Genomic DNA, 57671 nt, shown 5'->3' on the forward strand with positions numbered 1-57671 from the left:
AGGCTGATTTTCAGGGTGTATATACCGCCATGCCGACCGTTGGGAGTACGGGCAACGTTTCTGTTGATCCAAAATTTGTCGCGCATGCATCCGATACATCCGAAGAGAACGATTATCACCTGCAGGCAAGTTCACCTTTAATCAACGCGGGTGATCCGAGCATGACAGAAGCTGATAATTCAACGATCAACATGGGGAGATATGGTGGGACTACGGAATATACGTCTGTGTCCAGTGGTGGTGAGAGTAGCACAAAACCCACTGTCTTGAAAACAGAAGATACGCCTCTGGTATTTTCGTTATCTCAGAATGCGCCAAATCCCTTCAATCCAGAAACCATTATCTCCTATGCTCTACCCCAAAGTGAACAGGTCAAACTTGTGATCTACAATGTGTTGGGTCAGGAGATTCGCACGCTGGTCAATGCGTTCCAACCCGCAGGCCGCTATCGCGTGGTGTGGAACAGTAAGGACGACTTCGGGCGTTCGGTGTCCAGCGGGGTCTATTTTTACCAGATCACCGCAGGTAAATTTACGAACACGCGCAAGATGTTGATCTTGAAGTAAATCTGCCGCGTTTGAGTCGTCCTTATAAGGACATCTCACGCTATGAATGTTGTGGATAGAAGACCTGAGGAGCGTATTTAGCGGCTTGGTCAATGGATTGAAAACCGATGTGACAAGCCGCTAAATAGCGGAGGTTGCCATGAGGTGCTTTTGGTATATTCTGCTTGCGTTTTGCATCCTGAGTTGTGGGAATAAAAGTACTGGTCCAGAAATAGAACCAGAGCCAGAACCCATCTCCAAACCGAGGACAAGTGACCTGATCATTGACCTGCCGGGTGGGGTAAGAATGGCTTTTATATGGGTTGAACCAGGCACACTTGGCGAAGGCTATTACCTTGGGAAATATGAACTCACGCAGCAACAGTGGGAGCAAGTGATGCACACCTCACATTGGCCCCAAAGAGAGGGCACTGGCTTCACGGAACCGGTTTATCCTGCCTACAATATTTCCTGGGTTGATGCACGAGATTTCGCGAACAAGCTGACAGCCCTTCAAAATGACGGCATATACCGGTTACCAACCTCAATGGAATGGGAATATGCCAGTCGAGCAGGCACAGCAACCACCTGGTTCTTTGGCAGTAGCTCTGATTCTCTGAGTTACTACGCCTGGTGGGGCAAGAACGTGGATAGCGCGCAAATCGTGGGTACTAAATTGCCCAATCCCTGGGGATTTTATGATATATATGGCAATGTGTGGGAGTGGACACAGAGTGGACGAGGGTCTCGAATAAATCCAATACGTTATATAAAAGGCGGCAGTTATGATACGTCAGCGGGGGACGCAAGCTCTATAGGGTTTGTCCCTGCCGCTACTGCCTCGCGCAGTCCACAACTGGGCGTGCGAATATTGCGAGAAGGGCCAAAAGTCTCGCAGCCTTGAAAAAGGTATTGATTGAACAATCATTAAAACTTAAGCCGACGCGAAAGGTATTAATAATTGTTGAAAGTGTAACAAAGTATGTTACATTTCTATAAATGATCATAAGCTTTAAGCATAAAGGTCTTGTCGAGCTTTTTGAACACGGTCACAATGGCAAGATGGTGATGCACTCAGGGTCAATCTTGAGCAATATCATTGAGGTGACAATGGCTGAATATTCTGTCAAACGTCCGTTGAAGCGCGCCCCTGTTCATCCGGGTGAGATTCTGCGCGAAGATGTATTGCCATTGCTTGCGTTATCGGTTAGCGAAGCTGCTCGACGACTTGGTGTTTCGCGTCAACAATTGCATCGCGTTCTGGCCTGTACGCATCCAATTACAACAGAAATGGCACTTAGAATAGGAAAACTCGTCGGCAACGGTCCTGGACTCTGGTTGCGCCTGCAACAAGCTTGTGATTTGTGGCGTGTAGAGCAATCTTTGAAAGACGAACTTGCAGAAATAAGCCCTGTGAATTTGACACACTCCCAGGGCTAAAGCAATTACTACGTGGTTTGGTCAATTCAAACTAAAAAGGATAAAAAATCATGTCTTATGAGATGCCGCCGGATGAACTCGCCGCGATTGTTGACGCGCCTTTGACACCTTCGTTTAGTATTGATCCGACGAGGACAGTGCTGCTGTTGATGCACCGTCCGGGCGCACCGTCTATTGAAGAGGTGTCTCAGTCCGAGTTGCGGCTGGCGGGTTTGCGCCTGGATCCGGATGTCAATGGGCAAAGTCGCGTGGGGTTTTACAATGGGCTGACGCTCAAGTGGGTTGCCGATGGTCGCGAGATGCCTGTGACTGGGTTGCCGAAGGAGGCGAGAATTGGGCGGGCGTATTGGGCGCCGGATGGGCAGTATTTTGCTTTTTCGGTGACGGGGAATAATGGGATTGATCTATGGGTCGGGAATGCGGAGACGGGCAGGGCGCATCCGGTTGGCGATGTGAAATTGAATCAGGTGTTTGGCGGGGCTATGGTCTGGTTGCCGGATAGTTCGGGGCTGTTGGTGCGCGCGGTGTGTAATGGTCGGGGTGAGCCCCCCGAGGTGCCCCGCGTGCCCAAAGGTCCGGTGATTCAGGAAAATGTGGAGGAACGGGCAGCACCATCGCGCACGTATCAAGATTTGTTGAAGAATGCACACGATGAGTTGCTATTTGAATATTATGCTACTTCGCAGGTTGCACTTGTGCGCCTGAATGGCGATGTGAGACCCCTGGGGTCGCCCGGGCTGATCTGTCGCGCAGATCCGTCGCCAGATGGTCGCTATGTGATGGTGTTGACTTATCACCGACCGTTTTCGTATCTGGTGCCTTCGTATCGTTTTCCGACAAAGGTGGCGATTTGGGATATGGACGGGCGCGAGGTGCGCGAACTGGTGGATTTGCCATTGGCCGAGTCTGTTCCGATTGCTTATGATGCCGTGATCGAAGGTGCGCGTTCGTTTGGCTGGCGCGCAGACGCGCCTGCGACTGTGACGTGGGTTGTGGCACAGGATGGCGGCGATCCCGAGGTGGATGTGGCGGTGCGCGATGTTGTCTATGCGCTCGACGCGCCTTATGAGGGTGATGGGCGCGCGCTTATGTCGCTGGCGATGCGCTATGGTGGGTGTTCGTGGGGGACGGGTGATCTCGCGTTGGTTTCAGAGCGCTGGTGGAAGACGCGGCGCGTGCGTACGTGGCGCATTCGTCCGGATGATTCGGATTTTGAACCGCAGGTGTTGTTTGATCGGTCGTGGGAAGATCGCTATGGCGCGCCGGGCGTGCCCATGTTTACGCGGTTGCCCAATGGTCGGTCTGTGTTGATGACGGATGCGTCGCAACGCCATCTGTTTTTTGCAGGTGATGGGGCGTCGCCCAAAGGCGATCGCCCGTTTTTGGATCGCTATGATCTGGAGACGGGTCAGGCGGAACGCCTCATGCATTCTCAGGCGCCGTTTTACGAGCGGCCAACGACGATGGTAGATGCCAATACGGTGTTGATGAGCCGGGAGAGTGTCGATGAGCCGACCAATTATTATGTGCGAGATTTGCAGCGCAATGATATGCGGCAGCTCACGCATTTTGTTCATCCGATGCCGCAGTTGAAGGCGGTGGAGAAGTCGTTGATTCAGTACCAGCGCAAAGATGGGGTGCAGTTGAATGGGACGTTGTATTTGCCGCCTGGATATAAAAGAGGCGATGGTCCGTTGCCTGTGCTGATGTGGGCTTATCCCCGCGAATTTAAGAGTGCAGATGCCGCGGGTCAGGTGAAGGATTCTCCTTTTCGTTTTGTGCGTATCAGTTCACACGGGGCATTGCCTTTTTTGGCGCGTGGTTATGCTGTGCTGGACGGTCCGGCGATGCCGATTGTGGGGGAGGGAGATCGCGAGGCGAATGATACGTATGTCGAGCAGCTTGCCGATAGTGCAAGGGCTGCGGTTGATGAGCTGGTGCGTCTTGGCGTGGCGGATCCCAAAAAAGTGGCGGTGGGGGGGCATTCTTACGGTGGGTTTATGACGGCGAATTTGCTGGCGCATACCGATTTGTTTTGCTGTGGTATTGCGCGCAGTGGCGCGTATAATCGCACGTTGACGCCTTTTGGTTTTCAGGCAGAAGAGCGCACGTTCTGGCAGGCAGCAGATGTTTATGGGGCGATGTCTCCTTTTTATCATGTTCCCAAAATTAGTGCGCCTTTGCTGCTTGTTCACGGTGAGGTAGATAATAATTCGGGTACGTTTCCCATGCAGAGCGAGCGATTTTACAATGCGCTCAAGGGGCACGGCGCTGTTTGTCGATTGGTGATGTTGCCGCATGAGAGCCACGGCTATCGGGCGCGAGAGTCGGTTATGCACGTTTTGTGGGAGATGTCAGAGTGGTTGGATAAGTACGCGAAAAGGGAATAAAAATTCATTTTTTTGAATTTTTATTCTTGACTTGGACGAGTTTTCACGTATTTTTATAGTCCTATGAGCGCGAAACAAGAACGCCAGCAAAAAATTTTAGAGCTGATTGCACATCAGCCTATTGCTCGGCAAGAGGAACTCAGCACCGCGTTGATGGATGTTGGGATTTCGACTACGCAATCGACGTTGTCCAAAGATATTAAGGAGTTGGGCGTGGTTAAAGTGCCCGATGGCGAAGGGGGGTTTCGCTATCAGGTTCCCGGTGCGTTTATCGGGACAGATCGGCTGGTTTTACAGGGCGAAAATTTGCTTCGGCGCGAATTGCAGGATTTTGTCGTGGGTGTGGATGGTGTTGATCATACGCTGGTTGTCAAGACGATAACGGGGCACGCGCAGGGGGTTTGTGAGTCCATTGATCAGATGTCGTGGCCCGAGGTTGTGGGTACTCTTGCTGGTGAGAATACGATTTTTATTTTGTGTCGGTCTCCCGAAGCGCGGATGAATCTCGAGCGCGATATTCAGGGGCAGATAGGGAATACAGGAAGGACCTGACGGTGATCAAAATAGGCATTTACGGCGATACGGGGATGGTAGGACAGGAGATCCAAAAGGTGTTGAAACACCACGATCGGGCAGATATCGCGTTTCGACAAAATTCGAGGCGTCGGGAAGGCAATTTGACCGATTGCGATGTGGTATTTTTGGCGACGAAGGATCCCGAGTCGATGAAGTTTGCACCCGAGGCACTGGCCGCAGGTGTGAAGGTGATCGATATGAGCGGTGCTTTTCGGTTGCCGAGAGAGGCGTTTGAAAGGGGTTATGGTCTGGTGCATACGGCGCCGGAGTTGCTCAAAGAGGCGGTTTACGGCATGCCGGCTTTGTTTGCCAAAGAGATTGCTGTGGCGCGTCTGGTGGGCAATCCGGGGTGTTATCCCACGAGTGTTATTTTGTCTTTGTATCCTCTCAAATCTCTCGTGCAGGGGGAAGCGACGATTGTGGCGACTTCGGGTAATTCGGGTGCGCGAGCTGAGGTGGAGGATGTGTCAAATGAGATTGCGTATAGCTATGGCAAGCGACACAAACACGTGCCCGAAATGGTTTTGTATTCGGGTTTTGAAGTGAATTTTACGCCTGTTGTGCTGCGGTCGGTCTTTGCGGGTATTAATGCAAATATTCGAGTTGAATTGGCTGATGAGTTGAAGACGCTGGCGAATGAAGATGCCGCTGCGCAGTTGCGCGAGGCGATTTCAGGTGCTTATGGCGCTGACGATCTGGTGCAGGTGGTTGAAGATTCCGACGCGCATTGGTGGGGTACGCGCGATGTGGTGGATACGCATAAACTGATTATCAAGTTGGGCGTTGATGACGGTTTTGCTTATATCAATGCTCTGGAAGACAATTTGCAAAAAGGCGCAGCGACCCAGGCTGTGGAAAATATGAATTTGATGCAGGCTCTGCCGCGTCTTTATGGGATTGAGACGGGGTGAGCCCGCATGATCGATGTGATCCGAGATATAGAAGAAAGATGCTTAAACGCTTGCCCGCCAATGCAGCAAGTGCTCTGCGATGGGTGGGTAATTCGATTGGCTAATGGATATACGCGCCGGGCAAATTCGGTCAGTCCAATTTACCCGGGTCACGCCGATTCCGAAACAAAAATCGCGGTGTGCGAGGGTCTATATCGCGCGCGTGGTTTGCGTCCTGTGTTTAAGATGACGCCATTAAATCAGCCGCCTCAACTCGATGCAATGCTTGCTGCGCGGGGTTATGCGTTTGAAGCGATGACAGTTGTAGCATCCCTGGATCTTTATCAAGTCGTGATTCCCGAGACTGGATCGGTCAAAGTGTGGGCGCGACCAGAAAAGGCGTGGTTTGATATTTATGCACAATTGAAAGATCTGTCGGATTATGAGATTGGTGCTTTTAAGAATATTCTCGACAATCTGGCTGTGCCCGCGCGGTTTGTTTTGTTGATGGACGGCAATGCGCCAGTTGCAGGTGGATTCGCCATTCACGAGGGTAAAATGGCGGGTTTGTTTGGTCTGGTGACTGATGTAGAGAAACGCAATCGCGGATTCGGTCGTTTGTTGACCTGGACGCTTTTGGAACGCGTTCGCAAGGCGGGCGCAAATATGGCTTATTTGCAAGTTGAGGAAGATAACTCACCCGCGCGTCATATATATGAATCTATGGGATTTTGCGAGGTTTATCGCTACTGGTATCGCACGTTGGAGAGTTAAATGGATTACAAGATTATTGAAAAGGCTGCGATTTTAATTGAGGCATTTCCGTATATTCGCGAGTTTCGCGACAAAATTATTGTGGTGAAATACGGCGGTAGCACACAGCCCGAAGAGGGCGGTTCCCCCACGATCATGGCCGATCTGGTGTTTATGGAGACTGTGGGTATGCGTCCCGTGGTTGTTCACGGAGGGGGGAAGGATATTAGCAGGCGTCTGGAGGAGTCGGGTATTGAATCGGAATGGGTCAATGGCTTGCGGGTGACCGATAAGGCGTCGATGCAGGTGGTGGAAGATACGTTGTTTGGCGAGGTGAACCGGCGCATTGTCGATGGTTTGGAGATACTCGATGGACGGGCGCGCAGTATGTCGGCAAAAGACGCTGGCGTGATGTATGTGACAAAGCATTTTGCGACGGTAGAGGAGGAAGATGGGGAGACCAAGAGGGTCGATATCGGCTATGTTGGCGATGTCGCCCGAATTGATCCCGAACCCGTCCGTCTGGCCTGTGAAGAAGGCATGATTCCCGTTATTTCGCCTGTTGGATTGGGACCAGAGGGCGAGAGTTATAATGTGAATGCCGATACGGCAGCTGGCGAGATTGCGCGAGCACTGCAGGCGGAGAAGCTGGTGTTTTTGACGGATGTGAATGGTATCCGACGGTTTCCAGATGATCCGGATTCCCAGATTTCAACATTGCATGTCAATGATGTGGAGATGCTGATTGAGAGAGGTATTGCCAGCGGGGGGATGATTCCCAAGTTGCGCGCGTGTGAACGTTCTGTGAAGGGCGGTGTTCACAAGACGCATATTATTGATGGCAGTGTTCCGCACGCGCTTTTGCTGGAGATTTTTACCCGCGAGGGTATTGGAACGCAAATTGTGCAGTAAATTTTTAACCATAAGGATTTAGCATGACGACTCGAGAAGTTATTGACTTAGAACAGAAGTACATCTTGCAGACCTATGGACGGCCCGAGTTTGTGCTGGAAAAGGGCGATGGGGTCCATATTGTGGATACGGACGGCAAGCACTATCTCGATTTTGTAAGTGGCCTGTCTGTCAATGCTCTGGGATATAATAATTCGACGATTCAAGAGGCTGCCAACGCGCAGTTGGGCAAGTTGATCCATGTTTCAAATTTGTATCACACGATTCCGGCGCCTCAGTTGGCGCAGTTGCTGTGCGAGCATTCGTTTGCCGATCGCGTGTTTTTCTGCAATAGCGGAACGGAGTCCATCGAGGCTGCGCTGAAGTTTGCGCGCAAGTGGGGGTATAAGAATTTCGAAGATGCGCCGAAGAATAAAATTATTGCGATGAATAATTCTTTTCACGGACGAACCTATGGGGGGATTTCTGCCACGGGTCAGCCCAAATATCACCAGGGTTTTGGACCGATGCTGCCGGGTATTGAATTTGCCGATTTGAACGATCTGGAGTCGGTAGAAAAGCTGGCAGATGGTCAGACAGTGGCTGTGCTGTTGGAGCCGCTACAGGCAGAAGGGGGTATTCATTCGGCAGATCCGGGTTTTTTGGAGGGTGTGCGCGCCCTGTGCGATGAGATGAAGATGTTGTTGATTTTCGATGAGATTCAGTGCGGTTTGGGGCGGGCTGGTTCGCTGTTTTGCTATGAGCAGTACGGCGTGGCGCCAGATATTATGACGCTTGCGAAACCCTTGGCTGGTGGTTTGCCGATTGGGGCGACGCTTGTGACGCAGGATGTGGCCGATGCCGTGGAGCCGGGGGATCACGCCGCGACTTTTGGGGCGCATCCCGTGTCGTGTGCGGTGGCGATTGAGGTGTTTAGAACGCTGTCGGATCCCGCATTTATTGCGGGTATAGAAGAGAAGAGTGCGTATCTGTTTGGGAAGCTGAATGCACTGAAAGACAAACACGCGGATAAGGTGACGGAGATTCGCGGTAGCGGGTTGATCGCGGGCGCCGTGCTGAAAGAGATACCAGCGGCAGATGCGATGAATGCGATTCGGGAAAATAACGATATTTTAGTATGTGTCGCAGGGCCAGATGTGGTGCGCTTTTTGCCGCCGCTGGTGATTGAGAAAGAACATATTGACGAGGCGGTGAATGCGCTGGATGAGTTTTTGAGCGATTAACATTGAACCGTTTTTTCGATTACCTGACCGTCACCGCAGTGGATAACGGCTTTCCATTCCCGGTCATCTTCTCGTACGTCTATGCCACCTTGCCGCCAGTTGGTCTGAAAGTGCAGGGAAAAGGGTTCGTCATACGCGGTGTCGTAGTATTTGCCATTCCGATAAAAATCGACATAGCTGATTGTTTCGGGGTATAAGCTGGCCAGTCGAAGCCAGCGCTGGCCCTGATATTCCCAATTGGATTCCAGACCCTGGAGGTAGTACGGGTCGTCAATCGGGTCTGTGGCGATTCCTATGCCTTCTGCCATCCGGTGTGCAAAAAAGGTGTCTTCTCCAGTGGTGATTTCCCAGTCGGCGGGCGGTTCCTGTTTGGTCATGTTGTTGTAATATCCCCACGAGGTTTGCGTTTTATAGGCGACCTGGAGTTGTCCTATGGCCTGGGAATCTTCGTTGCACACGATGGGGCGGTCCAGGTTCCAGTTTTGCACTTCTCGTATCATGTTGTGATATCGCTGCCGCGTGCAGCCGTTTCCGTGTATGAGTATGACGTCGCTGGCTTCGGCGACTTCCCGGTTGCGATATCCACCCCCGCCACTGCACCCACAGGGCAAGCCGCCCGATTCTTTTTGCGCGAGATTCAATAGTGTTACCATTCCTTCGGGTTCTTGTATGATGGGATGGTTTGCAAAAGATCCAATATTCATCTCGTTTGCGACTTCGATGATGACGTTGGGATATTCTTTTACAAAACGCGAGGCGGTTGTTACGGCGTTGCGGATGGCTTTTTCATCTTTTAACCAGCGGGTTTGCGAGCCGTAAAAGAAGCTGACGATGACGATCATTCCAATTGCATCTGCGCCTCGGATCAGTTTGTCCATTCGTTCGGCGTAGTCGGCGTCGAGGTTCAGGCCGTCTTCGCCAAAGGGGTTGTTCTGGATGGTGTGATTTTGCACTGTGAAACACGGACCTCCGCCCTGGAATCCGGTTGTGAATGCGCGCAGTCCATAGCGGTACCATTCGGGTAGTGCGGCGATGAGACGTTCGGTGTTGACCATGGGATCCCATTCGCTGTGGCCCCACCGCGCAAAGCGGTCGGGTTCCATCGCGTCGTCAAAAATGCCCTGGATAAATCGGGCATTCATGAGCAGGCCCTGGACGCTGGGTCTCGTTCCATCGATTTCTGAATACGTCACCTTCTCGTTTATTAGAAATTTTTCGCCTTCAATGGTCAGGTGTGTTTTTGCCATGTTTTCTCCTTAACATTCATAGAGGTATTCGGTGTAATCCCACTCGTAATCCCGAGAACTTCCCCATACGCTTTCCGCGTAGTACCTTTCCTGAATTTCGTCGTGTTTTTGAGTGAGGCGATGCAGGTTTTCAGGATGTCTCAGGGCGTCATTGGTTTCTTTTTGCCAGGTCTCAAGGCGATTTTTTAATGCCTGCAATATGTCGCGGTATGCCGGATTATCGGATAGGTTTTCAAATTCCCATGGGTCGTTTTGCAGATCGTAGAGTTCGTATTTGGGCGGTTGTTCATAGACTTCATAAGCTGCCCGAATGCGCTTATCTGCGCTGGCAATTTCCTCTTGTGTTGCGCCGGATGTCCATTTTTGATTTCTGTCCGAATATCCCTGTGCGCTCGGGCTTGGGCGGTCCTGGAGGAGATTGGCGATGAGTTTGTATCGGCTGTCTCGCACGCAGCGCTGTGGGAAATACGTGACGACGCCACCGCTTCCCCACTCGGCGTATAGATGGGTGCGCCATTCAGTTTTTTGTCCTTTTAATAGGGGGGCAAAGGATGCGCCTGCCACAGCGGGGGATGCTATTCCCAAAATGTCTGTTATAGTTGGCAAGATGTCGATTTGTGATACCAATTCGTCGCGTGTGTGACCTTTAAGGCCGATGCCGGGGTATCGCACGATTAGCGGTATGCGCAATCCGCCTTCGTAGATCGATGTCTTTCCCCGTGAAAACTGGGCGCCGTGATCGGTGGTAAAGATCACGAGTGTGTTTTCGGCTTTTCCCTGGGCGTTCAGTTGTTCTAAGACCAGTCCTATGCCGGTGTCCAATCTGGACATGCAGTTGTAATAGTCTGCGGTTTCCTCCCTGAGACGGGGAGTGTCAATGCCGACAAATGGGAGCGTTTCGACGTCTTTGCCCTCCTGTGGTTGTTCTGGTACCCCAAATTGTTGGCGGTGGAATGGCAGGTGTGCGTCGGGAAAACTGATTTGTAGAAAGAACGGCTCGTCCGATGGTTTCATAAATTCACCTGCTACTTCGGCCATTTTGCGTACGTCGCGGTTGGCAAAGCTGATAAATTCTTTCGGGTTCCACCGCAGGTCGTAGGGAAAGGCGTCTTCGGGATTGATGTGCAATTTGCCGATTAGCCCGGTTCTGTAGCCTTCGTTTTTTAACAGGCGGGGCATGTTGGGAAATTCATCGTACAATGCATACTTATGAGTAGCCAATCCGAACTGACCATTCTGGTGTGGATATAATCCGGTCAGGATACTCGCCCGGCCAGGGCTGCACACGGCCTGTGTCGCATACATGTTTTCAAATCGCACGCCTTCAGAGGCGAGTTTGTCTATGTGGGGCGTTTGTGCATAAGGGTCGCCATAACAGCCGATATGTTGCCCATTGTCTTCTGAGATTATGAGCAGGATGTTGTATCTGGATGACATTTCGGGTTCCTTTCTTTTTTGAGAACCAAATTGACACAACTGTTGCGATAGCCTATCTTTGAAAAACAATTAGTTAGTGGTTAGTGGTTGGTGTGGATGTAGGGGCGAGGCATGCCTCGCCCAGCGGTCAGTCCCCAGCCCCTTTTTTTGGAATAACCGATATGATCAAAGGTCTTGCCCCACAATTCGCCTTTTTATTGGGAAAGCGCACAACTCGGCGAAATCTCGGTGTGCTGTTCAAATTGCTGCTGGCCGTTTCTGTGATTGTTACAATTTTTAGCGTTCTTTTTTATTTCATCATGCTTAGAGAGGGCCAGGAGTTTAGCTGGTTTACAGGTTTTTATTGGACGCTTACGGTTATGTCAACATTGGGTTTTGGAGATATTACCTTCCAGGGAGATTTGGGGCGTTTATTCTCTATGATTGTTTTGCTGACTGGTATGGTTTTTTTGCTTATTGTTCTGCCGTTTACTTTTATTCAGTTTTTTTACGCGCCGTGGATTCAAGCCCAATCCGAAGCCCGCGCGCCGCGTCAGTTGCCCCGCAGTACGCGAGACCATATTTTGTTGACCAACTATGACCCCATTGCACAAGCGCTTATCAACAAGCTGGATCGCTACCAATATTCCTACTATCTCATTACGCCAGATTTAGCGCATGCACAGCAACTTTACGATCAGGGTGTCAATGTTGTGGTTGGGGATCTGGACAATCCTGAAACGTACAAAAAAATGCAGATTGAACAAGCGGCTCTTGTTGCGACAACAGATACCGACCCGATTAATACCCATATAGCATTTACTGTGCGCGATCTCAATCCCACGGTGCCGATTATCGCCAAGGTGGATGACCCCGATTCCGTGGATATTCTCGAATTAGCGGGATGCGACCATGTGCTTCAACTCGAAAAAATGCTCGGTGCATCTCTTGCTCGGCGCACCCAGAGCGGGGAGACCGCAGCGCATGTGATTGGTCAGTACGACGATTTGTTTATTGCCGAGACCACGGCTGCCCATACACCCCTTGTGGGCCAAACTCTTGAGGAGATTGGTCTGCGTAGGGAACTGGGTCTGACGGCGGTCGGCGTTTGGGAACGCGGTATTTTTCAACCGGCATTGCCCGATACCCGTATTGGTCCCCACACTGTGCTGGTGATGACGGGGACGCAGAGTCAATTGGATAGATTTAACGAGTTGTTCTGTATTTACAAAGTTTCAAATGCTCCCGTTGTCATCATTGGGGGCGGCGGTGTTGGCATGGAGGCTGCGCGCACGCTTGCGGAACAGGGTATCGATTATCGGATTGTGGAGAAAGATGCTAATCAGGCTCAGAGGCTCGACAATTGTATTGTGGGAAATGCCGCGGATTTTGAAGTTTTGAAAAGAGCCGAGATTCTGGATGCGTTGACGGTTATTATTACGACGCACGACGATGATATCAATGTTTATCTCACGGTTTATTGCCGGCGATTAAATCCGGAAATTCAGATTATCAGCCGCGTTACGCAGGAGAGAAATATTGCGACTCTGCACCGCGCGGGCGCGGATTTTGTCATGTCTTATGCTTCGATGGGTGCGGACGCGATTTTCAATTTCTTAAAACGCAGTGATACCCTGATGGTGGCAGAGAGCCTGAGCGTGTTTAGTGAGGATATCAGTGTGTTTAGAATGAAAATGCCCTCTTCTCTTGTTGGAAAGACAATTGCAAATTCAGCTATTCGCAGGAATACGGGATGTACGGTTATCGCCCTTAATGATAACCACGAAATGCAGCTCAATCCCGATCCCAATGAACCGCTACCAGGAGCAGCGGAGATTCTCCTTATTGGCAGTTCAGTAGGGGAAAAGCAGTTTTTGGATATGTATGTTCATACCTGAGCTTATTCTTCTGCCAGACTTCGATACTTCCCTCCATAATAGAGCAACGGGTTCCCCTCTCCCAGTTCTCCCGCCAGTATTTCTCCTACAAACATGTCGTGATCGCCTGCCGGCAAGATGTTCACTATCTTGCAGTCGAGATATCCCAGTGTCCCTTCCAGAATCGGCGCCCCTGTTTTGCTTTCGCGCAATGTCAGGTCGGAAAAGTCCTTTGGTCCCGGCATGGCAAAGCGATTGGATAGATGTTCCTGTTCTCGGGTGAGGATGTTGATTGCATAACCCTGTCCGTCCGATAAGGCGCTGTGCATGGTCGCCGATTTATCGACTGATACCACAACGAGCGGTGGGTCTAGCGACAATGACATGACGGCATTGGCTGTCATGCCGGTTATGTCGCCGTTTTTGTATCGCGTGGTAACGACGGTGACTCCTGTTGCAAACCTCCCCATTATATCTCGTTGCAGCCGTGAATCAAATGCCATAGGTCCTCCTTTTACCAATCGCCGATGCTGCCGTCGGGATAAAATACCCGCTGTAATATTTCCTGTTCAAATGGATGCTTTGCGACTTCGGATTCGTCAATTTCTATTCCGAGTCCGGGGGTGTGCCACGGTTTCACTGTGCGACCGTTTTTTTCGATTGTATAACTTTCGGAGACGACATCATAACGCCAGGGGACATCGGCGTGTACTGCCTCACAGATGATGTAGGATGGCGTGGCAAAACCAAAGGCGAGGGAAGCCGCTGTGCTTACCGGTCCCTGGGGGTTGTGCGGTGCGATTGCAATGCGATAGTTTTCAGCCATTGCGGCTATGCGCCGGGCTTCGCTGAATCCGCCGCAGTGGGTTATATCGGGCTGGATTACGCTGCATGCGCGCAGTTCAAACACTTCTCGAAAGTGATGTTGAGAGACGAGGCGTTCGCCGGTTGCGATGGGTGTGCTGACGGCGTTTTGGACCGCCGCGATATCCGCCATGGTTTCCGGCCAGCAGGGTTCTTCAAAGAAGTAGAGACCATAGGGTTCAAGCGCGCGGGCAAATCGAATGCCCATGCGCGGCGACGGGCGTGCGTGGCAGTCAACCATGATGTCTATTTCGGGTCCTGCGGATTCGCGCATCGCGCTTACACAGGCTTCGGCATAATGGATGGGCGTTAGTCCTTCGATGGACATGGTGGGCGGTACGGCCATGGATTTGAATGCTGTAAATCCGTCTTCTACTGCTTGCAGAGCCAGTTCGCCAAATCGCTTTGCATCTTTTGGGTGGGTTTCGTAGAACACTTCCATTTTTCCCCCGCCCAGATGGCAATAGGTGCGGATGTAATCGCGCACGGGTCCTCCCCAGAGTTCAAAGCACGGGACGCCGTGTATTTTGCCCAGAATATCCCACAGCGCGATGTCTATGCCGCTGATTGCCGTGGCGCGCACAATGCCATTGCCGTGCCAGAAGTGCTGGCGATACATCATTTGCCACAGGTGTTCAATGCGCCGGGGATCTTCGCCGATCAATAGGGTTGACAGGTCTTCTATTGCGCCGATGACGGATCGCGTGTGCCACTCCAATGTGGCTTCGCCCCAACCCCACAGGCCGTCTTGATCGGTGAGGATTTTTACAAAGATCCAATTTCGCATGCGTGCATGACATACCAGGGTTTCTATGCCTGTGATTTTCATTTGTGTTCCCTACAGCGATTGCAACCATTCTGCTGATGGCGAGTTGATCGATGCGTGATGTGCGGCGAGGTCGGCGGTCATGGTTGCGATCATTTCCCGATGCTCGGGGGCGTTAAACAGGTTGTTCACCTGGTCGGAATCGTTTTGGCGATCAAAGAGGATGGCGTCGTGGTCTTTCACATAGGCGAGTTCGTAATTGGGGGTGAATACGCCAGCCCTGTTGGCGTCGTGGTGGATATAACAGATGTCGTCCCATTCGGTTTCTTCGCCGCGCAAGAGTGCGGATGCATCCCGTCCTTGTTCGCGACCGCAGGGTTCATATCCCATGAGGGTCAGGATGGTGGGCATAAAATCGACGGAGCCGACCAGATGATCTATTCGCGTGCCAGCCGGGATCTTCTCGGGCCAGCGGATTAACATGGGTACGCGATAAGCCGTTTCGTAGAGTTGATTTTTGCCCATTAATCCGTGTTCGCCGAGGTATTCGCCGTGGTCAGAGGTGAAGACTATAATTGTGTTGTCTAAGATCCCTTTTTCGCTTAGCGCATCGAGCATTCTGCCCACGCAGTCGTCGATGACTTTGACCATGCCGCAGTATTGGGCCATGTGTTTGCGCAGGATTTCGTCTTTTGGAGCCTGTCTGTTGGGTACCCAACTGGGCTGGTTTTCTTCATTGCGCGTGTCGGGCAATGGCATTTCTGCGGGATCGTACATGGTGTCGTACGGTGGGCGGACGGTGAATGGGGGATGGGGATCGGGTATGCTGAGCATGAAACAAAATGGGTTTTCTCGATCTCGCGTCATAAATTCGTTGGTTTTTTCGGTTAGCCAGTCCGTTGGATAGGTTTTTTCGTCGCCCATGGTTTTGTAGTTAAACACTGTGGGCTGCACATCGCCCATGTCGGTATCTTCGATTTTTTTCCAGTGTCCGCGATTGAACATGTATTCGGCGTCGTCAAAGCCCATTGTGCGTTCGGGGTGTACCCAGCCGGGACGCGGGGGTCCGTCCAGGTGCCATTTGCCCGCGTAGCCAGTGTCGTATCCACGATCTTTTAGTGCTTGTGCAAATGTGATTTCATCGCGGTTGAGGGGGATGTTGTTGCGATATGCGCCGTGTACATGTTCGTAGCGCCCGGTGAGGAATACGCCTCGCGATGGGGTGCATACAGCGACGTTGACCATGAAGTTGGTCAAGATCGCGCCTTCTTTTGCGAGGGAATCGATGTGGGGTGTTTCGACGAGTGTTCCGCCATACGCGCTCAATGTCCAGCAGCTTTGTTCGTCGGTGTGGATGACGAGGAGATTGGGGGTGTTTGCCATTTATTGCTCCTTTCAGCGAATCAACGAATCAACGAATCAACGACGTAGTTTGTAGCAACTTTGGGTGGTAGGGCGGGGTTCGTCTATTCGTCTATTCGCGTAACCATGGGTCGCCGGTTTTTTCCAACCAGTTGTTCATTTCTTCCCCAAGCTCTGATACAAGGCCGGGATGTTCTTTGGCGATGTTTTGGAGTTGATAGGGGTCTGCTACGTTGTCGTGGAGGATTATTTCTTCGCCTTCGGACATTCGCGTGACGACATAGGTGTGTCGGTGTGTGCGCACGCCGCGCGATCCGCCAGCGGGGTCGCCGGGCATTACGTTGAGGTAGAGTGCAGAGGTCGGGCGTGTGCTTTCTTCTCTGCCGAGCAGGATGTCGGAGTAATCCGTTCCCTGGACGCTGTCGGGGACCTGTCCCACGCCCATGAGGTTGAGCAGTGTGGGCATCAAGTCGGGTGTGCCGATTAACAAATTATCTGTGCCGGGTGTGATTTTTTCTGGCCAGCGGATGATAAATGGCACGGTGAAGGATTCTTCGTAGTGTACGGTTTTGCCTATGCGGCCGTGGCTGCCCATCATTTCACCGTGGTCAGAGGTGAAGACTACGATGGTGTTTTTCTCCAGGCCCTCTGTTTTCAAACAGTCCAGGATGCGTCCAAAGTTTTCATCGACGCCGGTTACCATGGCGAAGTAGTGTTTCGCGTTTTCGCGGGCGCTGTCGCCGCGTTCATCTGTGGGGACGTTGGGGCGCGTTAAGAGGTCTTCATGGGTGGCATCGCCGTATTGGGCGACGTATTTTTCCGGTACTTGTTTGAATGGCATGTGTGGTGGGTTGTGGGATATGACGAGTGAGAATGGTTTTTTGGGATCTCGATATTTGCCACCTTCGTTGCGGATGTAGTTTATTGCGATGTCGGTTTCGTGTTTGGGAGACCATTCTTTCGGGTCGATGCGTTTGTCAATGGGGTCATTGCCGGTCCAATAGTGGGGGTTGAAGTGCCAGTCGCAACAGCCGTAGGAATACCAGAAGTCATAGCCGTGTCTGCGCGGTCCCGGCGGGGTGTATGAGTCCCAGATGACGCCATTTCCTCTTGGCCCTTCGGTGTATTGATACTGCTCATTGGGCGGATCGAGGTGTAGTTTGCCCAGGTAAGCCTGATTGTAGCCAGCGTCGTGTAATACGTCTGAGAAGCACCGTGCGTTTTCTGGGAGGTAGTTTTCGTATTGTACTGTGGTGGAGTTGACGTTGCTGAGTACGCCATTGGCGTGGGGATATTGTCCGGTGAATAGCATTGCCCGATATGGACTGCATACGGGTCTGGTGCTTACGGCGTCGGTTAATACCAGGCTTTCAGACGCAAATCTGTCGATGTTGGGGGTTATTACGGGGTCTTCGTTCATGAATCCCATGGCCTGTTTGCGATATTCATCGGGGAATACAAATACGAGGTTGGGGTGTTTAGCCATCTTTGTCTCCATTTTAAATGCGCGGGAACACACTGCCATAAATTGTGTCAATAGTCACGGATGTCAAGGATTATACTTTGGGGGTTGGGGCGCGTGTGTCGTTCTACCACCCGTCATCGCGGCGTGATGTTGAGCCGCGATCCAGAAGGTGTTGTTGTAGGGGACGGCCCCCGTGCCGTCCCGCTCTTTATGTTTTTTTTAGGACCCGATCATAAATCACCTCTAATTTTTCGGCTTGTCTTTCCAGGTTGTGCTGTTTTTCGACGTGGGCACGGCCAGCGCGGCCAAATTGCTCGGGGGAACCGAGGAGGGTGTCCAATCCTTCAGCGAGGCCCGCTACGTCTCGTTCGGGATATAATAGGCCGCAGGTTTTGTCGATTACGACTTCGGGGATGTCGGCGTGTTGGGACGATACGATGGGGATGCCCATTGCCATTGCTTCGATTAGCGCGACAGGGGCACCGCCTTCGGTGTCGCCATCTGATGCTGTGACGCTGGGATATAAAAGGGTTGTTGCGCGTTTGAGTTCTTCCAGTGCGAGAAGATGGGGAAGCAGGCCGAGCATTTTGACGCGGTTTTCAAGGTGTAGATTTCGTATTTCAGCTTGTAGTTGCAGGCGCAAAGGTCCGTCGCCGATCATCCGCAGTTGGGCATCTGGATATTTTTTTGCTATTTTCGCAAATGCTTGGATTGCGTATTTCAATCCCTTTTTTTCTCGAAATACAGCATAGGTCAATACGATGGGGTGTTCGGGTGTGTGGTCTGTTCTGAAGGGTATTTTGTCGAGATCTACGCCCAGGTGCTGTACGATTATCCGGTTGGCCGGGCATCCCAGTGCGATGAGTTGTTCGCCCATGAAGGGTCCTTCGACGAGGAAGAGGTCGCCTTTGGCAAAGAGTCGTTTGTACCGTTTTTGCCATTTTTTTTGCCGGGACAGTGCCGATACGTCCAGGCCGTAAAAGGTGGTTATGAGGGGGATGCCCGCTCGTTGTTTTGCAGAGAGACATCGGTATCCTTCTTGTCCAAAATGCGCGTGGATGAGGGCGGCGTTGTGTTTGCAAAGCCAGTTTTCATAGCCAGCGTACGTGCCGCGCATTTTGCGAATGAGGCGCAGAACTGTTCTGCGAATGGGCGAGATATCTTCGGCTGATAAGACGGGGTCTATGGGGAATTGATCCAGATTCTGGCGCGTTTGTGTGAGGACGATGGGGCGATACCGCTTCAGTGCGCGAATCTGGTCGTATATCCAGGTGGCTGTGGCTGGTAAGAAGGGGTTGGCACTGTGCGCGACGACAGGTTTCATGTATTTCCTCACTTGGACCTTACTTGATAAAGAGATAGAACACGTTGGTCATCATACGCTGCACGCGCGAGTCAGGGCCTTATCGATGGGATCCTTCTCCTGAGGATGATACGATCAACGACCCTTCGGCGCCGGAAACATCTCATAGACTTGTTGTATAAGCCTATCTTTCAGGTCCTGGACCTGAACCCCATTCTGATAAACAAGAAATGCGCACACCAACCCCCGCCTCCGATCAATTCGAAAATGCGCCCCCCACGCGCCGCCGTGAAAAACGAGATCGGCCAGGCCGGACTCTGAAACGTCGTCCCGGAACCATCCCAATCCGTAGGTCCTCCGAGGTCTGTCAGGTGACTGTAGTCGCCGCATCTCGCTTATGGATGCCCTGGAAAGGATTCGCTTTCCGTCAAACACGCCGTCGTTCAGGTGCATCTGACCAAACACCGCCAGATCGTCCAACGTGGTAAACAGCGATCCTCCCGACAGGATGAAGCGGAAATCCTCGATCTCCGCCATGGAACGTTGTCTCTGTAGTTTTCCTTTTTGTCTCAGATACCCCGTGGGCACCGTCTTTCGCGCTTCGATAGAGGGCAAAAAGGTCGTGTTATTCAGACCCAGGGGGCGAAACAAAGCATCCTGCGCAATCTCCTCGAGCGACTGATCAAGAGCGACTTCCGCGACACGACCCAACACGCAATATCCAGTGCCGGAATAGATCCATTTCGTTCCCGGCTCATAGACGAGATCGTACTCTGCAATGCCATTGACCGCTTCGGCCAGCGGGCGTTCGAAATTGCGGATGAGATCCATCTTTTCGGAAGTGATTCCCTGGTTCCCCCAAAAGCCTGCGGTGTGCGATAGCAGGTGGCGAATCGTCATCGGCCGCGCAGGCGACTGGTTGCCTTCAACCTTTACCCCTTTGAACTCTGGCAGGTATTTCTCCACCGGATCGTCCAGGTTCACCTTCCCCTGTTCAACCAGGGCCATTACCACGCTTGCCATAAAGGGCTTGGAGATAGATGCGATCGGAAGCAATTCGTCCGTAGTGAATGGTCGCTTCGATTCGATATCGGCATATCCAAACGCCTCTCGAAAGACGATTTCTCCTTTGTGGGCGACAAGAAAGGATCCCCCCGCAATCTGGCCCTGCTGCACAGCCTGACGCATAATTCCGGCCAGCGATTCGATCTGATTTTGCGTCACGCCATGCGACTGTAGATCCGTTGCGGCAGACATGGCGCTGCGCGAGGCTTCCGAGCGTCGTTGTTCTTGAGCGTCGACCGCGTTCTGTATCAGCAAAACGGCAGCGATTATTGCTAGTAAAATTTCCATTTCTATAGTTCCCTCACCATTTTTTGGATACTTTTAAAGCGTCTGCTGCAAAGCTCAGTCTGACTTCTTGGACACTTTCTTACTGAATAAACCGATCGAATAGATTCGCTGTCATACGCTGCACGCCCAAGCTGCCAGTGTGACATTGACAAACGCATCTGGGTCGCCACCACTGGGTTGCATATCGTTATCCTCTTGAGGCCTCGCGTTGACTTTTGTAGTATAACACAGTAATTTTGAAATATCAATCTATGACTGTCTGAAATACGTACCATTGGAGAGAACAACAGAAATCCGCTCGGCACGAAGTTACCATGTCTGGAAATTTACTCCGTTGATAGATGAGGCACAAAATCCATGAATGCAATATATAGAGACACAATCGCCCATCTAATCGAGATGTCGCCCTTCGAGATTGAGCCCGATGTACAAATAACCAGTCGCCCGCCTACTATGGCGAGTTCTATGTTTCTTACGAACAAGGAACAGGGCGACTGGGCAGAAGAGATTGTCTTCAATGCAATCAACGAAAACTCTCAGGAATATTGTGCAATAAAGTACGGTCGTGCGGAGTCTTTGGCAGCCGGTGACCCCGGGTTTGCCGACTTTTATGCTTCTTATATCGATGAGTTGAACACGATTGGTAAGAAACCCGATCTTCTCGTCTATAAGCGGGAGGACGTTCCAGAGCATTACAACCTGGATGATGATGCGTTCATTCGGAACGCCGTAGCGGCTATTGAGGTTCGTTCGAGTAGTTTTCTTGCAAATAGATATTCGTCATTCATGGATAATAGAACACGCGATGCGGAATCTGCCATTCTACAAATTCAACGGGAGATTCTCTCAGAACCCTACGCGAGCCTGCTTGCAGAAAAGAGTCCTGCACTTCATGAAATGATAGAAAACGCAACCATCAATACGTTTCGAGAATTGAATTTCAGGCGAAGGGGCTGGTATTCGACGGAGCCTTTGCGAAAGCTGAGTGAGCTTTTGAAATCTCTAAAAGAGCAGATGCAAATCCTTCAAAAACGGGACTATCTCAGCATCACACCGAAGCTCGAAGATCTGGCACTTGTCAACCGTTGGATTCAGCGTTTCGGGGTGAGGCACTGCTATTTGCAGGTGTTTTTTGACAAGGCATACGTTATTCCGTTTCAGGATATTCTGGAAATAACCTCTGATCCGAAAAATGAAGGTGTGGTGTTCTCCATAGAGCGGGATGTCAAAAATCAAGGCAAGACAACTATCAAGATCAATGTTCATGTTGGAAAAGAAATTTTGGGCAGGATTGATATGCCGCAACACCGCTCTGCTCTGAAAGAGTTAGAGCGCGGGCGTCTTCTGTTTTATGTCACCTTCCACGGCGGGCGTGGCTACCTCGATCCGGCTGTTTTCTCTCAGGAGATATTAGATGCAGGTTAATCAAGCCGAATACCTGCGGAGCGTTGGCGAGAAGCATCGCAAGAGATATGGGCAGTTCTTCACTCGTCCTGAAGTGGCCGAGTTTATGGTGCAGTGGGTTCTGGAATCAGAGCAGAGGGTGCTCTTTGACCCCAGCTTTGGTCTGGGTGCTTTTTTCGATCCCGTTGCCGACGATCCGAGCATCGTGTTTGCCGGAAGTGAGAAAGATTCCAAAATCCTCGATTTCTGGACAGGCGAGTCAGGGGGACGGAAATTAGATATTGAGCATGAAGACTATCTGCTCTCATGGGGGAAAACGCACGCCAATATTGTCTGCAATCCGCCTTACATGCGCTTCCAGAAGTTTATTGGCAGGGATTCTGTGTTCAAGGCGTTTGTCGATAATCTGGGCTTGAGATTGTCGGGATATACGAATACGGCATCCGCATTCCTGCTGAAGTCGCTGTCCGAACTGAATGGGTCGGGTCGGCTTGCGTATATTATGCCTCTTGAGTTTCTCAATACTGGATACGGGACCATTGTTAAGAAACGTCTTATCGAGAGCGGTCATCTTGTCTCTATTATCAATCTTAAATGCGAGAAGGACATCTTTCCCGATGCAATAACCTCAGTGGGAATAATTCTGTATGATGCCTGTCGGCAATATTCTCACGTTGATTTCCATATCGCTGATTCCATTTCTTCATTGGAAAACATCCTTGAGAACCAGCCAATTACCAGGGTCGCATTGGAGCGACTCAATCCCGAGTTGAAGTGGTTGTCATACTTCCAGACAAATACATTTGACATCAATCATCAAATAGCCGTACCGCTAAAATATTATGGTCATTTCAGCAGAGGTATTGCCACCGGAGCCAACGAATTTTTTGTTTTGAAACCGTCTCGCGCCAAAACACTGGGAATCAATGGCCCGGAGGTTGTTCCCTGCATTACGAAAAGCTCTCAAATTCGGCAATCCGTATTTGGTCGTGCAGACTACGATGATTTAGTTAGAAACGACGCGCCTGTTCTGCTATTCAGTGTCAGTAAGACACACTCGAAACGCGCGGCAGATTATATTCGAAGTGGGGAGGAGAGGGGTTATAACACGCGGTTTTTAACAAAAAATCGAAATCCCTGGTACAAGACGGAAAGGAGAGCACCCGCCCCCCTTTTGCTTGGCGTGTTTTCACGTGGCGGCTACAAGATTATTCGCAACAGAAGTGAGGTGTTGAACTTGACGTGTTTTCACGGCTTTCAGCCCAATATTATTGGTATGGCATATCTCGACCGCCTGTTTCTCTATTTGGCCTCTGCGCCGGGGCGCGATGTCGTTTCATTATGTGTTCGAAGATACGGTGACGCGCTGGATAAGTTCGAGCCTAATGATCTGAATCAGGCGCTTGTACCAGGCCAGCAGGTGCTTGATGAACTTTCGAATGGGGAGGTCGCGAAAGCCGTTCGCTGTGCAGAAAGAACCGGAAAAACGCCCGGCTGGATAGACACTTTCTTTGAGCAATTGATGATACCCACCGACCATTAGCACCCTCTGTCCTATTCCCATTGTAGGACCTTACTTTACAAACTGATTAAACACATTCTCCATCATGCGCTGCACGCGCGGGTCCGGGCCTTTCGGTTTGGCATGCCTGTGTGCGGGCAATACGTGGCCGGGAGGCGACGACAAGCCTTGCGCCCACCAGATCGTCCCGGCGTTGAATACGACATTATTCTTTGGTCCATCGTAGATCGTAGCGGCATGAGGACTGTACCTGGGATTCTTCGGTAGCATCGGTCCCTCGGCCAGAACTTCAAAGTTAGGCAGTTCGAGAGCAGGCGATCCATGCCATTCCCAGCCTATTAGTCCATCGATGGTGTCACCTTTTTGCATGCCAGTGCCATCATAGATCCAGTGATTGGGTTGGGTGCAGGTCCAGTCACCTCCGCCAATGCCGGCGGTGCGTCCCCCCATGAGCAACGCCGCGTCCGGCCCCGCTGGATACTTGGCGGGGGTGCCGCGTCGCTTGTTCAACATCTTGCTGAGTTCCTCGCCAATGAACTTATCTTCGCGTCGCATGATCCGGTGGAGCTGCCCCTCGGCAGAGGGTAGCAAAGGCACCACACCCCAAACCGAATTACCACTCAGAAAGGCAAGGTTGACGCCCGCGTCTCGGGCCGCGCTGACGTTTTCGTACATCTCCCGAGTCCAATACTCGTCATGGCCCACGGAGATAAAGCCTTTCGCGCGTTGTAATCTCGGACCGTGCCTGTGCGTATCCACATTTGAGATATACGACACATCGTAGCCCTGCTGCTCTATCCAATAGGAGAGGGGGAATTCCCAAAGAAGAAATTCGCCCGTGCCCACGGACTTGGGATTCTTGACCAGATGGTCCTGGCAGAACTGGGCGTAGGGACGGTCAAAACTCACCCACCCGGTATCGTTATGGTCCGTGCTCCACTTTTTCCTTTTTTTATATCCCGTGTAGCCATTTTTGTCGTTGTGATAAAGAGACCACTCGTTGGTAGGCCAACTGTTGTAGGCTTGCCAGGTCATGTCGCTGCATTGGAAGAGCAAATCGCAGGGGCGATCATCGCGCACAATAAAGATGACGTAGCTTTGCACGCCCCCTTCTTTCGCGGTGAGTTTGCCCAGATAGACGCCGCTGAGCCAATCGTCGGGAATCTCAAATTCTACGGAAGGTTCCCAGGTGCATTCGCGCAGACGGTTTTCGCCTATCGGCGGATCGGCCTGGGTTTTGCCCTGTATAGAATCAAAGCGCTTCATGAAACGACCGCCGGTTCCGCCGTAATAGCCTGTGCGGAAGATCTCCAGATCAAACTGGGACACTGGATTCGTGCTCACCATGACCTTGATCGTGTCGCCAGCACTCACGCTTGTCTCGGAGCAGTAGCCCTCGATTCGCGGGGAACGCCACAACGCCACCGGTTCGATGTCGTTGATGTCGGTCTTAGTGAGCAACCAGTCGCGCGTTCCACGCCTGGCGTTTTCGAGTTGGATGCGATTGCGTCGTTTTGATTTCGCTACGTTTGAATTTCCGTAGAGTTGTGGTGCGCCAAAGGTTCCGGCTGCCAGACCGAGACTTGCGGTGGCGACGCCTTTGATTAAATCGCGGCGATTCAGGCCATTTTGACGTGCAAAACGCTTCCAAAAATGAAAAACTGCTTTCAAAGCTTTGCTCATAATATACACTCCTGATAACGAAATACTTGACACTTCCCAACTGCGTCCTATAATAGCCACTGAATTTTATAAACACAATGCGAAAAATGGAGTTTTTTTATGGCATTGACGACCAATTATCTCGCTTATGATTTGGGTGCGTCCAGCGGCCGGGCTGTTTTGGGGCGTTTTGATGGCGCGCGTCTGGATATTGAAGAGATTCACCGGTTTCCCAATCAGGGGATACCCATTGGCAATCATTATTATTGGGATGCGCTGCGGCTGTTTGACGAGATGTGTACGGGGTTGCGTCTCGCGGTTCGGTCCGGGGAACCGCTCAATGGTATGGGCTGTGATACGTGGGGGGTCGATTATGGCTTGCTCGATGCGCAGGACAATTTGCTCGGCAATCCCTTTTGTTACCGCGATGCGCGCACACAGGGAATGATGGATGTCGCGTTTGATCGCGTTTCTCGCGAGGAGATTTTTGAGCAGACGGGTATTCAGTTTATGGAGCTCAACACGCTGTATCAGTTGCTCGCGCAGCGTCTGTCGCAATCGCCCCAACTCGATATTGCGCGTACGTTTCTCACGATGCCCGATTTGTTCAATTTCTGGTTTACGGGTATGAAGGTGTGTGAGTATTCCAATGCAACGACCACGCAGTTCTACAATCCGCGCGAGAATGCCTGGGCAAAATCAATGCTCAATGCGCTGGATATTCCCACGGATATGCTTCCGGATGTGGTGTCTCCGGGTACGGTGCTTGGTCCCATGCGCAGGAGCATTGCGGATGAGATGGGTATTGCACCGATTGATGTGATTGCACCGGCTTGTCACGATACGGGGTCGGCGGTTGCGGCTGTGCCCCTTTCTTCACCCGATGCGGTTTATATCAGTTGTGGCACGTGGGCGTTGATGGGAGCGGAATTGCCCGCACCCGCGATTAATAAGCGTGCGCTCGCGCACAATTTTACCAATGAAGGCGGTGTTGATCATACGATTCGGTTTTTGAAGAATATTTCGGGGCTGTGGATTGTGCAGGAATGCCGCCGCGTGTGGGCTTTGGCGGGGAAAGATTATTCGTGGGAAGAGTTGATGGGTCTGGCGATGGAATCGGATTGGCTCGCGTCGTTTATCGATCCGGATCACACCGATTTTGGTACGCCCGGGGATATGCCGTCTCGCATTCGGGATTTTTGCAAGCGCACTGGTCAAAGGTTGCCCGATAGTGAGGGGGATATTATTCGCACGGCGCTGGAGAGTCTGGCGCTCAAATGTCGCTATGTTCTGGGGCAACTCGAAGATGTATTGGGCAAGACGCTAGGGGATATTCACATTGTGGGTGGGGGTATCCACAATACGCTTTTGTGCCAGTTTATCGCTTCTGCAACGGGGCGCGCGGTGCTGTCAGGTCCGGCTGAGGCGACTGCAATGGGCAATCTTTTGATGCAGGCGATGGGCAAAGGGCAGATTGGTTCTCTGGGTGAACTCCGGGATGTTGTGCGCGCTTCTACTGTGATTAAGACATATAGCCCGACTGATGCGGATGCCTGGGACGAGGCGTTTGAGAAATTTCAACGGGTGATGTGATCTATTGCCGCTTTGAGTTCTTTGGGGCTGAATCCATAGGGCCCGTGTTTGCCGGCATAGGCGATGCGGTTGTCTGTGCCGATTAAGTAGAGGCGTTCGGGCCAGGCGATATAGTCGTTCATGACGGCGTCGTCCATGTCGTCAACGTAGGTGCGTATGCCGTATTGCATGGCATCTTCGCATGTTTTTGCAACTTTTCGGCGTTCTGCAAGGGTTTTTGGGTCGTAGATGCCCGTGTCTTTGAGTTTCCAGCCGTCTTCTGGATGGGCTTCGCGGATGTAGATGACGAGAAAGTGGATCTGTTTGTGATATGTTGCATAGAGGTCGCGGAGGCTAACTGCCTCGCGGACAAAGGGCGGTCATGTGAAGCTGCCGAAGATGAGTGCAACGGGTTTGTCTTTGCATAGTTGCGAGAGGCGCACGGGGTTTTCGCCGTTGATATCCGATAGTTCAAAGTCCGGTGCGAGGTCTCCTGCTTTGGGCGCACGGGAGTCATTTTGGCTGAGCCAGGCAAAGGCTTCGGCGCGATTTTGGAAGGTTTTGGACATGGGGAGTCCTCCGGGTTTTTTTAAATATATTATGGATCGATACGTCGTTTGTCAATATATCTGAAATGGAGCGGACAAAAAAAGGAGAGCTTTATGGTCAGGTTCGGTGTGGTCGGTTTGAAGGGTATGGGCGGGCAACATGTGCGGGAGATTTCAGGACTGGATCGGGCGGAGTTGGTGGCGGTGGCGGATTTGGATCTGGATTATGCGCGGCAGGTTGGAGAAGAACGGGGTGCGCGCGCCTGGGGCGATTACCGGGAGATGGTCGAGGCCGAGGATCTGGATGCGGTGGTGATTGCTACGCCGCACCATCTCCACGCGCCGATGGGGTTGGATTGTTTGGAGGCGGGGTTGCATACTTTTGTGGAGAAGCCGATTGCGAATACGGTTTCCGAGGCGGACAGGATGATTGAGGCGGCGCAGGCGCGGGATTTGAAGCTGGCTGTGGGGCACAATTATCGCACGTTTCCCGGCAATCGCGCGCTGAAGCGGCTGATTGATGAGGGGGCGTTGGGAGAGATTTATCGGGTGCTGTGGTTGTGGATTGAGACGCGGCCAGAGGTGTATTACGACCGGGATATATGGCGGTGTACCTGGGAGCACGCAGGGGGTGGGGTGCTGATGAATCAGACGAGTCACGATCTGGATTTGCTGTGCTGGATGGTGGGTGATCCGGTCGCGGTTTCTGCGATGATGTGTAATTGGGGTCATCGGGTGGAGATTGAGGATACGGTTGTTGCCAATATCCGTTTTGCCTGTGGTGCCCATGCAAATGTGCAGTTGAGTACGTGCGATAGGCGGTTGAATTACAGACAGATTTCAGGGGATCTGGGTACGATTGAGTTTCGGGATGAGAAGAATGCCAATTCAAAGGTGCCCGATGTGTTTCGGCTGGGACGGTACGAGGCGCCTATGCGGGCGTTTATAAAGGGGGCAAAGGGGCATCAGCCAAATATTAACTGGGAGGATGTGCCGTCCGATGAGGGGGGTCCAACGCTGGTGGAGAGTTTTGTTTCGGCGATTCTGGATGGCGGAGAGGCGATTACAGATGGGGTGACGGCGCGGCGAACACTGGAACTGATTAACGCGATTGTGCTTTCGGCTCTGCGAAAAGAGGAGGTCGCGATGCCGGTTGATCGGGATCGATATGATGAACTGATGGAAGAGCTAAAGCGCGGAGAGACGCAGGTGGACAGGTTGTAGGTTCTGGATTTTTTGGTTTTGACCAGATAGGAGAGGTAAGAATGAGACTTTCGTGGATGACTTATGGTGTTTTGAAGGCACTTTCCCGACGGGATTTGTTGCAGATGTTGAAGGATCACGGGTTTGAAGGGGTGGAGTTTCGGACGGATGCGGGGCATGGGCACGGGGTGGAGGCGTCGATTGACGAGGCAGAGCGAGAGCAGGTGGTGGCAGATTGTGCGGCGATGGGGATCGATATTATGAGTGTTGCTACGGGCAATCGGTATCACGATACGGATCCGGATGAGCTTCGGGATCATATTGAGCAGACGATGGTTCGGATGGATCTGGCATCGGATCTGGGCGCGCCTCGCGTGCGCGTGTTTGGGAATAATTTTCCAGCAGAGGTGCCCAGGGAACAGACGATTGCCCAGGTGGCAGAGGCGCTGAAGCCGCTGTGTGATTACGGTGCTGAGAAGGGGGTGAAGCCGTGTCTGGAGTTGCACGGCGAGTTCGATTGGCAGGCGTGCAAGGCGGTGGCTGAGCTGGTGGATCACGAGAATTTTGGGTTGGTCTGGAATTCGGTGCCGCAAGATGTGGTTGATGGGTCTGTGAAACAGGCGCTGGATACGGTATGGCCCTGGCTGGACCATGTGCATATGCACGATCTGGCAGGACAGGGCTATCCGTATCGCGAGTTGTTCCGGCTGTTGCATGAGAAGGGATATGAGGGGTACATGTCGGCAGAGACCGAGCGACGCCCCGATAAGGGGGTGGGCGATCTGTGGATGTTTGTGGCTTATTATTCCGATCTGTTCAGAGCGTATCGCGATCTCGCTCGGGGGTGAGAGAGGTTGTAAGCACAAACGCCATCGGCAAAATAGCTGATGGCGTTTTTTGTGTTGGGAATTTGTACTGCAAATTATGTCAATACTTCGCGCAAGCGTGCGGTGACGATTTCCTGGTCGTCTTCGATGAAATTGGTTACGGCGACGCGGAAGGTGTTTGCACTGCCGCGTGTCCATACGGCTGGATTGCCCTGTCGAAGTTCTTCGATTATTTGCACCGCGGTTTTGCCCAGTGCGGTTTCATCGACTGTGATGTGTACGCCATCGCTCAGGCCTCGTGAGTCGGCCGAGAATTTGGCTGCGATGTGGGGAATGTCTTTCAGATTTGAGAGCAGTTCTTCGGCTTTGCGTTTGTATTCGGATAGACGCGCTTCGTGGTCCATGCTGAACCATTCGCGCAGGGCAACGACGACGGCGATGACTTCTTGCCGATCTACTTTTAGGGGGCGGCCTATGGTGTCGTAGGGGGAGGTTTCATAGCCGATGAAGGAATGGAGAAAGGCGGCGTCGATCAGGTCTTTGCGTCCGCACAAGATGCCCGTGGAGTGACAAGAGCCAATGTATTTGGCGCCGTAGCCGATCAAGTCTGCGCCCATGTCGGGATATTTTAGCATGGTTTCGAGGGGATAGACCTGGCTCGCTGCATCGACGATGACGGGGATTCCGTTGGCGTGGGCGATGCGGACTACGTCTTCGGGGGATAAGACGCCTTCCTGGCCTCCGGGGGCAAAATAGTGGATGGCTGCGGTCTGGTCTGATATGGCGGCTTCGAGTTGGGCTTCGGTCGTTCCGCTTTCATCGCCGACTTCTATGAGTTTGGCACCGAAAACAGTGAGTACCGGGTCGTAGTGATAGCGCTGTTTTTTTTGTATTAGAATGTGGTGTTTCATGCCCGTGGTATCGGGCAATTGTTCCATTTTTTCGGGGTCGCTGCCCGACATGCAGGCGGCTGTGCTGAGGGCTAATGCTGCCGCGCATCCGGGTGTGACCATTGCCGCTTCCGCGCCGAGGGTGTCGGCGATGAGTGCACCGGTTTTTTTGAGTAGTGCTTCCATGTCCGCAAAGTAGCGATTCGCTATGTCCATTGCGGCTTGTATTTCAGGGCCCACACGCGACCCGCCGATGACTGTTTGATAGCCCGATGCGTTGATTACAGGCACAACGCCCAGGTCTTTGTAGATTTGACGCGCTTTGTCGATGCTCATGATTTCTCCCAAAAGTATGTTTTCACAATGAAGATGCCCGCGGAATGAATGGCGATTTGCAATCACGCTCTTTTCCCGCTGCCAATCTCCGCAACCGCATCAACCTCGACGAGTAGGTCGGGGCTTACCAGTGTTGGTGTTGCGACTGTGGCACTGGCAGGGATATTATTCGGAAACGCCTTTGCACGCGCCGCAGTATAGTCCGTGTATCGGCTCATGTCGGTGATGAACGCCGTAATTTTTACCACGTCGTCCATTGTCGCACCCGCTTCGGCGAGAACCGCTCGGATATTCTCGAACACTTGACTTGCCTGTGCGCCCATATTGTCCCGGCCAACCACGTTGCCCTGTGGGTCAAAAGCGACCTGTCCCGAGACATATACTCTGTTTCCAACCTGCACGCCCTGGGCAATCCGGAATTTGCTTGCCCACGGCCATGGCGGATTTAATTCGATTCGTTCTGGCATCTTCTACCTTTTTATTGTTGTCGCGCTATTTTATTAATTTCTAATCCTACAGTCAACAGAAACTCCACGCATCGATCATGGTTTTCCTCTCTTTTTATTTATTAGACCGCGTAAGCTGAGTTTTTCCAGACGTCCTGAGCTACGCGGAGGATGTTGCCGCCGATGATTTTTGCGATGTCGTCGTCGCTGTAGCCCCGTTGAACGAGGCCGACGGTGAAGAGGGGCCAGTTGGTCCAGGTGAGGCTTTGTTCCTGGTGGGGTTGTCGCCATTCGGGGGAATGGAGAGGGTCTCCTGGTGGCCAGAGTGCTTCCCACCGGTTGCGCTGTCTGGGACGGGGGTTGAGTTTTCGGTTGGCTTCGTCGCTGTATTTTGAGGGGTAGCCTCGATCCGTGCCGATGGTGACGGCGTCAGTGCCAAAGGTTTTGGCGACGTAGTCGATGTGGTCGAGGAAGGCACTGATGTCGCCGTTGCCGCCGAGGAATGCGGGTACATTGGTGATGCCCATGGTGCCCCCGGTATCGAGTACTGCGCGGATGATGTTGTCGGGTTTGCTGCGGATGTGTTCGTTGACTGTGCAGGCGACGGAGTGGCTGACGACGACGGGTTGTGTGGATGCTTTTGCCGCGTCGAGGCAGGTTTGCCAGCCGGTGTGGGCGAGGTCTATGATGATGCCGAGGCGGTTCATTTCGTTGACTGTGGTGTGTCCAAAGTCGCTTAATCCCGCGTCGTTGGGTTCGCCGCAGCCGTCTCCAATGGGGTTGCGGCGGTTGTACGTGAGGTGCATCATGCGCGCGCCTAGTTGTGCAAAGACGCGGATGTAGCGCAGTTCTTCGTCCGGGTTGGCTTGGTCGCCAGCGAGTGGGATGCCGTTGCAGGTGAGGTAGGTGCAGCGTTTGCCCGCTTTGTGGGCTGCGACGATGTCGTCGGGCGTGGTGACGCGCTGGAGGAAGTCGGACATGGCGTCGGTGTTGTACGTGTGTCGAGCAAGGCGTTTGATGAGGCGCAGGGGGTCGTTGCATTCTTCTCCTGCGTTTTGAAAGGTGCAGGTGACGCCAGAGGTCTGCCAGATTTCCCGGTATTCTCGACGGAGTTCGGGGGTGAGTGCCCAGCGGGTCATGCCCATGTCTTCGGTGAGGTCTTGCAGTTCGCGGTCAGACGCGCCTGCTTCGATGGCTGCGTTGACGGGGTCGGGATCGACGGGTGAGCGCAGGCCCAGGCCGTAGGATTCGATGACGAGGGCGTGTTCGTGAAGTTCCAGGCCGTGATCCAGGTCGCGCTGTGACGGTTTGAGGATGTTGAGTGCTACGTCGCGAGCGTGTTGCATTTGGTCGTTCATGGTTGTTTTCCTGTTTTATATGTTAAGCGGTCAGCAAATCAGGCGTTATAGAGCCGTCATCGCGGTATGTTTTTGAGCCGCGATCCAGAAGGTTTTTTACAAAAAATCGATCAGGTCCTCGTTTTTTGCAAGGTCATATTTTATTGTCAGCGTTGCTTCGGGATAAAGCGCGTAGGCCGCTTCTGCCCAGGAGGTGTCGAAGGTATCGCCCGTGTTGTGTAAGAGCAAGTTGTTCGGGGCGATGAGTGCTGCGGCATTGGGCAAGCCTCCCGCTTTGAGTATGCCGGGGATGGGCAGGTGTTTGAGGTAGTCGTTTTCGGTTGCGGTGTTGAATGCGTTGATGTCGGATGCGATTTGTAGATCGGTGCGTTCTGTGATTGCACCTGCGATGATGGTCCAGAGTCCGGCATTGCCAAAGCCGACGATGTTTACTGGACCACTGGGTATGTGGCGCAATGCGAGTGCGATGTCGTATATGCGTTCGGCGTCATCGGTGCGGTTAAAGGTGTTGAAGAATTTCCCGCCTCCGCGCGGTTCTTCGGGATTTTCTTCGCCGATGTTTTGGCCCGTGCCGAAGGGGTCTATGGCATAGACGGTGTGATTTTTGTCGAGGAGGGCCTGGATAATGGGTGAGTACAGGGCGTCCATGCCGTGCGGGTGAATTAAGAGGGTGGATGTGTCGGACGGGGTTTCGGGCGTGAAGGTGCGGATGGGGACGCGCACGTTGCGGCGGTTGCCGATGAGTGTTCCGTTTTCTTTCGTGTTGTGTTCGTAAGTGACGGTGCTGTTGTCGTAGCCGACGGTTATGCGCAGTGCTTCGCCCAGGGTGCGTCGATTTGCGGCGAGGGTGTCGGGGGTGTTTGGGCGATAGGTTTCCAGTGCGGTTTTGGATGCGGCAATGCACTGGCGGATGAGGTCTGCGTGTTGGGTGATTGCGCCGTCGGGCAGGCCATTGAAAAAGGCGAGCATGTTTTTGTGTTCTTCGACTTCAAAAGGGGGTTCGCTAAAGTTGTCGTCAAAGGGCAGGTCGAGCCAGCGGGCGAACCAGCGGTACACGGCTTCTCGCATTTCGAGGTTGTAGCCGTGGGGCGCGTCAATCTGGATTTGAGAGATGCGGTCGTCGGCGTCGTAGAGGTCGTATATGCGTTTGATGGCGGGGTATTCGACGTCGGGTGTGTGTTGTGTCCAGTCCTGTGAGGAACTGACGAGGATGAGGGGTTTGGGCGCGAAGGTGGCGCCGATATCGACGTTGTTGGTGTCGATGCGCAGCAGGGGGGCGTTTTCACAGACACAGCCGCCTTGCATGTAGGCGGAGACCATGCAGACGGGTGCGGCGACGTGCAGGCGGTCGTCAACGGCATAGAGGTTATAGGTTTGGGTGCCGCCGCCCGATTCGCCGGTGCAGCCCAGGCGGTTGGTATCGACTTCGGGGAGTTCGCAGAGGAAGTCGAGTGCGCGGATGCTGTTCCAGAGTTGAAATCCCAGGATGCCGATGTTCCAGAGCATGCGGTCGTCTTGTTTGTGGGGCCAGGGTGCGCGGTGTACAATACTGTAGGTTTCTTTCTGGTATGCGCCGGAGAGGTGTCGGGCACTGTCGTTGTAATCGACCATGTCCCACATGAAGGCCGTGCAGCCCATTCGAGCAAAGGTGATGCCCCTGCCCGGGTAGGATGTGTCGCCGTGTTGTATGCGGCCCAGTTGTGCATGTCCGTGTGGGCTTAAGATGCCGGGGTGGCTTTTGGGTTGTGGGTCGAGGGGACGAAAGAGGCTGCCGCCCACGTAGAAGTTGGGCAAGCTCTGGAAGTAGGCTTTTTCGATGGTGTACCCGTCTCGTTCAATGCGGTCGTAGATGTGGATGTCGAGCGGGGTTTTTTCGGGCATTGGCCAGAGTCCAGCGGCAAAGAGGATTTGCTTTTTGAGTCTTGCCTTTTCTCGTTCCCAGGTTTCGCGGTCGGGATATGTTGCGGGCGTGAATTCGGTGCTGGTGTGCGGGAGGTTTTGCCATCGGGGGTCCATAGGGCCTCCTGTAAAAGCGCGAATCTACGAATCTACGAATCAGCGAATCTACGAATCGGGATTAGCACTGGCTTTGGGTGGTTGGGCGGGGTTCGTCTATTCGTCTATTCGTTCAATCGCCGCTGGGGCGCCGAAGTATTTTTTCAGGCGTTTTGCGTCGAATTTTTCCCGGCGGTCATAGGTGTAGATGCCGTTTTGTTCTTGTTCGATGTCGGTGAGTTGTGTGTAGCAATACCCCGCGATGTTGGGGTGGTTGAGGAGGATAGCTGTGAGTTTTTCGATGCGGTGATACACTTCTTCGATGTCGGTGGGGCGCTTGCCGTAGCCCCAGCTGCTTTTGCGGTCTGCGTCCTGTTCTGTTTCGACGGCATTGGGATCCCACCATGTGCCGCCATATTCATCGACGACATAGGGTTGGCCCTGATAGGGCGCGCTTAGTTCGGGAAAGCGGATGGGTGTGTTTTTCCAGTCGTCGGGGGATACGGGTGCGTAAGTTGTTTTGAATTTGGCGGGGTCCTGTTCGTAGTCGTGTACGGTGTAGATGTCCGTGCAGACGTGTACGTAGCCGCTGGTGTCGTGGCAGGGGCGAGAAGGGTCGAGTGCTCTGGTGAGGTCGTAGGTTTCCTGTATGGCTCGGCGGTGCGCTTCAAAGTGTTTGGTCGCGCCGCCCCGGGTTTCGTTGTATGGGGTCCATGCGAGGATGGAGGGGTGGTTGAGGTCGCGCTGGACTATTTCTCGCCATTCGCGCTGCTGGTTGTGTATGGATTGGGGTGAGCCAAAGTTCATGCCCCAGTCGCAGTATTCGCCCCAGGTGAGATAGCCGAGTTTGTCGGCCCAGTAGTGAAAGCGTTCTTCGAATACTTTCTGGTGTAGGCGCGCGCCATTGAAGCCGACGGCGAGCGATTTTTCGATGTCGGCTTTGAGCATGTCGTCGGATGGAGCGGTCCATATTCCGTCGGGATAGAATCCCTGGTCCAGTACAAGGCGCAGGAAGATGGGGGTGTTGTTGAGGTAGAATTTGTGGCCTTCGATGTGAAATTTTCGCAGGCCGGCATAGCTGTTGACTGTGTCGATGGTGGTGTCACCGTCGCAGAGTTCAAAGCGGAGGTCGTAGAGATGGGGGTTGTCTGGCGACCAGAGTTGTGGGTTTTTGATGCGCAAGGACATGGCAGCGCCGCTCGTGGCGGGCATGGTGGAGACCGCGACTTCTTCTTTGCCGTTGAGGAGGACGGCGCGAAAGGTGTGTCCGCGATGCGCGTTTTTGAATGTGGGGGTGAGTACAAAGCGGCTGCTGTCGAGGTCGGGTACGATGCGCACCGTTTCGATGCGCGATTCGGGTACGGCTTCGAGCCAGACGGTTTGCCATATTCCCGTGACGCGCGTGTAGTGGCAACCGCGGGAATAGAGGTCGGGGCACTGTTTGCCCGATGGCTGGTCGCCTGAGCGCGTGTCGTCATTGGCGCAGACGACGAGGTGGTTTGTGTCAGATGTGAGTGCGCCTGTGATGTCAAATGTGAAGGATGAACTGCCGCCGTAATGTTGTCCGATGAGCCGACCGTTGACCCAGGCTTTGCAGTGGTAATCGACCGCGCCGAAGTGCAGGAGTACGCGCTTGTCCGTCCATTCCTCGGGGATGTCGAGGGTTCGGTGATACCAGACCGAGGGCATGAAGTCCGTGTGTTGTATGCCCGAGAGGCAGGATTCTGGACAGAAGGGGACGGTGATGGCGCGGTCTAACTCAGCAGGATTTTGGGGCCAGCCTTTGGCTTCGCCGGATTGTCCAGTGTCAATGGCGAAGTTATAGGTGCCGTTGAGGTTCAACCAGGTGTTGCGCTGAAATTGCGGACGGGGGTGTTCGGGGCGCGGTTGTGTTTCGGGCATGAAGTACTCCTTATTAAAACCCGGCTTCTCTTGGAGGTAGAGGATCTACGGTCCAGGCCATGCGGTCGGCGAGGCGGGTCATGAGGTCGAGTCTTACGGTGGTGTAGTCGGGGTTGTTCCACTGATTGTGCGTTTCATTGGGGTCGGTTTCGAGGTCGTAGAGTTCGCCACCGCCAGTGCCGTGTGCGGCGACGAGTTTGTAGCGGTCGGTGCGCACCATGGTGGCATGGGCGGGCGGATTTTTATGGCCCTGCATGGCGTTGTAATATTCGCAGTAGATGTCGTCGCGGTGCTGGTCGAGGGGCGCGTCGCCTTTCAGGAGCGGTTGGAGGGTGCGGCCCTGCATGGCGGGATGGCGGTCGAGTCCGACCCATTCGAGGATGGTGGGTGCGAGGTCAACGAGTTCGACGAGTGCAGATGATCGCGAGCCGTCGTTGCGAAGGCCGGGTCCTGAGATGAGGAGGGGGACGCGCACAGCGGGTTCATAGAAGAAGGGACCTTTGAGGTAGATGCCGTGGTCGCCGAGCATTTCGCCGTGGTCAGAGGTGAAGATGATATAGGTGTTGTCGCGCTGTCCGGTTTCTTCGAGGCAGTCGAGCAGGTGGCCGATCTGCCGGTCGATGACATCGACCATGGCCCAATACGCCGCGGTGACCCAGCGGTGATCGGTGTCGGCCATTTGATCGTAGGCATACATGCCTTTGCCACCGTAGGAGCCGCTGTGATCGATGCGTTGCCAGATGGGTTTGTCGTCGAGTTCGCCTTCGGTGTAGTTGGGCAGGGGTATGTCGTCAATTATATCGCGGTAGCGTTCGAGGTCTTCGCGCGGGGGATCAAAGGCGTGATGCGGGTCAAAGGGGTTGAGGGAGAAGGTCCAGGGCATGTTTTCTTCAGCGCATCGGCGGATGAAGGTGATGGCGCGCTGGATGCAGTAGGTGGTCTGGCTGTGTTCTTCAGAGGGGAGTGTCTGTACGTATCGGGAACCGGGAAAGGGCTGGACGTCGCGCTTCAGGCTCTTGTCGCGCAACCACTGGTGATAGTCATTGGTGGGCCATCTGGGGGCCGGGTCGTGCGACCAGAAGAACTGGTCATAGCCGTCGTCTATGCGGCGTTCTGTGCCGTGACACGCGCTGGGGTTGCAGACCGAGATGTGGAGTTTGCCGGATAGGCCGCATACGTATCCGGCGTCGTGGAGTAGTTTGGTGACGGGGATTTCGTCGCCGGGTATGGATTGGCCGTTTTGCCGGCAGCGCGTGGTGCGCGGATAGCGTCCGGTGAGGAAGCTGGATCGGCTGGGCGTGCAGACGGGGCTTTGTGAGAAGGCGTATTCAAAGAGGATGCTTTGTTCGGCGAGGCGGTCCAGGTTGGGGGTGTGTACATAGGGGTTGCCATAACAGCCGAGGGTGTCAAAGCGCTGCTGGTCAGTGCAGATCCAGAGGATGTTTGGTTTGTCGGGCATGAATACCTCGTGTTATAAAATTAACAAACAATCACGCGCTGATGGCCAGTCCAATGCCTTTTTCTCCGCCACCGGCGTAATAGAGATAGAGTTTTTTATCGTGAAATATGGGAAAGGGGTCGCGCACATTTTGCTTTTCCCATTCTCCCTGGGGGGTCAGGATTGTGCCGTGTTTTTGAACAAGGCTTACCGCGTGGTCGTTGATTTGTAATGTGGCAGCGAAGATGCTTTCACAGGTTGCATCGGTGTTGGAAAAACAAGAATAGGTCGCCAGGATGTGTGTGTCGTCGATGCGCGTGCATCCAATATGGCGAATGCGCTGGTGTTCCCCATATATTTCTTCGGCGGTGAGGATGGCGCCGGTTTCGTCAAGGATCCAGTTTAATCCGTCGGGTGAATAGGCGTGTCCAATGCTTGTGGGATGGGAGCGACCTGCCCGTTGTTCTTTGGGAAGTTTTTTGGTTTCACCGTTGTAATCAGCTTCTTCGCGGCTCATGGTCATGAAGAAGCCGTGGCATCCGTTTTCTGTGGGTACGACGCGCAGATACATGTTGGTGGCCGCACGCCAATGATCGGGTGTGGTGATGGGGAGGAGGAGGTTGTTGGGATGTACATCAAAGTGGATGCCGTCGGTTGAGGTGGCTGCGCCTGAGTTTTGAATGCGTTGATAATAGTGGGTGGGCATTCGGCGGTTTTGTTCTTCGAGGACTTCTGGCGGACAGCCGCCGTGGTAGTAGAGGATGAAGCGGTTGTTGTAATAAGTGATTTCGGGCGAGCTGAGGTGGCCCGTGACGGCGGGGCAATTGTCGATGTGGAGGACGGCTTCTTTTTGCATTGTCCAGGGGCCTTCGAGCGTTGGCGCGGTTGCAAAGCCGATTTCTCTGCCGCCGTGTGAGGCGAGATACATGTAGTAGCGATCAATGGGGCTGTCCAGTTTGTCGCTCATGTCGATGACGCTGGGAAACATGATGGATCGTTTTTTTTTGAAATCCCAGGTGATATCGTCGATGGTTAAGAGGGGGTTGGAATTGAAGCGCTGGAGTGTTTGGAGAAAATGAGGTTGTGTCATGGTATGGATGGGTGTATTATGGTGGTCGGTGATCATGATTTTTGTAGCTTTTGAATAGACATGATGAAGGGAGTTTGTATGATGCGCAAGCCAAATATTATCTACCTTTTGGCCGATGATTGGGGATATGGAGATGTGAGTTGTTTGAATCCCGATTCGAAGATTCCGACGCCGCATACGGATCAACTCGCGTCCGAGGGGATGATTTTTACGGATGCACATAGCAATTCTGCGGTGTGTACGCCCACGCGATATGGGGTGATGACGGGGCGCTATTGCTGGCGTTCGCGGTTGAAGCGCGGGGTTTTGAATGGGTATTCTGAGCCGTTGATCGAAGATGGGCGGATGACTGTGCCATCGTTGCTGCGCGATGAGGGTTATACGACGGCGTGTGTGGGCAAGTGGCATTTGGGTTTGGGCTGGCAGGTGAGAGATGGGGCTGAACGGGCGAATGGGGAGTCGGTGGATTTTTCTGCGCCGTTGTCAGATGGCCCCCATACGGTGGGTTTTGATTATTCGTTTATTATTCCGGCGTCGCTGGATATGGCTCCGTATTGTTATATTGAGGATGGGGTGGTGGTGGAGCAGCCGGTTGAGGAGACTGCGGATTCGCCGAGGCCAGAATTTTGGCGCGGGGGTGCGTGTGCGCCCGGGTTTATGCATGATACGTGTTTGCTGGAGTTGACGATTCGCGCCGAGGGGTTTATCAATCAGCACGCGAAGGAGAATGGGGATAAGCCGTTCTTTTTGTATTTTCCAGCACCTTCGCCGCATACGCCGCATTTTGCGCGGGGGCGATTTGCAGGGCGAAGTCAGGCAGGGGAATACGGGGATTATGTGACGGAGCACGATTGGAGTGTTGGACGGATTTTGTCGGCGGTGAAGCGCAATGGGTTGGCGGATGATACGCTGATTATTGTGACGAGTGATAATGGCTGTCACGAAGAGCCGATAGGGTTGAAGGAGAAGTACGATCATCTGGGAAATTATATTTATCGGGGGCAGAAGTCCGATGCGTGGGATGGCGGGCATCGCATTCCGTTTATCGCTTCGTGGCCCGGGGTGATTGAACCGGGGTCGCGTTGTGATAAGACGGTGTGTTTGACGGATTTGCTGGCGACTGTTGCCGGGATTTGCGATGTGGAGTTGCCAGGGGATGCGGGTGAGGATAGTTATGATATTTTGCCGTATATGCGAGGCGATCAGGAGGATGCGATTCGGGAGGCGACGGTGCATCATTCGATTAGCGGGGAGTTTGCGATTCGCAAAGATCAGTGGAAGTTGGTGACCTGTCGCGGTTCGGGGGGCTGGAGTTTGAGAGAGGCAGATGTGCCAGAAGATGCGCCGCCGATGCAGCTTTACGATATGGCTTCTGATCCGGAGGAGCAGAATAATTTATTCTGTGAAGAGTCTGAGGTGGTAGAGGAATTGTTGGGGATTTTAGACCGGTATCGGGAAGGGGATAGGAGTACGTGATAAGGAGGCGTTATGGAACAGAAAGATGTTTTGCGGTTGAAGGTGATCGAGATTTTGCGCCGTTATCACAAGGTGCAACAGTATTTTCACATTATGCGGGAGTGGAAAAAGCGCTGGATTTCTCCGAATTGAATGGTTTCTCACGGCGTCCGATCAATGGGTCGGAGCCGTTTTTTATGTTATTGGAACACCAGCGCGGGTGGCGATGGCGCGGGTGTTTGCGGCTGCTTCGGGTATGAGGTCGGGTTTGAGGTGTTCGATGAGGCCGTAGTTGTTGGGGTGGTGGTTCTGGAAATGCCGGAAGCAGTGGGCGAGGTCGAGTTCGCCGTTGCCGGGTACGGTTTCGTCGAGGTGGATGACAAGCCCTTTGCCGATGGATATGTCTTTGATGTGCATGACCGGGGAATAAGCGCCCATTTGGGAAAAGATGTGGTCCAGGCGGTCGGTGCTGGCATAGACCTGGCTTAAGGTTTCAAAGTGGTTGACGTAGTCCATGACCAGGCGCAGGTTAGGCGATCCGACGCTTTCGATCATTTGACGGCAGGTTTCCGGGTTTTTGAGGATGGAGACGAGGTGGGTTTCCATGACGACTGTGACGCCGTTCTGTTCGAGGGTGGGGGCGATTTCTCGCAGGGTTTCGATGAGGCGATCCCATGCTTCTGGCGTGTGATTTTGACGATGGGGCGTCCAGCTTCCGGTGGGATTGCGGCTGCCCGGGCGCAGGAGATAGGTTTGTGCAGATAGGCCCGCGGCGATTTCTGTGCCTTTTTTGATTTTGCCGATGATTGCGTTTCGGATTTCTGGATCGGGATCAAAGAGGCATTCGGGATATGTGATGGAGAATTGGGCGAGGTCGAGGTTGTGTTCGGCAAAGAGTGTGCGACACCGATCCGTGTCGGCGGTTGTGATTTCTTCGCAGAGTTCTGCGGGGAAGTGAAAGGCTCCGCCGGTGAATCCGAGGTTTTGGGTGGTCTGAAGATGTGGCGATTGCAGGGTGCGAAAGTCCCGGGGCAAGAGGCCAACAACACCTAAGCGCATGGTCTGGTCTCCTATCGCGTGAATATGCTGCCGCGAAGATAATCGGCTTCGTCAGATACGAGGAAGGACAGTATTTTGCCCACGCCTTCGGGGTCGCCGAGTCCGGCTGCCATTTTTGAGATGTCGCGTCCTGAGGCGTCGGCTTGTTTTTGTACGACGCGCATTTTGAGCGGTGTTTCGATCCCGCCCGGGCATACGCCGTGGACGCGGATGTTGCGGTTGGACAGTTGGGCTGCCAATACGAGGGAGAGGCCGTGGGCGCCGCCTTTGCTGGAGCCATAGGCGACGGATGAGCTGCCGCCTTTGACGCCTGCGCCAGAGGCGATGAGTACGATGACGCCTTTGCTGGCTTTTTCCATTAGTGGCACGGTGTATTTTGAGACGAGAAAGCTTCCTTTCAGATTGATGTCTATGACTCTGTCCCAGGTGAATTCATCAAATTCATCGACCGGGACGAGTGCGCCTTCGAGGATGCCGGCGGCGTTGATTAAGCCATCGATGTGTCCAAAGGCATTGCCGATGTTTTCAAAGAGTGCGCGTACCTGCGTTTCTTCTTTTATGTCTGCGTGATATCCCGCTGCATTGCCTCCCGCGTTTTCGATTTCTCGAACGGTGCGTTCCACGCCCGCTCCATCCAGATCTACGACGGCTACGCGCGCGCCTTCCCGAGCACAGCATCGCGCTGCCGCCTGTCCTATGCCCGATGCACCGCCCGTTACGACGATGTTTTTGTTTTCAAGTCTCATGAGTTCTCCTTGGTTTGTTCGCGTGTTGTAGGGGACGGTTCCCGTATAAAGGCACTACGGGACAGGCTCCTGTACTGTTCTGTTCGTCATCGCGGCAGGGTTTTGAGCCGCGATCCAGATGGTTTTGGTGTCACTACTCATGGTCGCCAGTCTCCACGCGATAGACTTCCAGGCCCCGTGCTTTGTAATTTTGCAGTGCATGTGGATGATCAAGGGTGCAGGTATGCACCCATACTCTTTTTGTTTGTCCCCACTTCCAGGCAGATTTTATTGCATGGGATAAGAGATAACCCCCAAAGCCCTGTCCGATGAATTTGGTAGCCAGACCAAAATAGAGGATTTCGACGTTGCCATCATCTTGCTTATGGAGTTCGTAGTACCCAGCAGGCGCGCCTTTGTACTGCGCAAGCCATGTTCTCAGGTTGTCGTTCTCTACGTGCGCTTTCCATTGTTCATCTGACCAGGAGAGTTTATTTGTCCAATCCCAGGGTCCGCCTATGAATTGATATAGGAATTTGTTAAATTGATATTGTTTGATTTCGCATTCGTGTACTTGCAGTCCGTTTGATTCTGTTTTTTCTTTTAGCGAAGATGACGATTTCATTTCGAGATAATATGTGGTGACTTTGTTCATGATTTCTCCGGCTTAATTCACAGGTGTTATTGCGTGTTGTAGGGGACGGTCCCCGTGCCGTCCCGTTCGTCATCGCGGCATGATTTTGAGCCGCGATCCAGGACGCAAAAATACACGCGATATTAAGGATAAACAACCTCTTTCGGATGCCGCTGTTTTAGCGATGTCATTCAGGAGGCTGCAATGGGCGATATTTTAAAATTTTTGCGCGTGCTCATTGGGATGGGGTTGATAGCTAATTGTGGCGATGATTATCCCGTTCAGCCAGAATCAGAGGGCGAGTTGGTTGAGGAGATGGTCGAAATTCCAGCGGGCGAATTTGTGATGGGTACCAATGAATTTGGGCGGGATGAAGGTCCCGAGCATGTGGTGTTTTTAGATGCTTTCCGGATTGATCGCTTTGAGGTGGTGAACGCGGATTACAGATTATTCGTTGCGACTACAGGACGCGATCCTTCAGCGTGTGCCGATTCTGTGGGGTTTAATGCCGCGCGGCAACCGGTGGTTGGTGTGACCTGGTTTGATGCACAGGATTTTTGCGCGTGGGCAGGCAAGCGGTTGTGTTCCGAGGCGGAGTGGGAAAAGGCCGCGGGTGGCGATGGGCGTATTTATCCCTGGGGCAATGAGGATCCCGATCCGACGCGATTGAATTTTAATGGGCATGTGGGCAAGCCCTCGACTGTGGGTAGTTTTCCCAATGGTATGAGTCCTTTTGAGGTGGCGGATTTGTCGGGTAATGTGTGGGAGTGGGTGGCGGATTGGCATCGCGTGGATTATTATCGCAATAGCCCGCGGGAAAATCCCCAGGGACCAGAGAGCGGGAGCTTGCGCGTGATGCGCGGCGGCAGTTGGGTAAATGGCGCACCAGCCGTGCGGGTTCAGGAGCGCGGACGGCTCAATCCCAGATGGCAGGGGAAGGATATCGGGTTCCGCTGTTGCCGGTAGCAGTTTAAAGATGATCGTCAGAGGTCAAGGACGAAAGATTTTTAGATTGAGTTCGTTGATTTGGCGATAGTGTTTTCTGTTGGCTGTACAAAGGGTTACATGATGTTCAATAGCTGTTGCTGCAATTAAGGCATCTGCCAGATACAGTGCTGTATTAAGGGTATATTCTTCCATATATACAGATGCTCTATGTCCGATATTTTCAGTGAGAGGTAGAGTCTGAAAGGCGTGATCAGTGAGAAAACCCTTGATTTTTTTTAATTCCTGCCGATTTCTCGCTCCTTGGATAAATTCCATATACGTAACAATTGATATTTGGCGATCATTGATACTTTCAACGAGTTTTGCAGCCCCTTCATGACCTCTGAAGACCCATATCACAACATCGGTATCAAAAATCATTCAAGCGGCCTTTTCTCATATTGCGGACGTAAGCATCAACGTCTGCCGTATCTTTTCTGTCTCGCCACATCCCAAAAGCTTCATGGTCTTTTACAGATTTGTTTATTTGCTTTCGGGTGGGAGACAGGATGGCTTTTTCTTTGCCTCGATAAAAAATGGTGACCGTTTCGTTGCGGTCAAGTGCGAGCAAAACATCTTTCATGCGTCGTCTTAAGTCGAGAATAGATGCTTTCATAATTCCTCCTTAAAGTGTACATATAATGTGTGCACTTTAAGATAAAATGTCAAATAGTTTCCATTCTTTCGTTGAGAGATCGGGGTTGAGATATCCGATGCGGCTGTGTGTTACATATGATGAAAACAGAATACGACTTTTCTAAATCCATCAAAAATCCCTATGCAAAACATCTTACAAAGCAGGTCACGCTTCGTTTGGGGACGGATGTGATTGCGTATTTTAAGGATTTGGCGGACGAAACAGGTATTCCATACCAGAGTTTGATCAATCTGTATCTCCGGGATTGCGTCCAGACTAAAAAAAGCTCAAGTGGGTGTCATGATCAGAACGGACAGTCTCACTTTAATACACAAAGGGCGTGCAATTCGATTTCGCACGCCCTTATTCTGTACCATGTGTTTATGAGCTATACCTGCTGCACAGCCGCCAACATCTCACCAACAGCATCGGGCAGGTCAACGCGATGAAAGCGGTGGTCGCCAAAAGCGTAATTTTCACCCCTTTCATCAATGATGCGAATATAGCCATGAGCGGCTGCTTCTTCATCGGGGATGATGCGATAAACCTTACCCACTTCAAGAGAGGTCTCGTATCCTTCGTTATTGATGCAAAGGGCAAATTGTTGTGTCATGTTCTCTTTTTTTTGCCGATTACTTTAGGCCTGGCAAAGGTCCGTGAAGTGCTCTACGGGAATCTGAACTTCCTTGCTCGCTTTCTGTCCATGGACATGAAGTTCATTGAATCGTTTTTCAATATCCCGCAATACCTGACCTTCAAAATATTGCTCGCCGCAATACACACACTGGAGACAGGGCACATCATCCACGATAAGGAATTTGCCATCGTACCGGTAAATATATTGCGTTTGGCAAGACCGGAGTTCTTTATGACCACAAAAAGCACATCCTGTTTTCATTCTGAACCTCGTTCATAAGGGGTTGTGAATTTTGGTGGCGTTGGAATATAGACGGTAATAATGACCACGCGGTTCGCAATTTCGCCACACACAATATGCAGAGGTTTGCCATGTGTCGTAAAACCGGCTATCAGGCAACTTTCCCCTCTGCCCGTGTCTTCGTACTGCTCAAGAATTCGTCCCGTCAGCAGAGCTTCTTCTACTTCAGCAATGGTCAAGTTGTCATTTTGCCTTTCCTGATCGCCATGTCTCGAAAAGTAGTACTCGCCAACTTTGATTTTGCTTTTTATCCAGACTATATCAAACATTTTTATTTTGTTTCAACCCCGTTCCCGTTGTAGAGGGCGCGCTCAAAATATATAGTATATGCTGGTATCGGTCAAAATTTCAATCCACACCCCAATGAAGGGGATGACCTTTTGTACACCCAGTTCCTTCGCGTCCTCTGCTAAATCCGCGATTCTGACAATTTCCACTACAGCAACCTCTGTCACCATCATTCCGTATAGCACTATAGATCAACCAGTCTTTCTTTTTTTACTCATGTTCCTTTCTCTTCTGATATTGGTACCATCTTCAGTTTTCTTTTAGCAAAAAATTCAATGAGATCATTAGTGTAATTCTCAATCGGTTCTACTTCTACTATGTTAAGCAACTCTCGTCCCACTTGGGATAAAGCGACCCCATGTAGTTTTAGTGCTTGTCCATCTTTTCGTTCTTCCTCGGGTAACAAGCCCCAATAAGTATTTTGATGTGAAAATCCAAGTATGACGACATTGTTCTTGTAGGCAATGGATGACCGATAGTCACGCCAGGAATTGTAGTCAGCAATGATCAACCCATACTCATGTAAAATATTGAGTTCATCAAAGCCTAATCCGTATTTCTGAAGTGCATTGTTTCCGGCATTTCCAGATAGAGATACCACGCGAGCGTCAAATATTTGGTTCGTACCCGGGATTCCCATTACAATGCACATTGAGCAAAGTCTCTTGAACAAGTTGGCGGTTGCTTTATCTATTTCACCCATAATCTTCACAGCTTTAATCGAAAAGGACGAAGGGCGGCGAATCTCTCCTGCGAGAATCTTTCCAAATAGTAGCTGCATATCTTCGGTGCTTCGCTGACAGGCTTCCTTCTCAAAATGATTAAGCCAATCGTCGTCTATTTGTCCGATCTCTTCACCTATCTGAGCGTTGTCAGTGTCTTTAAGCTGGCGTGCGGCTTCCTCGCTGATTTGGTCGAGATTTACCTGTTCTCGGATGATTTTTTGTCCATATTTTTGAAAAGCAACTCGCGCATATTCTTTATCCTCTTCCATTTGGTTGGCTATTTGTGTTGCAGTCGTTTCAATAAGTTTTACTCGTGCTTCAGCGAGGGCTTTTTTTTCAGCAGCGATGCCTTCCCAAGAAGCAATAGGTATCTCTATAGCTGCTGAACAGAGACGACCAAAGGCTTTTAATGCATTCTGCCTAACTGGCTTAGGAATAGGTACTCCTGCAATTGATTCAATGGCTGTATTAATACCAAGTTCAGCAGCGTCAATTCCCGCATCTTCAGCAGGTAGTTCTTTTTTCGACATGTTCAGAAATCCTTTCAGGCTCGTTGGCTCATCAACCGCCCTACACTCGTTGATCTATCTCCCTTCCTGTCGCTGGTATCCGTCACTCTTGCGTTAGCATCGCCGCGATGTCCTCCGGCAATTTCACATCATATTTTTGCTCAAATTCCGCAACATTTTTGAAAGTATCACAAAATTCTTTGATAATATCGGCACCCTTGTTCTTGGCAACAATCAGGTCTGATCTGGCTTCTTGCCATTTTTGCAAACGCAGCCAATATATACCACGACTGAGATAGGCTTCGGCAAGCTCTGGGTTTAGTTCTATGGCCTTGTTATAGTCCTTGATAGCACGTTCAACTTCATCATTTTCGCTGTAAGCAACGCCGCGATTGTTATAGGCATTGACTATTTTCGGATTGAGTTCAATAGCCTTGCTGTAATGTTCGATGGCTTTTGCGTAGTCCTCTTCTTGGTACGTAAGCCCCGTGAAAAACTCCGCATAGGCACTGTGGTGGACATTCTGATATCTAATAAATCCGTGGAGATCATTGTAAATGGTTTCAGCAGTTATGTCCTGGCAATTACGTAGGTATTCCAGGAGAGGTTGCTTCAAATTATTCGGTATGAGGACAGTCTCATCCGGCTCAATAAAACCCTTGGATGGTCGAACAAATATACTCTTTTGGGCAATGATGCGATTGACTGGACTCTGTGGTTCGACGATATGGGAGTTTGTTTTTCGAAGCAGGATGATTCGCCCGTCTTTGTCTGGACTGCTGTCACAGGCAAAGAAAAGAGCGATATTGTAATTGGTAGTAAAATCTATGAGATTAGTATTGTAGCCGTAATGCTGGAGTTCGGTCAGTATTTCAAAGTCGTCAGTTTGGGAAGTATAGCTTTTGGCAGCTTCCAGAATTTCCTCTTGGACAGCCTCAATGCCAAAATTCTCGGCCTCAATGTCCGAGTATTCGCGGTAGAGACCTGAAGACACTTTTTCGTAGCATTCAGGTTCTCCACGGTAGAGATAGTCGCCGTTGGCAGATAGTTTCACTATCTCCTGGATTTTTTCCAAAACGCTGTTTAACTGGTCATTTTCGTTCATTTGCCTATCCTGGTCTAAAATCATCATCTTTCAGACAGCAGAACTTCTGTTGGAGCTGTACAATTGCGACCACGGTTCATCTGTGGTCCGGATGGCTTCCCCATAGCAATCTCTACTGCCGTTAGTCCGTGACATAATATACTCAGATTTGAAAAAAGTAGTCTTGCCTTTTTCAAATCCCGTCTTATTTTGGTTATGCTGTTGGTCACGCAAACTACTATGCATGATATGATCCGAATGCTGATGGACGGATTAGTTTTACAGATTTTTTGATCTTTATTCTGGTTTTGGGCAGTAAAGAGAATCTCATATAAATGTAAAAGGGCTTGCGATTCTACCTTGCAAGCCCTTTTCTGTATTCTGAAGCTCTGTATGACCAGCACTCCCTGTTTTTTTTAGAATCTCATTTAATTGAGACTGCGAGATATCGAAACAATGGGTTTCTTTCCTCTCCGTAATCTTGCCAGCGCAGGTGATATGAACTCTTTAAGCAAAGCTCTTCTCTCCCTTTTTGTGTTTTTGGGCTGGTGTCTTTAGACCACCTCAACACCTTGCCCGCCGGTACTGTTCGATCTTCATGGAAGCGAAAGTATGCATCTGTTGTATTGCGCGTTGGTTCTTGCCAATATAAATGATCGTTTGTTAGTAGAACTGCAAATCCTGCATCGGCGTTTCCATCCCTCACTACTTGCTCGAGTCTCTGGATGTCTTTAAGGAAGTCGTACCGCTTCACATCTTGGGCACTTTGGTCACGAAGGGAAAAATGCTCGCCGTTCCGTTCACATTCCAGCTTTCGAGTAGCGAACTTCAGTTCAATTGCAATTCCTTGAGACGGGATCCAGATATCCAGGTGCCAGTTTTTTTCTATTCGATAGGGCCACTCCAGACGAATCTCACAATCTGGCATTACCTCGTGAATCTGCCATGCGAGAGCATGCTGGAAATCTGCTTCTGAATGGAATATCGGGCGGTGTTGGGATAGGTCCGCCATAAGGTTGTGAATATCAAGCATATCATTCTTTTTAGGAGTGTGCATAAATGAAAAGAATAAGCCATCAGCATCTTTATCGACTCAAACCATTTCGCACAGCGCGTGAGTCCGTCTCGCAGCAGACATTTTTATGGCATCCCAACTGTGCAGGCCATTGTATGGCGTATTGCCACAAGAACGGTTTGCGCTGTGCCAGCCCCTCGGCGTTTGAGAGCGGCATTTTTTGCTTACTTTTTTTTGCTGCTGAAAAAAAGTAAGTCGCCGAAGGCATGAAAAGAAAAATTTTAAAAAAGCTTTATAGGTCATTTCACCACAACAAATGAATATTGAGTGCCGCACAAACCTAATCCACACTCCGGTCATTCGGCCCGAGAAGTGAAGCTCCCGAGTTGGGGGATTCCACTACTTTGAGTGTGTAGGCAATGCGGGCGTAGTAGAATGTGCTCAGTCCTTCAAAGCCAGAGTCGGTACCGACGATCAACCAGATCCCGCCCTTGCTGTCAGTAGTGACATGCACTGGATTGTCGGCGTTGTCAAGAGACTTGAGCCGAAACTCTCTGCCGCTAACCTCGGGATGAGCGACGTTTCCTATAACGACCATTGACGCGCCGCCGTTGGACTGGTTTCCCTTGTCGATGTTCAGTCTGAGGTTTTCCCCTTCTGCTACAGGTTCAACGGTAGATGCGCCCGCTTTTACGTACACGCTCTCGCCGGGAGAGCCACCGATGCCAAAGGTGTTGGACGGAACGTTGGTCGCCAGGTCGAGGGAGGCGAATACCGCGTAGGTCGCATCTGCCTTAAGTCCGTCAATCCGCCTCTTGAAAAACATGAAGAGGTCATCGCTGCGATTGTGTCCCTGGATGTAGAGGCCATTGCCTTCGAGACCTGGTGGCAGAGGGCGATAACCGGAGTCGAGTTCGTAGATTGATGGATCGAAGTTGGCGGGAAGATCGGCAAATCCGGCTGTCCAGCCTTCGGCATCGCTTTGAAAAGTGAAGCTGAACTCAGCCTCGGTTGCACCCTTCGTGGCGGTACAGGATGTAATCGTCAGGTAGGCGATAAGAATAAGAGCAAATTGTTGTGTCATGTTCTCTTTATTCAGGTCGTTCCCGCACCATTTCATGCCCTTCGAGTATATCGTAGGCAACCGCGCCCTGACTCTGGTCTGGTGGCGCAATGCCGAAGATGTGGCAAAGGGTGGGGACGACGTCTGCGGCGTGGATGTAGCCGAGTTTGTCGGTGGGACGCTCGTAGCCTTTTTTGATGCCGGGACCCGATAAGAAAAAAGAACCAAAGCTCGATGAGATGTCGCTGCGCGTGGGGATGAAGCCGCCGTGGTGTGCGCCGAAGACTTCGGGAGCGCCTACGCAGCCGCCGCCCACAATGCCTTTCCATTGACCGTAATACCCGCTGACGAATCCGTGATCCCAGGCAAAGATGATATCGCCGCACTGGTCGCCCCATTGCCCGAGTATGTACGCGTCGCGTCTGGGCAGGGCGATGGCAACGACATTGCGACCGATTTCTTCATCGACCCAGGTGCGAAGGGCGAGGAGGACATCGCGTTCGATTTCGTCGAATTTGGGACCGGGTTCGGCGTTGATCCAGATGTCGAATCCCTTGTCGTCTTTGAGGTAGGCGCGAGTTTTTTCAAAGTCGATCTCGCGTTCGAGGACTTCATCGCGCTCGACGCCGTCGCTGGCGTCTTCTTTCAGGACGGTGAATCCACTGTCGTGCAGGAATTTTCGGATATTGGCGATGCGCACATCTGGCGATGCGCCGTGATCGGAAAGTACGCCGACGTATGTACTGTCATCGGCGGCATCCCACATGCGTTTCAGGATTTTGTCGCCAACGATGTAGGCTTTGCGGAAGAGGTGCATGATGTCGTCGGCTTTGTCGGGATCGTAAGCGGGGCAAACCGGATCGACGCCGTCGAGGTGGATGTGGTTGATGTAGTCGTAGAGATGCCAGTGGCAGATGAAGAAATTGGCATCTTTTTCGTGGAGCATATAATTGGCGACGTCGGCAAACCAGAGGCCCTGGTATTCGCATTCTTCAAGGGCGGTGTCATAGTCGGTCATGCCAGATGTGTAGGGGGTCATTGAGGCGTGTTCTTGATAGGGGCCAAATCGCTGGATGAGTTCGTTGGCGAGGTCGTCTGGATATGTGAAGCCGTCGCTATATGTGATTTGAGAGCGGTAGAGCTTGAGATGGGAGCCATCGGGTTCGAGTTCGAGAAGTTTGAAGCGCACAGAGGCGCATTGATCTCGGCCTTCGATGTAGAAGGGTTCGATGGCCCAGTTGCTCCACGATCCCGTGCTGGTTTCGGCGATGTGGTCGTTGCCATTTTGGGAGCGGCAGACGCGCAGGGTGTCGTATCCGCTGTTGGCGCTGGCGAAGACGAGCAGGTGAAAGCGGTTGATGTCTCCGCCGAGGCGCGCGTGGATTTCAATGGTGGAAGCGAGGGGCGGGGCAGTGCTTTGAGGGAGATTGGTCCAGCCATCTGCGGGCGATAGTGCGGGGATGGGTTCTATGCTTCGCTGTCTTCTGCGAACGGCTGTGCCGTCGTGGTCCATTTCCACGATTTCTTCGACGTGTTCGGCGGTGGTATAAGCCTGTGATGCGGCGATTTCATAGTCGGTGCTGGCGTGTCCGGGGTGACCAAAACCGTCGATTACATATCCTTTTTCCACGCCTGATGGATGCGCTGCCGGATAGTGCAGGGCAACGCCTTTGAGTCCTTCGCGCTCGAGGGCGTTCCACAGGCGCTGGGCGTTGTTGGCACGGCCGTGAAAAGAGTTGATGCGTTCGCCAGGACCTACTTCGACGCGCCAGCGCGTGACACTGTGTGTGCCGGTGTGTGCGCCAGTGGAGAGGGTTGCCCAGTTGGTGGGTGTCCAGACCGGGAAGGAGGGGAAGGTTTCGTTGACTGCGCCCTCGTCGAGCAGGCGTTTAAAAGTTGGGATGACGCCTTCGTCGGCAAAGTATTTCATCATGGGGGTGATAAAGCCGTCCATGCCGTAGGCGATGATTTTTTTTGACATAGTTGTTCCTTTTGGGATGGGGTTAAATCGGGCGACGGGTCAGGCTGAAGGTTTGAGCGGTCGGTCCCCCGTCGGGTTGGGTGGCTAAGAAGAGGGCGAGGGGGACGACGTCTTCGGGCGCTTTGACGACTTCGCTGGGTGCAAAGGGCGGTGGACCGCCCACTCTCATGCGATCTCCGGTAAGATGTGTGGCTACCGGGCCTGGGATGAGTTCGTTGACTGTGATGCTGTGCTCCCAGACTTCTTCGGCCAGGCATTGGGTGAACATCCACATGCCGGCTTTGCCGACGTTATACGCAGAATTGCCCGCTCTGGGGCGGTGGCCCATGCCCGATCCCACGTTGATAACTCTGCCACCGCCGGATTCGATCATGAGGGGTAGCAGGGCGTGCGAGACGAGGTAGGCGCTGATGCAGTTTACGGCGATGGTTTCGATCCAGGGATCGGGATTGCTGTCGAGGATGCTGTTGCGCTCTATGCCGCCGCCCGCGTTGTTGACGAGGATGTCCAGGCGGTCAAATTCTCCGCGGACTTTTTCTGCCAGCGCATCTACGCTCTGGCGGTTGGTGACATCGGTAGGTACGGGCAGAACTTTGCGACCGAGGGCACGAATTTCTTCGGCAACGGCGTCGAGTTGTTCGGTCGTGCGTGCGGCGAGTATGAGGTCGGCTCCTTCTGTGGCAAAGGCGATGGCAATGGCGCGACCAATACCCCGCCCGCTGCCGGTGACGAGTGCGACTTTTCCAGTGAGTTGTGACATGCGGTCTCCTTGAGGAATCTGCGAATCAACGAATCAACGAACCCCGCCCATCCTCCCAAAATCAGTATGTCTCTCCATTCGTCTATGAACTGGTCTGGGAAACGACCAGTTTTACCCCGCTCCGTCTATTCGCGCTTTTTCAGTTTACCAATCAACGACCGATCCATCGTCGGGGTGAAGGGATCTTTGATTGGTCCAGTCGTGGCCAATTTTGTCTTCCATTTTGTCGTCGTCCAGTTCAATGCCAAGGCCGGGACCTTTGGGCAATTCGACGTAGCCGTCTTTGAATTGGAACGGTTCTTTGAGGTAGTCTTCGCCAAACATGGTGTGTTCTTGCGCGAGGAAGTTGGGTATGCTGGCGTCGAGTTGGATGCAGGCGGCTAATGAAATGGGGCCGAGTGGGCAGTGTGGGGCAACGGCTGCGTAATAGGATTCGGCCATGCCTGCGATCAGACGGGTCTCGAAGATGCCGCCAGCGTGTGACAGGTCGGGTTGTATGATGGAACAGGCGCGTTTTTCGAGGAGGTCGCGGAAGCCCCATTTGGTGAAGATGCGTTCGCCCGTTGCGATGGGCAAGTGGGTTTTGCGCGCGAGTTCTGCCATGCCTTCTATGTCTTGACACTGGATGGGTTCTTCGACAAACATCGGCTGGTAGGGTTCGAGGGCTTTGATGAGTATGGCAGCGGTTTGTGGTGATATGGCGCCGTGAAAGTCGATGGCGATGTCAAAGTCCGGCCCGCCCGCTTCGCGCATGGCGGCAAATGTTTCGACGGCGTGATCGATAAAGGCCGGGGTTTCGACGATGCGCGCCGGGCGAATTTTGGCCGGTCCGGTCTTTATGGCGATAAATCCTTGTTTTTTGCGCTCTTTTACTGCGGCAGCAGCCTGTTCGGGTGTGCCGCCCCCTCCTGTGCCTTTGTACATTTTGATGCGGTCGCGCAGGGGGCCGCCGAGCATTTCATAGATGGGCATGTTCGCGGCTTTTCCGGCGAGGTCCCAAAGTGCTTGTTCAACACCGGATAGAGCACTGGTGAGAATGGGTCCGCCGCGATAAAATGCATGGCGATACATGGCCTGCCAGTGATGGACCACGCGACGGGGGTCTTTGCCGATGAGATAGGGTTCGAGTTCTGCTACGGCTTGAGCGCAGGTACGGGCGCGTCCTTCGAGGATAGGTTCGCCAAGGCCAATGAGGCCCTCGTCTGTGTGCATTTTGAGAAAGAGCCAGCGCGGTTTGACGAGAAAGGTTTCGAGTTTGGTGATTTTCATGTCAACTCCTTTAGGGTGGTTAATCACACAGATACGCGATGAGGGTTTTTTGCTCGCGGTATTCCGGGATGATGATATCTGCACCGACTTCGATGAGGCGGTTTCGTTTCCAGGTATTGATGCCTTCGCGTTTGACTTCGTCTGATGCAACGCCGACTGCGGTGCCGCCCACAGCTTTTACGTTTTCGATTTCGACGTATCCATCGCCAAATCCCAGTAGTTCGGGGCCGTCTATGGCATGGGTTTTGAGGATGTCCTGAATGACCATGGCTTTGGAAAAGTTTTCGTGCTGATCCAATGCGCCAAAGACGCGGTCTTCAAAGTAGGTCGTAAGGCCGAGTAATTCGACTTCGCGGCGGACAAAGACGAAGTCGGTGCCGCTGGCTAAATAAAGCATCAGGCCGCGGTTGGACAGGTTGTCGAGCAGTGCGCGGGTATGGGGCAGCATGAGATCGTTGGGATTAATCTCGCCTGTTTCGAGGCCGCGAATGCGATGGGCTATGTGGGCGTTGAGCAGGTCGTGAAAGCGCTGTTTGTAGGCGAGCGGATCGTCTGGTGTGCCACCGCGTTTTTGGATTTCTTCACAGAGCTGAATCATCTGGTAGATGGTTTGTTTGCCGGTGAGGCGGTCGATAAATTCGGTGACCAGAACGCGGTGTTCCGCTTCGGTTTCGTCGGTGTTGAGTTCAGAGAGTACTTCGACCATCATGGGGATCATGATTTCGCGCCACCCCTGGCGAATGAGCGACAATGTGCCGTCAAAATCAAAGAGTACTGAGCGATAGTTCCCGCGAGGGATGTGTGTCGCAATGATTTCAATGTTGCCGATGTGTTGACTCATAAGTGTATTCCTGTTGGACGGTGCGTCAATAAAGGGATTCGCGTTTGAAAAATCAAGTGGGAATGAATGGTCAGCAGTCAGCTAAAAGCTGATGGCTGATCGTTTTTTTTCGACCAAATGTGTTTGAATATTTTGGAATCTCCGTTATATTGTAATACTTGTCCAAATTGGATTTTTAGTAAAAAAGGCGCAATGAATGCAGAGCGATAGTACGCGAAGTCATGTGGCATCGGTTCAGTCGCAAAATGGAAATTTTCGGCTTGACGCGGTGACCGTTGACGAGCAGATGCATCATGTGCTTTCTATAAACGGGTGTGCGATTGCGAGTAGCAGTTCCGATTTGGAGATCGCACTTGCCGATCTCGCACTATCTGGTATTTCTCCAGATCAGAGATATGCCGATGTGTTGATCGGTGGTCTTGGATTGGGCGTGACGCTGAGGCAGGTGCTGAAGCACAGGGCTGTGCAGTCCGTTTGTGTGGTGGAAATTGAGCCGCAAATTGTAGAGTGGAATCGCACTTTTTTGACCAATGCCGATTTGCTGAATGACGCACGGGTCGAGCTTATTGTGGGCGATTTTTGTTCTTATGTGCAGGGTTCACCGCGCAATTATCACGGTATTGCGATGCATATTGATGTTGGGCCAGATCAGGTGGCACGAGCAGAGAATCGCCAGGCTTATAGTTTGTCGATGTTGCGTGTGTTGCAAATGCGACTTCGGGCGGGTGGGGCACTTGCGATTTGTGCGGCTGGATCGTCTTATGAACGGGCACTGCGGCGCGTTTTTGATGCGGTTTCTGTGCAGTCCGATCCCGCAGATCAGAGCAGTCCTCGTAGAGTTTATCAGGTTATAGCGCAGTAGCAGAACAATTCTCCTCCAAATGGGCGGATTATGAGAAAGGGGCTTGTGATGAGCAAGGATTCACTTACAGTTATTGATAATCGGACAGATGAAACGTATGATTTACCTATTGCTTATGGCACGTATTCTGAGGACGGTGCCCATGTGCGTTCGGCAGATTTGAACCAGATCAAGGGTTCGGATAATGATTTTGGCCTGTTGGGATACGACCCGTCGTATGTCAATACAGCGTCTTGCAGCAGTGCGGTTACGTATATCGATGGGGCGAAGGGGATTTTGCGCTATCGCGGGTATCCCATTGAGCAGTTGGTGGCGGCGTCTTCGTATCTCGAAGTGGCTTATTTGCTGGTTTATGGCGAGTTGCCCAGCCGCGATCAATTGGATAGGTTTTCCGAGCAGGTAAATTCTCAAACGGTGGTTTCAGACGATATTTTGTCTTTTATCGATGGTTTTCCCAAAGGGTCTCATACGATGGGGATGCTGGTGGGTGCGCTGGGGGGGCTGTCGGTTTTTTACGACGATGAGGGAGATTTTGGAACCGAAGAGGCACAACTTCGTCATATTTGTCGGTTGATTGGCAATGTTGCGACCATAGGTGCTGCGGTGCATCGCCGCAGTGCGGGTCTGCCTTATGTGTCGTCAGATCTCGGGTTGGGGCTTTACGGCAATTTTTTGAATATGTTGTTTGGGACGGAGGGAGAGGCCTATCGGGCTGATCCGGTGCTCGAGCGCGCGCTGGAAGTGTTGCTCATTTTGCACGCCGATCACGGTCAGAATTTATCTACCAGTATTATGCGGGGTATTGCCAGTGGGGGGGCAGATCCGTATTCGTCTATGGCTGGCGCAGCAGCGGCACTTTACGGTCCGGCACACGGGGGCGCGAATGAGGCGGTGCTGAATATGCTCAATGAGATCGGTTCGGTGGATAAGGTGCCGGCTTATATCGAGCGGGTGGAGAACAAAGAAGTGGTGTTGCAGGGGTTTGGGCATCGGGTTTACAAGAATTACGATCCCAGGGCGGCGATTGTCAAAGAGACCGCGTATAATGTGTTTGAGGTGACGGGTAAAAATCCCCTGATTGATATTGCGCTGGAGTTGGAGCGGATTGCCCTGCAGGAGGAGTATTTTATTTCCAGGCAATTGTATCCCAATGTGGATTTTTATTCGGGTATTATTTATCAGGCGATTGGATTGCCCACGCGGATGATGACGGTGTTATTTGCGGTGGGAAGGTCGTGCGGTTGGCTGGCGCAGTGGAAAGAGATGCTGGGGGATAGCGAACAGAAGATCGCCCGTCCGCGCCAGATTTATACGGGCGCAGATAAACGCGATTATGTGGCGATGGATCAGCGGTGACGAATAGACGAACAGACGAATAGACGAACCCCGCCCTGCCACCCAAAGTCGCTACAAACTCCGTCGTTGATTCGTTGATTCGTTGATTCGCTGATTCGCTGATTCGTTGATTCGCTTTTGCATTTGATTGGAGGCATGCAATGGCTTTTATCCATGTTCCCAAAGGCTGGCAGTTGCCCGAAGGCGAGGTTACGCCCGAACATATTTACCTGAATCGTCGGCGCTTTATGCAGGCTATAGGTGTTGCAGGCGCAAGCGCGGTGATTGGCGCAGGTTGCGCGACAGCAGAAGATGAGTTTGAGGTGGAAGTTCCTCCCTCGCTACCGGGTTTGTATCCGGCAAAGCGCAATGAAAAGTACACGGTGGAGCGAGAATTGACGCGGGAGAAGGTCGCCGCGCGGTACAATAATTTTTACGAGTTTACCACGAATAAGGGCAAGGTTCACGAGTTGACAGACAAGTTTGAGGTGCGTCCCTGGGAGGTGGAGATTTCGGGTTATGTAGAGAAGCCCGGGACGTATGATCTGGACGATTTGCTCAAGCGGTTCGCGCTGGAAGAGCGCGTGTACCGGTTTCGGTGCGTGGAAGCATGGGCGATGACGGTGCCGTGGACGGGGTTTCCTATGAAGGCGTTGATCGATTATGTGCAGCCCAAATCGTCGGCAAAATACGTGCGGATGGTGACTTTCAATCGTCCGGATCAGGCGCCGGGCATCAAGACGCAGTCCTGGTATCCGTGGCCCTATTTTGAGGGGCTGACTATGGAAGAGGCGACGAATGAACTGACGTTGCTCACGACGGGTATTTACGGTCATGCGTTGCCCAAACAGCACGGGGCACCTATTCGGTTGGTGACGCCGTGGAAGTACGGGTATAAGAGTATTAAGTCTATTGTGAAGATCGAGTTCA

At 52.3% G+C, this 57671-nt stretch carries 54 protein-coding genes and 1 pseudogene (1 of these 55 running past the window's edge); 22 read left to right on the forward strand and 33 right to left on the reverse strand.

What is annotated here, in order from left to right; genetic code table 11:
- From OXH16_17110 to OXH16_17150, 9 genes are all read left to right on the forward strand, one after another.
- Window positions 1-566 (forward strand): T9SS type A sorting domain-containing protein (locus OXH16_17110; GenBank protein ID MCY3683118.1); only part of this gene is annotated, 566 nt, incomplete at its 5' end.
- Window positions 567-705: 139 nt separating this feature from the next.
- Entirely contained in the window at window positions 706-1449 is a 744-nt protein-coding gene (locus OXH16_17115; GenBank protein MCY3683119.1) for a formylglycine-generating enzyme family protein, read from the forward strand.
- A 206-nt stretch (window positions 1450-1655) separates the two neighbouring features.
- The gene (locus OXH16_17120) at window positions 1656-1985 is read left to right on the forward strand and encodes a HigA family addiction module antitoxin (protein ID MCY3683120.1); all 330 of its coding nucleotides are present in this window, start codon (window positions 1656-1658) and stop codon (window positions 1983-1985) included.
- Between the two features lie 50 nt (window positions 1986-2035).
- A complete protein-coding gene (locus tag OXH16_17125; GenBank protein MCY3683121.1) occupies window positions 2036-4375 on the forward strand; it encodes an alpha/beta fold hydrolase in 2340 nt (779 codons plus the stop codon).
- Between the two features lie 63 nt (window positions 4376-4438).
- Window positions 4439-4927, forward strand: coding sequence for an arginine repressor (locus OXH16_17130; protein ID MCY3683122.1), 489 nt, complete (start codon window positions 4439-4441; stop codon window positions 4925-4927).
- A 2-nt stretch (window positions 4928-4929) separates the two neighbouring features.
- Window positions 4930-5862, forward strand: a complete 933-nt coding sequence (locus OXH16_17135) for a hypothetical protein (protein ID MCY3683123.1) — start codon at window positions 4930-4932, stop codon at window positions 5860-5862.
- A 6-nt stretch (window positions 5863-5868) separates the two neighbouring features.
- A complete protein-coding gene (locus OXH16_17140) occupies window positions 5869-6615 on the forward strand; it encodes a GNAT family N-acetyltransferase (protein MCY3683124.1) in 747 nt (248 codons plus the stop codon).
- Window positions 6616-7506, forward strand: a complete 891-nt coding sequence (argB, locus tag OXH16_17145; GenBank protein ID MCY3683125.1) for an acetylglutamate kinase — start codon at window positions 6616-6618, stop codon at window positions 7504-7506.
- A 23-nt stretch (window positions 7507-7529) separates the two neighbouring features.
- The gene (locus tag OXH16_17150) at window positions 7530-8729 is read left to right on the forward strand and encodes an aspartate aminotransferase family protein (protein MCY3683126.1); all 1200 of its coding nucleotides are present in this window, start codon (window positions 7530-7532) and stop codon (window positions 8727-8729) included.
- Here OXH16_17150 and OXH16_17155 read toward each other — a convergent pair.
- Window positions 8726-9976: a hypothetical protein gene (locus tag OXH16_17155; protein MCY3683127.1), complete on the reverse strand. Its 1251-nt coding sequence runs from the start codon at window positions 9974-9976 to the stop codon at window positions 8726-8728. The two genes, OXH16_17150 and OXH16_17155, sit on opposite strands and share 4 nt — an antisense overlap.
- Window positions 9977-9985: 9 nt before the next feature.
- Window positions 9986-11413, reverse strand: a complete 1428-nt coding sequence (locus tag OXH16_17160; GenBank protein MCY3683128.1) for a sulfatase — start codon at window positions 11411-11413, stop codon at window positions 9986-9988.
- A gap of 161 nt (window positions 11414-11574) precedes the next feature.
- Here OXH16_17160 and OXH16_17165 point away from each other — a divergent pair, with 161 nt between their 5' ends.
- Window positions 11575-13290, forward strand: a complete 1716-nt coding sequence (locus tag OXH16_17165; protein ID MCY3683129.1) for an NAD-binding protein — start codon at window positions 11575-11577, stop codon at window positions 13288-13290.
- Window positions 13291-13292: 2 nt separating this feature from the next.
- Here the strand turns inward: OXH16_17165 and OXH16_17170 are convergent, their stop codons facing one another.
- The 6 genes from OXH16_17170 to OXH16_17195 form a co-directional block, all read right to left on the reverse strand.
- Window positions 13293-13772, reverse strand: coding sequence for a flavin reductase family protein (locus OXH16_17170; GenBank protein MCY3683130.1), 480 nt, complete (start codon window positions 13770-13772; stop codon window positions 13293-13295).
- 11 nt (window positions 13773-13783) lie between these two features.
- Window positions 13784-14962, reverse strand: coding sequence for a galactonate dehydratase (gene dgoD, locus OXH16_17175; protein ID MCY3683131.1), 1179 nt, complete (start codon window positions 14960-14962; stop codon window positions 13784-13786).
- Window positions 14963-14971: 9 nt separating this feature from the next.
- Window positions 14972-16282 carry a sulfatase gene (locus OXH16_17180; protein ID MCY3683132.1) on the reverse strand — a complete coding sequence of 437 codons (1311 nt, stop codon included), beginning with the start codon at window positions 16280-16282 and terminating at the stop codon, window positions 14972-14974.
- 91 nt (window positions 16283-16373) lie between these two features.
- Window positions 16374-17747 carry a sulfatase gene (locus OXH16_17185; GenBank protein ID MCY3683133.1) on the reverse strand — a complete coding sequence of 458 codons (1374 nt, stop codon included), beginning with the start codon at window positions 17745-17747 and terminating at the stop codon, window positions 16374-16376.
- Window positions 17748-17934: 187 nt separating this feature from the next.
- Window positions 17935-19050, reverse strand: coding sequence for a glycosyltransferase (locus OXH16_17190; GenBank protein MCY3683134.1), 1116 nt, complete (start codon window positions 19048-19050; stop codon window positions 17935-17937).
- 114 nt (window positions 19051-19164) lie between these two features.
- Entirely contained in the window at window positions 19165-20286 is a 1122-nt protein-coding gene (locus OXH16_17195; GenBank protein MCY3683135.1) for a serine hydrolase, read from the reverse strand.
- Between the two features lie 453 nt (window positions 20287-20739).
- On the opposite strand from OXH16_17195, the gene OXH16_17200 reads away from it, so the two are divergent.
- Window positions 20740-21807 carry an AccI family restriction endonuclease gene (locus tag OXH16_17200; GenBank protein ID MCY3683136.1) on the forward strand — a complete coding sequence of 356 codons (1068 nt, stop codon included), beginning with the start codon at window positions 20740-20742 and terminating at the stop codon, window positions 21805-21807.
- On the forward strand, window positions 21797-23329 hold the full coding sequence (locus OXH16_17205; protein ID MCY3683137.1) for an N-6 DNA methylase: 1533 nt from the start codon (window positions 21797-21799) through the stop codon (window positions 23327-23329). The genes OXH16_17200 and OXH16_17205 overlap by 11 nt, the downstream gene beginning before the upstream one ends.
- A 30-nt stretch (window positions 23330-23359) precedes the next feature.
- On the opposite strand, the gene OXH16_17210 is transcribed toward OXH16_17205, so the two are convergent.
- Window positions 23360-24991: a hypothetical protein gene (locus OXH16_17210; GenBank protein MCY3683138.1), complete on the reverse strand. Its 1632-nt coding sequence runs from the start codon at window positions 24989-24991 to the stop codon at window positions 23360-23362.
- Window positions 24992-25090: 99 nt separating this feature from the next.
- Here OXH16_17210 and OXH16_17215 point away from each other — a divergent pair, with 99 nt between their 5' ends.
- Window positions 25091-26563: a rhamnulokinase gene (locus tag OXH16_17215; protein ID MCY3683139.1), complete on the forward strand. Its 1473-nt coding sequence runs from the start codon at window positions 25091-25093 to the stop codon at window positions 26561-26563.
- Here the strand turns inward: OXH16_17215 and OXH16_17220 are convergent.
- Window positions 26548-27111 carry a redoxin domain-containing protein gene (locus OXH16_17220; protein ID MCY3683140.1) on the reverse strand — a complete coding sequence of 188 codons (564 nt, stop codon included), beginning with the start codon at window positions 27109-27111 and terminating at the stop codon, window positions 26548-26550. The two genes, OXH16_17215 and OXH16_17220, sit on opposite strands and share 16 nt — an antisense overlap.
- Window positions 27112-27204: 93 nt before the next feature.
- Here OXH16_17220 and OXH16_17225 point away from each other — a divergent pair, with 93 nt between their 5' ends.
- Entirely contained in the window at window positions 27205-28314 is a 1110-nt protein-coding gene (locus OXH16_17225; protein MCY3683141.1) for a Gfo/Idh/MocA family oxidoreductase, read from the forward strand.
- Window positions 28315-28355: 41 nt separating this feature from the next.
- Entirely contained in the window at window positions 28356-29141 is a 786-nt protein-coding gene (locus tag OXH16_17230; protein MCY3683142.1) for a sugar phosphate isomerase/epimerase, read from the forward strand.
- A 74-nt stretch (window positions 29142-29215) separates the two neighbouring features.
- Here OXH16_17230 and OXH16_17235 read toward each other — a convergent pair whose 3' ends face one another.
- The 7 genes from OXH16_17235 to OXH16_17265 form a co-directional block, all read right to left on the reverse strand.
- Window positions 29216-30346: an aminotransferase class V-fold PLP-dependent enzyme gene (locus OXH16_17235; GenBank protein MCY3683143.1), complete on the reverse strand. Its 1131-nt coding sequence runs from the start codon at window positions 30344-30346 to the stop codon at window positions 29216-29218.
- Between the two features lie 62 nt (window positions 30347-30408).
- Complete coding sequence (locus OXH16_17240; protein ID MCY3683144.1) at window positions 30409-30813, reverse strand: RidA family protein; 405 nt, start codon at window positions 30811-30813, stop codon at window positions 30409-30411.
- Between the two features lie 101 nt (window positions 30814-30914).
- Window positions 30915-32150, reverse strand: a complete 1236-nt coding sequence (locus OXH16_17245) for a membrane dipeptidase (protein ID MCY3683145.1) — start codon at window positions 32148-32150, stop codon at window positions 30915-30917.
- Between the two features lie 96 nt (window positions 32151-32246).
- Entirely contained in the window at window positions 32247-34166 is a 1920-nt protein-coding gene (locus tag OXH16_17250; protein ID MCY3683146.1) for a hypothetical protein, read from the reverse strand.
- Window positions 34167-34262: 96 nt separating this feature from the next.
- Window positions 34263-36047 (reverse strand): beta-glucuronidase, encoded by a 1785-nt coding sequence (locus OXH16_17255; protein MCY3683147.1) that lies wholly within the window; start codon window positions 36045-36047, stop codon window positions 34263-34265.
- Between the two features lie 13 nt (window positions 36048-36060).
- Entirely contained in the window at window positions 36061-37506 is a 1446-nt protein-coding gene (locus OXH16_17260; protein MCY3683148.1) for a sulfatase-like hydrolase/transferase, read from the reverse strand.
- 31 nt (window positions 37507-37537) lie between these two features.
- A complete protein-coding gene (locus OXH16_17265; protein MCY3683149.1) occupies window positions 37538-38611 on the reverse strand; it encodes a hypothetical protein in 1074 nt (357 codons plus the stop codon).
- A 42-nt stretch (window positions 38612-38653) separates the two neighbouring features.
- Here OXH16_17265 and OXH16_17270 point away from each other — a divergent pair, with 42 nt between their 5' ends.
- Entirely contained in the window at window positions 38654-40051 is a 1398-nt protein-coding gene (locus OXH16_17270) for an arylsulfatase (protein ID MCY3683150.1), read from the forward strand.
- Between the two features lie 174 nt (window positions 40052-40225).
- Here OXH16_17270 and OXH16_17275 read toward each other — a convergent pair whose 3' ends face one another.
- From OXH16_17275 to OXH16_17285, 3 genes are all read right to left on the reverse strand, one after another.
- Window positions 40226-41089 (reverse strand): sugar phosphate isomerase/epimerase, encoded by an 864-nt coding sequence (locus tag OXH16_17275; protein ID MCY3683151.1) that lies wholly within the window; start codon window positions 41087-41089, stop codon window positions 40226-40228.
- Between the two features lie 11 nt (window positions 41090-41100).
- The gene (locus OXH16_17280; protein ID MCY3683152.1) at window positions 41101-41835 is read right to left on the reverse strand and encodes an SDR family NAD(P)-dependent oxidoreductase; all 735 of its coding nucleotides are present in this window, start codon (window positions 41833-41835) and stop codon (window positions 41101-41103) included.
- A gap of 133 nt (window positions 41836-41968) precedes the next feature.
- Window positions 41969-42469 (reverse strand): GNAT family N-acetyltransferase, encoded by a 501-nt coding sequence (locus tag OXH16_17285; GenBank protein ID MCY3683153.1) that lies wholly within the window; start codon window positions 42467-42469, stop codon window positions 41969-41971.
- 183 nt (window positions 42470-42652) lie between these two features.
- Between OXH16_17285 and OXH16_17290 the strand changes: the two genes are divergently transcribed.
- The gene (locus OXH16_17290; protein MCY3683154.1) at window positions 42653-43414 is read left to right on the forward strand and encodes an SUMF1/EgtB/PvdO family nonheme iron enzyme; all 762 of its coding nucleotides are present in this window, start codon (window positions 42653-42655) and stop codon (window positions 43412-43414) included.
- Between the two features lie 24 nt (window positions 43415-43438).
- On the opposite strand, the gene OXH16_17295 is transcribed toward OXH16_17290, so the two are convergent.
- Window positions 43439-43816: a type II toxin-antitoxin system VapC family toxin gene (locus OXH16_17295; protein ID MCY3683155.1), complete on the reverse strand. Its 378-nt coding sequence runs from the start codon at window positions 43814-43816 to the stop codon at window positions 43439-43441.
- Window positions 43806-44051, reverse strand: a complete 246-nt coding sequence (locus OXH16_17300; GenBank protein ID MCY3683156.1) for a type II toxin-antitoxin system Phd/YefM family antitoxin — start codon at window positions 44049-44051, stop codon at window positions 43806-43808. The genes OXH16_17295 and OXH16_17300 overlap by 11 nt, the downstream gene beginning before the upstream one ends.
- Before the next feature lie 119 nt (window positions 44052-44170).
- Here OXH16_17300 and OXH16_17305 point away from each other — a divergent pair.
- Window positions 44171-44356: pseudogene (locus OXH16_17305) on the forward strand (BrnA antitoxin family protein).
- A gap of 104 nt (window positions 44357-44460) precedes the next feature.
- On the opposite strand, the gene OXH16_17310 reads toward OXH16_17305, so the two are convergent.
- The 6 genes from OXH16_17310 to OXH16_17335 all read right to left on the reverse strand — a co-directional run bounded on the left by OXH16_17310 (window position 44461) and on the right by OXH16_17335 (window position 48648).
- Entirely contained in the window at window positions 44461-44685 is a 225-nt protein-coding gene (locus OXH16_17310) for a hypothetical protein (GenBank protein ID MCY3683157.1), read from the reverse strand.
- A gap of 24 nt (window positions 44686-44709) precedes the next feature.
- Window positions 44710-44970 carry a type II toxin-antitoxin system MqsA family antitoxin gene (locus OXH16_17315; protein ID MCY3683158.1) on the reverse strand — a complete coding sequence of 87 codons (261 nt, stop codon included), beginning with the start codon at window positions 44968-44970 and terminating at the stop codon, window positions 44710-44712.
- Window positions 44967-45278: a DUF4258 domain-containing protein gene (locus tag OXH16_17320; protein ID MCY3683159.1), complete on the reverse strand. Its 312-nt coding sequence runs from the start codon at window positions 45276-45278 to the stop codon at window positions 44967-44969. The genes OXH16_17315 and OXH16_17320 overlap by 4 nt, the downstream gene beginning before the upstream one ends.
- 233 nt (window positions 45279-45511) lie before the next feature.
- Entirely contained in the window at window positions 45512-46552 is a 1041-nt protein-coding gene (locus OXH16_17325) for a DUF2806 domain-containing protein (protein ID MCY3683160.1), read from the reverse strand.
- 82 nt (window positions 46553-46634) lie between these two features.
- Entirely contained in the window at window positions 46635-47636 is a 1002-nt protein-coding gene (locus OXH16_17330) for a tetratricopeptide repeat protein (GenBank protein MCY3683161.1), read from the reverse strand.
- Window positions 47637-48039: 403 nt separating this feature from the next.
- Window positions 48040-48648, reverse strand: coding sequence for a hypothetical protein (locus OXH16_17335; protein ID MCY3683162.1), 609 nt, complete (start codon window positions 48646-48648; stop codon window positions 48040-48042).
- A 26-nt stretch (window positions 48649-48674) separates the two neighbouring features.
- On the opposite strand from OXH16_17335, the gene OXH16_17340 reads away from it, so the two are divergent.
- Window positions 48675-48884: a hypothetical protein gene (locus tag OXH16_17340; GenBank protein MCY3683163.1), complete on the forward strand. Its 210-nt coding sequence runs from the start codon at window positions 48675-48677 to the stop codon at window positions 48882-48884.
- 86 nt (window positions 48885-48970) lie between these two features.
- Here OXH16_17340 and OXH16_17345 read toward each other — a convergent pair whose 3' ends face one another.
- From OXH16_17345 to OXH16_17365, 5 genes are all read right to left on the reverse strand, one after another.
- Entirely contained in the window at window positions 48971-49714 is a 744-nt protein-coding gene (locus OXH16_17345; GenBank protein MCY3683164.1) for a PEP-CTERM sorting domain-containing protein, read from the reverse strand.
- Window positions 49715-49721: 7 nt separating this feature from the next.
- A complete protein-coding gene (locus tag OXH16_17350; GenBank protein ID MCY3683165.1) occupies window positions 49722-51674 on the reverse strand; it encodes an alkaline phosphatase family protein in 1953 nt (650 codons plus the stop codon).
- A gap of 22 nt (window positions 51675-51696) precedes the next feature.
- Window positions 51697-52434: an SDR family NAD(P)-dependent oxidoreductase gene (locus OXH16_17355; GenBank protein ID MCY3683166.1), complete on the reverse strand. Its 738-nt coding sequence runs from the start codon at window positions 52432-52434 to the stop codon at window positions 51697-51699.
- 144 nt (window positions 52435-52578) lie between these two features.
- Window positions 52579-53703, reverse strand: a complete 1125-nt coding sequence (dgoD, locus tag OXH16_17360) for a galactonate dehydratase (GenBank protein MCY3683167.1) — start codon at window positions 53701-53703, stop codon at window positions 52579-52581.
- 19 nt (window positions 53704-53722) lie between these two features.
- Complete coding sequence (locus OXH16_17365) at window positions 53723-54544, reverse strand: HAD hydrolase-like protein (protein ID MCY3683168.1); 822 nt, start codon at window positions 54542-54544, stop codon at window positions 53723-53725.
- A gap of 196 nt (window positions 54545-54740) precedes the next feature.
- Between OXH16_17365 and OXH16_17370 the strand changes: the two genes are divergently transcribed.
- The 3 genes from OXH16_17370 to msrP all read left to right on the forward strand — a co-directional run.
- Window positions 54741-55406, forward strand: coding sequence for a hypothetical protein (locus tag OXH16_17370; GenBank protein MCY3683169.1), 666 nt, complete (start codon window positions 54741-54743; stop codon window positions 55404-55406).
- A gap of 48 nt (window positions 55407-55454) precedes the next feature.
- Complete coding sequence (locus tag OXH16_17375; GenBank protein ID MCY3683170.1) at window positions 55455-56762, forward strand: citrate synthase; 1308 nt, start codon at window positions 55455-55457, stop codon at window positions 56760-56762.
- Window positions 56763-56902: 140 nt separating this feature from the next.
- Window positions 56903-57671 carry the 5' portion of a protein-methionine-sulfoxide reductase catalytic subunit MsrP gene (gene msrP, locus OXH16_17380; GenBank protein ID MCY3683171.1) on the forward strand. It continues 191 nt past the right edge of the window, so only the first 769 of its 960 coding nucleotides appear in the window; its start codon is at window positions 56903-56905; its stop codon lies beyond the right edge, outside the window.

This window comes from Gemmatimonadota bacterium, from assembly GCA_026705765.1.
In the GTDB taxonomy this organism is placed as follows: Bacteria; Latescibacterota; UBA2968; order UBA2968; family UBA2968; genus VXRD01.

Coding starts and splice junctions, on each gene's coding strand:
- OXH16_17125 (MCY3683121.1), top strand. CDS start 2,036: ATGTCTTATGAGATGCCGCCGGATGAACTCGCCGCGATTGTTGACGCG.
- OXH16_17140 (MCY3683124.1), top strand. CDS start 5,869: ATGATCGATGTGATCCGAGATATAGAAGAAAGATGCTTAAACGCTTGC.
- OXH16_17165 (MCY3683129.1), top strand. CDS start 11,575: ATGATCAAAGGTCTTGCCCCACAATTCGCCTTTTTATTGGGAAAGCGC.
- OXH16_17195 (MCY3683135.1), bottom strand. CDS start 20,286: ATGTCTGCCGCAACGGATCTACAGTCGCATGGCGTGACGCAAAATCAG.
- OXH16_17300 (MCY3683156.1), bottom strand. CDS start 44,051: ATGAAAGCATCTATTCTCGACTTAAGACGACGCATGAAAGATGTTTTG.
- OXH16_17275 (MCY3683151.1), bottom strand. CDS start 41,089: ATGCGCTTAGGTGTTGTTGGCCTCTTGCCCCGGGACTTTCGCACCCTG.
- OXH16_17375 (MCY3683170.1), top strand. CDS start 55,455: ATGAGCAAGGATTCACTTACAGTTATTGATAATCGGACAGATGAAACG.
- OXH16_17115 (MCY3683119.1), top strand. CDS start 706: ATGAGGTGCTTTTGGTATATTCTGCTTGCGTTTTGCATCCTGAGTTGT.
- OXH16_17180 (MCY3683132.1), bottom strand. CDS start 16,282: ATGGCAAACACCCCCAATCTCCTCGTCATCCACACCGACGAACAAAGC.
- OXH16_17355 (MCY3683166.1), bottom strand. CDS start 52,434: ATGTCACAACTCACTGGAAAAGTCGCACTCGTCACCGGCAGCGGGCGG.
- OXH16_17340 (MCY3683163.1), top strand. CDS start 48,675: ATGAAAAGAATAAGCCATCAGCATCTTTATCGACTCAAACCATTTCGC.
- OXH16_17225 (MCY3683141.1), top strand. CDS start 27,205: ATGGTCAGGTTCGGTGTGGTCGGTTTGAAGGGTATGGGCGGGCAACAT.
- argB (MCY3683125.1), top strand. CDS start 6,616: ATGGATTACAAGATTATTGAAAAGGCTGCGATTTTAATTGAGGCATTT.
- OXH16_17365 (MCY3683168.1), bottom strand. CDS start 54,544: ATGAGTCAACACATCGGCAACATTGAAATCATTGCGACACACATCCCT.
- OXH16_17290 (MCY3683154.1), top strand. CDS start 42,653: ATGGGCGATATTTTAAAATTTTTGCGCGTGCTCATTGGGATGGGGTTG.
- OXH16_17155 (MCY3683127.1), bottom strand. CDS start 9,976: ATGGCAAAAACACACCTGACCATTGAAGGCGAAAAATTTCTAATAAAC.
- OXH16_17255 (MCY3683147.1), bottom strand. CDS start 36,047: ATGCCCGAAACACAACCGCGCCCCGAACACCCCCGTCCGCAATTTCAG.
- OXH16_17315 (MCY3683158.1), bottom strand. CDS start 44,970: ATGAAAACAGGATGTGCTTTTTGTGGTCATAAAGAACTCCGGTCTTGC.
- OXH16_17345 (MCY3683164.1), bottom strand. CDS start 49,714: ATGACACAACAATTTGCTCTTATTCTTATCGCCTACCTGACGATTACA.
- OXH16_17280 (MCY3683152.1), bottom strand. CDS start 41,835: ATGAGACTTGAAAACAAAAACATCGTCGTAACGGGCGGTGCATCGGGC.
- OXH16_17350 (MCY3683165.1), bottom strand. CDS start 51,674: ATGTCAAAAAAAATCATCGCCTACGGCATGGACGGCTTTATCACCCCC.
- OXH16_17185 (MCY3683133.1), bottom strand. CDS start 17,747: ATGGCTAAACACCCCAACCTCGTATTTGTATTCCCCGATGAATATCGC.
- OXH16_17330 (MCY3683161.1), bottom strand. CDS start 47,636: ATGAACGAAAATGACCAGTTAAACAGCGTTTTGGAAAAAATCCAGGAG.
- OXH16_17200 (MCY3683136.1), top strand. CDS start 20,740: ATGAATGCAATATATAGAGACACAATCGCCCATCTAATCGAGATGTCG.
- OXH16_17250 (MCY3683146.1), bottom strand. CDS start 34,166: ATGGACCCCCGATGGCAAAACCTCCCGCACACCAGCACCGAATTCACG.
- OXH16_17230 (MCY3683142.1), top strand. CDS start 28,356: ATGAGACTTTCGTGGATGACTTATGGTGTTTTGAAGGCACTTTCCCGA.
- OXH16_17295 (MCY3683155.1), bottom strand. CDS start 43,816: ATGATTTTTGATACCGATGTTGTGATATGGGTCTTCAGAGGTCATGAA.
- OXH16_17130 (MCY3683122.1), top strand. CDS start 4,439: ATGAGCGCGAAACAAGAACGCCAGCAAAAAATTTTAGAGCTGATTGCA.
- OXH16_17190 (MCY3683134.1), bottom strand. CDS start 19,050: ATGAAACCTGTCGTCGCGCACAGTGCCAACCCCTTCTTACCAGCCACA.
- OXH16_17370 (MCY3683169.1), top strand. CDS start 54,741: ATGCAGAGCGATAGTACGCGAAGTCATGTGGCATCGGTTCAGTCGCAA.
- OXH16_17170 (MCY3683130.1), bottom strand. CDS start 13,772: ATGGCATTTGATTCACGGCTGCAACGAGATATAATGGGGAGGTTTGCA.
- dgoD (MCY3683131.1), bottom strand. CDS start 14,962: ATGAAAATCACAGGCATAGAAACCCTGGTATGTCATGCACGCATGCGA.
- OXH16_17160 (MCY3683128.1), bottom strand. CDS start 11,413: ATGTCATCCAGATACAACATCCTGCTCATAATCTCAGAAGACAATGGG.
- OXH16_17235 (MCY3683143.1), bottom strand. CDS start 30,346: ATGAGCATCGACAAAGCGCGTCAAATCTACAAAGACCTGGGCGTTGTG.
- OXH16_17150 (MCY3683126.1), top strand. CDS start 7,530: ATGACGACTCGAGAAGTTATTGACTTAGAACAGAAGTACATCTTGCAG.
- OXH16_17325 (MCY3683160.1), bottom strand. CDS start 46,552: ATGTCGAAAAAAGAACTACCTGCTGAAGATGCGGGAATTGACGCTGCT.
- OXH16_17215 (MCY3683139.1), top strand. CDS start 25,091: ATGGCATTGACGACCAATTATCTCGCTTATGATTTGGGTGCGTCCAGC.
- OXH16_17310 (MCY3683157.1), bottom strand. CDS start 44,685: ATGACACAACAATTTGCCCTTTGCATCAATAACGAAGGATACGAGACC.
- dgoD (MCY3683167.1), bottom strand. CDS start 53,703: ATGAAAATCACCAAACTCGAAACCTTTCTCGTCAAACCGCGCTGGCTC.
- OXH16_17320 (MCY3683159.1), bottom strand. CDS start 45,278: ATGTTTGATATAGTCTGGATAAAAAGCAAAATCAAAGTTGGCGAGTAC.
- OXH16_17335 (MCY3683162.1), bottom strand. CDS start 48,648: ATGCTTGATATTCACAACCTTATGGCGGACCTATCCCAACACCGCCCG.
- OXH16_17245 (MCY3683145.1), bottom strand. CDS start 32,150: ATGAACGACCAAATGCAACACGCTCGCGACGTAGCACTCAACATCCTC.
- OXH16_17210 (MCY3683138.1), bottom strand. CDS start 24,991: ATGAGCAAAGCTTTGAAAGCAGTTTTTCATTTTTGGAAGCGTTTTGCA.
- OXH16_17285 (MCY3683153.1), bottom strand. CDS start 42,469: ATGAACAAAGTCACCACATATTATCTCGAAATGAAATCGTCATCTTCG.
- OXH16_17205 (MCY3683137.1), top strand. CDS start 21,797: ATGCAGGTTAATCAAGCCGAATACCTGCGGAGCGTTGGCGAGAAGCAT.
- OXH16_17240 (MCY3683144.1), bottom strand. CDS start 30,813: ATGCCAGAACGAATCGAATTAAATCCGCCATGGCCGTGGGCAAGCAAA.
- OXH16_17270 (MCY3683150.1), top strand. CDS start 38,654: ATGATGCGCAAGCCAAATATTATCTACCTTTTGGCCGATGATTGGGGA.
- OXH16_17120 (MCY3683120.1), top strand. CDS start 1,656: ATGGCTGAATATTCTGTCAAACGTCCGTTGAAGCGCGCCCCTGTTCAT.
- OXH16_17260 (MCY3683148.1), bottom strand. CDS start 37,506: ATGCCCGACAAACCAAACATCCTCTGGATCTGCACTGACCAGCAGCGC.
- OXH16_17265 (MCY3683149.1), bottom strand. CDS start 38,611: ATGATCACCGACCACCATAATACACCCATCCATACCATGACACAACCT.